This is a genomic window from Sulfurimonas sp., from assembly GCF_041583195.1.
Taxonomy (GTDB): domain Bacteria; phylum Campylobacterota; class Campylobacteria; order Campylobacterales; family Sulfurimonadaceae; genus Sulfurimonas.
Genome location: NZ_JBFHGL010000011.1, coordinates 1 through 57,671, shown reverse-complemented (window position 1 = coordinate 57,671; position 57,671 = coordinate 1). Strand labels below are relative to the sequence as shown.

Sequence of the window (57,671 nt, the reverse complement as noted above, 5' to 3'; positions counted from 1 at the left end):
GTTTAAAAGTTACCATAGCGGTACAGATTTTCGTGCAAAAGTTGGTACACCGATAAGATGTGTAAATGATGGAAAAGTAGTACTTGTGAAAGATAGATTTTACTCAGGTGGATCAATCGTAGTTGATCATGGACATGGTGTTTATACGTGTTATTATCATATGAGTAAATTCGATGTAAAAAAAGGTCAAAAAGTAAAAAAAGGCGAGGTTATAGGACTATCTGGTGTGAGCGGTCGCGTAACAGGTCCACATTTACATTTTTCAGCTAGAGTTAGCGGTGTACAAGTTGATCCGCTGCAATTTATAAAATTAGTCAACAAGGAATTATAAAGATGACACTATTACAAATACTGATGCTAGGTGCGTCTGTGTTTTTTGCTTTTAAAATATATCAGCATATTCAGACATTAGAAGATAATAATACAGAAGACCAAAATCAAGATTACGAGCCATCTCAAGATGACTCAGATCAAGAGTATGAAAAACAACTGCAAACTTTTTCTCCATACTCTGTTGATGAATTGGTAGAGAGTGCTGATGAAGCCTTCCAAAATGAAGATGAACAAAAAGCATTAGCTCTGTTAAATGAAGCAAATTTAAAAGGTCCTGGAAATGCAGAAGTACTTTTCAAACTTGGATTTATCAGTGCAAAAGTAGGTGACAACACAGCTGCAATTGACTATTATAAACAGTCTTTGGATGTCGATAAAAATGATGAGTTTGTTCATAACTCTTTAGCATCGGTTTATCGTGCAGAGGGTGAATATGCATCGGCTAAAATGCATCTTAACGATTCTTTGGCGTTAGATGGCACAAACCCTGTAACATACTACAACTACGGCAACTTGATGGTAGATATGAAAAACGAAGATGTTGCACGTGAGATGTATTCAAAAGCCCTTGAATTAAACCCTGAGTTTGAAGAAGCGAAGCAAGAGTTAGAAAAACTGAGTAAAGAGTAAGAATGAAACTTCAAGAGATATATGAAAAACTAGATGAGCTTTCACCCTTTGAACTGCAGGAAAAGTGGGATAATTCTGGTATACAGATAGGCTCTCGTGATCAAGAGATAGAGCATATAGTTTTAAGCATAGATGTTGATGCAGAGCTGCTTGAGAGTTTAAAACCTAATACACTTTTAATAACTCATCATCCTCTGATTTTTGGTGGAATTACTCAGCTTGATTTTGAAAAATATCCGTCAAACTTTTTAAAAACTATGATTGAGAAAAAAATATCAAACATTGCGATGCATACAAATTTTGATAAAACACATCTAAATAAATATGTTGCTAATGAGATTTTAGGATACAAAATTTTGGACGATGAAGAGTTTGTTATAAAATTTGAAGTAAATGAAGATTTTGACATTTTTGCTAAAAAAATTGCTCAGGTTTTTTCACTTGAAAATATAAAAAGTGTAAAATGTTCTGATTTTGTAAAAACATGTGCTTTGACAACTGGAAGCGGAGGAAGTATGATCAAGTATATTGACGCTGACTGCTTCCTTACAGGGGATATAAAGTATCACGATGCGATGGAAGCAAAAAGCATAAATTTGTCACTAATCGACATCGGACATTTTGAATCTGAATGCTTTTTTGCTGATATTTTATACAAGCATTTGAAAGTTTTAGGTTTAAACGCTATAATTTCATCATCAAAGAACCCTTTTACATATATTTAATCGAAGGAGATTAATGAATCCGCACCTAAAACAACTAATAGATCTTTCAATTGTTGATAAAGAGATAGATGCATTTGAGCCGCAAATTGAGGAAGCAAACTCAAGTTATGAGGCAGCTGTTGCAAAGAAAGACAGTATTGATAAAGATATTGAGAACTTAACTGAAGAGATCAAAGAAGAAGAATTAAAAAAATCTAAAAATGAACTTCATTTAGCTGAACTTTCTCAAAAGCTTGAAGATAACTCTAAAAAATCTAAAGAAGTTAAAACTGAGCGTGAGATGAAATCACTTCAACTTGAAGAAGAGATTGCAAAAGAGCAAGTTACTTTCGCAAATGAAGAGATTGAGCGTTTAGAGAAAATTATTGACAACAAAAACGAGCAGATAGAAGCTGCAAAATCATCTTTAGCTGAGATCGAAGCAAACTTAGAATCTGTAAAAGCTGATGTTGATGAGAAACTAAAAGTTATCAATGATGAGAGACAAAAAGTATTTGTTGAAAAAGAGAAACTTTTAAGTACTGTAAACCAAAAAGGTTTAGCTTTCTATCAAAAAATTCGTCGTTGGGCTAAAAATACAACTGTTGTAAAAGTTGAAGAGCAAGCTTGTATGGGTTGTAATATGCTGATCAGTGATAAAGTTTACGCTGATGTAATCAAAGGTGAAGATATCACTAACTGTCCACACTGTGGTCGTATCCTTTATGTGGAAACTGCAGAGCAATAAGGCATTGCCTTTCACAGTTTTTTACTATATCTTAAGTGTTGTGCTATATCTAATAGCGCTACCACTTTTGATATTATTATCTCTCAAACCAAAGTACAAACAATCAATTCCGGCAAGATTTTTTCTATATAAAAATAAAAAATTCGACTCAGAAAACGGGGTCTGGTTTCATGTATGCTCACTTGGTGAAGCTAAAGCATTAAAACCTGTATTAGAAGAGTTACAAGATGAAGATCTTAAGATAACTACGATTACTCATACGGGATTTAAAGAAGCAAACAAGTATGATGCAGAGGTTCGTTACCTCCCATATGAGATGTGGCTTCCTTTTTGGATGAAAAAGCAACGTGTAGTTGTAGTTTTGGAAGCTGAATTTTGGTATATGCTTTTTGTACTTGCAAGCTCAATTGGGTCTCGTGTTATTTTACTAAATGCACGTATATCTGAGAGAAGTGCAAAAAAATATTTACAGTTTTCGTGGTTTTATGAGAAGTTGCTTTCACGTGTAGATATTATCTATGCACAAAGTGAAGCCGACAAAAATCGTTTTTTGGCTTTGGGTGCCAGAGATATAGAAGTAGTTGGAAATATCAAACTTGCAGGTGAGATAAAAAAGACTAAAGATTACAATAAACCTGAAGAGGAAGTAATTGTAGCAGGTAGTACTCATGAAAGTGAAGAAAAGTCAGTTCTTGAAGCATTTGTAAGGTATGTGAAAAATAATAAGTCAAAACTTATTATGGTACCGCGCCATCCTGAGCGTTTTGAGAGTGTTTATCTTCTTATGGAAGTTTATGCTCAAAAACATGGACTTAGTTTGTCTAGATTTTCTGAAGATAATAGTTTCTCTTCAGACATGGTACTTGTAGATGCTATGGGTGAGTTAAACAATATATATAATATTAGCGATATAGCAATATTAGGTGGTGCATTTAGAGAAGATATTGGCGGACATAATCCGCTAGAACCTGCTTTTTTTGGATGTAAGATAATTACGGGTAAACATTTTTTCCATCAAAAAGAGTTGTTCAAATATGTACATCATGTTCAGTATGTAGAAACAAACGAGATTGCAGATGCTCTAATGGCTGCAAAAGAATTGCCGCCTTCAATGGTAGATGAGAAGATAGATTTAGACAGGGTTATTGATAGAATTAAATCAAAGGAAATTTAAAAATGGGAAAAGAGAAAGCATATAAGCTCCTAGCAGCTCAAGAGGGAATCTCAAACAACGTAGCAAAGTCTATGATAGATCGCGGGCTTGTATATGTAGGAAACAAGAAAGTTATGATCGCCCGCGGTGAGATTGACGATAAAACGATTTTCCGTGTAACAAAGGTTGAAAAGCCAAACATCATATTTGAAAACGATGACATACTGGTAGTTGATAAACCGCCATACATAAACTCTGATGAGATTGAACGTATGTTTAAAGATGTTCAACTTCTTCACAGACTTGATCGTGAAACTAGTGGTGTTTTAATGCTTGTTAAAAACGAAGAGTTTAGACAAAAAGCTATAAAAGAGTTTAAAAAAGACAATGTTTACAAAGAGTACATTGCTTGGGTTGAAGGGATCATGAGTGAGCCTATAGAGGTTGATAAACCGATCTTCACAACTAAGAAAAACAACCGTGCACAGTCTAATGTATCTAGCAAAGGAAAACCTGCAAGAAGTGAGTTTTTCCCTGATATTGTAAGTGCAAAAAAGACTAAAGTAAAATGTATAATCCATCACGGTCGTACACACCAGATCCGTACACACCTTCGTTATGTAGATCATCCGATCATCGGTGATGAGCAGTACGGTGGAAGACGCTCAAAACGCGTAATGCTTCATGCTTATAAAGTAAGACTTTTAGGTATGGAATTCACTGCACCTGAACCAAAGGCATTTGTGCACTTTGAGTAGTAAACAAGAGTCTTTTTATATAGGTATTGACTTAGCTTGGGGTGAGAAAAACCCAAGCGGTTTCTGCATTGCCACGCCACAAAAAAACAAACTCAAAATAATAGATATAAAACTACTTTACTCGATAGATGAGATCATAGATGAGATTTTAAAATATAAAGAGCATAAACTCTTCGTTGGTGTAGACGCACCGCTTGTTGTTCCAAATGAGAGTGGAAACCGTTTGGTTGAGAAAGAGTTTAACAAAGACTTTGCCAAGTACAAGATCTCAATGCTCCCTGCAAATAAAAAACTACTTACAAAATACTCCCCTGATATTAGAAGCGTGCAACTATTTGATAAACTTAGCGAGCTTGATTTTAAACGTGATTATAAAGCTCAGAAGACAGTTTTTGAAGTATATACACACTCTACTATAGCGATGCTTTGGAATAACCATGAGATACTTCCATACAAAAGAAAAAAAGGTCGTGATACAGTTTTTATAAAAGAACAGTTAGCGATCTATAAAAAATACCTTTTAAAAGAGTTCTCACCACATAAGATTTTAAAACAAGACTTGAGTGATCTTAGGGGTAAAAAACTAAAAGATCATGAAGATATGTTGGACTCTCTTACATGTGCTTATGCTATGTATTATTGTCAGGAAAATGAAGCTAAGTTTTACCAAGTTGAAGGGATTGATACATTTGTAACGCCGATCAGTAAGTGGAAGGTGTATATGCTTAAATGTGCAGATGATACTCTTTACACTGGTGTAGCTACCGATCTTGCCAGACGTTTGGATGAGCATAATAATTCTGCAAAAGGTGCAAAATATACAAGAAATAAAAGACCGGTAGAGTTAGTGTATTATGAGAACTGTGCAGATCGAGTGGATGCTACAAAGAGAGAAGCCGCAATAAAGAAGTTAAGCCGCAAAGAGAAGTTGGAGCTGATAGATGTTTAAAATATATGTAGACGGAGATGCTTTTCCAAACTTGCTAAAACCTATACTTTTAAAACAGATTGAGCGTTTAAAGATCAAAACAATAGTAGTGTCAAACAAAAAGATCAACATAGGCAAATCTGAATTTGTTGAGTACATGATAGTTGATGAGGGAGCTGATGAAGCTGACAATAAAATAGTTGAGATGCTACAAGAGGATGACTTGGTTATAACTGCCGATATCCCCTTGGCTGACAGAGTTATAACTAAAAATGCTCACGCAATAGACCATAGAGGTGAGCTTTACAGTGTGGATAATATAAAACAGTACTTGGCTATGAGAAACTTGATGGAGAAGATCCGTGAAAGCGGAGAGATAACTAAGGGACCTAAACCATTCTCAACTAAAGATGCGGAGCTGTTTGCAAACCAGATAAATGCATTTTTAACAAAGTATACAAGATGAAAAAATTAAAATATCTAAACCATTACCCGCCATCTGTTCAACAACAAGTTCATACTTTGATCGATTCAAACAAGCTTGATAAATATCTTTTGAAAAAGTACCCTAGTGCCCATTCATACAAAAACGACAAAGCACTTTTTTCATATGTGCAAGATATAAAAAATGAGTATATGAAAAAGACAGCACCGCTTAGCAAAGCTGTGTATGATGGGAAGATAAATGTAATCCATAATGCCTTGGGGACTCACCATTTTGTATCTCGTGTTCAAGGCGCTAAACTAAAAGCAAAAAATGAGATCAAAGTTGCATCTATGTTTAAAAATACTCCTGAAGAATTTTTACAGATGATAGTTGTACATGAGTTAGCCCATTTTAAAGAAAAAGAGCATAACAAGGCTTTTTATAAGTTATGTGAACACATGTTCTGTGATTATCATCAGGTGGAGTTTGATGTTCGACTTTATCTTACACATATGGACTTAAACGGTAAGATAGAGCAGTGGAGTAAATAAGTTATAAGTTATCAGGTGTTAAACCAACTTCTTCTAAAAAATGACGAAGTCCTACAATAGCGTCTTTAGATAATTCATTCCTATGTGAAAGAGCTAAAGAATATTCCTTACCCTTAAAATGTAAAAGTGCACGATGCTTTTTACTTTCATCAACTTCAACACCATAATGTTCCAGTGCATGAACCAATCTCATAGAATCTATGTTTCCAGATATTGGATGTTCAAAAATCTTTGCTATTTTGTCTTTATGTTTGCTCATAATATACTCCTCTATAACCTATAAAATAATTATCGTCTTATATAGATTAAAAGAGTATAAAAATTGATTAAAAAGATATAAAGCACCACTTAGATATAATCCACAAAAATTATACAGATATTTAGAAGGTATTTTTATGTTTGATACACTGACATCCTCGTTTACAGCAGCGATTAAAAAAATTCGTACATTTGATGACGACAAAGCACTTAAAAAAGCACTTGACGAGCTTAAAAAGTCGCTTTTAAAAGCAGATGTGAATCATAAAGTTGTAAAAGAGTTAGTAGCAAATGTTCAGACAAGAACAAAAGAAAAAGGGATCGGTAAAGATCAGTTTTTAGAAGCACTAAGAATTACACTTAACGAGCTTTTAGAAGTTGGCGGAAACAAAGGTTTTGTTTTTGCACCAAATCCTCCTACAGTTATACTAATGACTGGTCTTCAAGGTTCTGGTAAAACAACTACTACTGGTAAGTTAGCTACTTATCTAAAAGGTAAGCAAAAAAAAGTTCTTATAATCGCAGCCGATTTACAGCGTTTAGCAGCGGTTGAACAACTTCGTCAAATAACTACTCAGATCGAAGTTGAACTTTACGAAGATGAAGCTACAAAAAATCCAGTTGAGGTTGTTAAAGCAGGACTTGAGTATGCAAACTCTAAGATCTACGATGTAGTTCTAATAGATACTGCCGGTCGTTTAGCTATTGATGATGAGCTTATGGATGAACTTCACGCAGTTAAAGAAGTAGCAAAACCAAGTGAGATCTTTTATGTAGCTGATTCACTTACTGGTCAAGATGCTGTAAAAACTGCGACAACGTTTAAAGAAAAGATCGGAATTGACGGTGTTATCCTTTCAAAATACGATGGTGATGCTAAAGGTGGTGTAGCTCTTGGATTATCAAGTCAAGTAGAAGTTCCATTACGTTTCATCGGTAGCGGTGAGAAGATGGAAGACCTTGAAGTTTTCATGCCTGAGCGTATCGTTAACCGTTTAATGGGATTTGGTGACGTTGAGGGTCTTGCTGAGAAAACTGCAGGTGTGATCGATGAGAAACAAGCTAAAAAACTTACACAAAAGATCAAAAAAGGTAAGTTTAACTTCAACGACTTTTTAGAGCAGATGGAAGCTATGAAGAAGATGGGTTCAATGAAATCACTTCTGTCTATGATGCCTGGTATGGGTAACATGGGTAAAGCTTTAAAAGATTTCGATTTAGAAAACTCAAGCGAGCTTAAAAACATAAAAGCTATGGTTAGCTCAATGACTGAAAAAGAGAGAGAAGATCCGGATCTTTTAAACAACTCTCGTAAAGAGCGTATAGCAAGAGGTTGTGGACTTACTCAAGTTGAGATCAACCGTATGATCAAACAGTTTAAAAATGCAGGTAAAATGGCTAAAAAATTCTCTGGTAAAAACGGTATGAAACAACTTCAAGATATGATGGGTCAAATGGGCGGTGCAGGCGGAATGGGTGGTTTCCCAGGTGGAATGCCAAGATAGAGTTTTTCCCAACCGTTAATAAAGTTTGGGGATAATCGCGTTAAATAATATATGGATGTAAATAGATGTTAGACTTTTCAAAATTTATAAAATACTCAAAACCTGGACCAAGATATACCTCATATCCTACGGCATTAGAATTTAGTGATTCTTATAAGTACGATGAATATATTAAAAAACTTGAAACTCAAGACAAGTCTCGTCCTTTAAGTCTTTATTTTCACCTTCCGTTTTGTAGAAATGCTTGTTACTTCTGTGGATGTAACGTAGTCTTTACTTCAAAAGAGGAGAAGATGGCACGCTATGTTGATTATATTAAGCGTGAGTTGGCGATCCTTTCAAAACATTTAGATACTTCACGCGACGTACTTCAAATGCACTTTGGAGGCGGTACTCCTACATTTTTCTCAGCGCCTCAGTTAAAAGAGATCATTGATGAGATCAAAAAAACATTTCCAAATTTTCGCTCAGATGCAGAAATAAGTTGTGAGATCGATCCTCGCCACATCACAGAAGAGCAGATGAAAGTGATGAGCGAAGCAGGGTTTAACCGTGTAAGTTTTGGTATTCAAGATTTTAACGAAAAAGTTCAAGTAGCTGTTCACCGTGTTCAGCCTTACGACATTACAAAAGCCGCAATGGATCTGGCTAGAAAGTACAACATGATCTCTGTAAATGTTGATCTTATCTACGGACTTCCATTCCAGTCTTTAGAGACTTTTAAAGAGACTCTGGAGCTTTCACTTAGCCTTGATCCAGATAGATTTGCAGTATTTAACTACGCACACGTTCCTTGGATGAAAAAGACTATGCGTAAAATAGATGAGACTACGCTGCCACGTCCAGATGAGAAGTTAGAGATCATGAAATACACTATTGATTACTTAACTTCACATGGATATAAAATGGTTGGTATGGATCACTTCGCAAAACCTGAAGATGAGCTTTTCAAAGCTATTGAGAAGGGTGAGCTTCACAGAAATTTCCAAGGTTATACAACTAAAGGCGGAGCTGATCTAATAGGTGTTGGACTTACATCTATCGGTGAGGGCATTGATTCTTACAATCAAAACTTTAAAGATATGAAGCTTTACGAAGCGGCGATCGATGCAGGTAAACTTCCTTTTGAACGCGGTGTAGTTCTAAGTGAAGATGATCTTATACGTCAGTATGTGATTATGGAGCTTATGAGTAACTTCAAACTTGATATAAACAGATTTAATGAAAAGTTTGATGTAGATTTTAACACTTATTTTGCAGATGCAATCGAGGCTCTTAAACCGTTTGCAGATGAAGAGTTGCTTAGTATAAGTGATAGTAAAATCGAGTGTAGCCATACAGGTACACTTCTGATCAGAAATATTTGTATGCCTTTTGATGCTTACATGAAAAAACACGCTGCAAATAAAAAGACATTTTCTAAAACGGTATAAAAATGACTAAAAAACTAGAAGAGATTTTTGACTTTACTGCTACAAGTAACGACTGTGTTAAATGTGGTAAATGTATACCTGTTTGTACTATTCATAATGTAAATGCCGACGAGGTCACATCTCCACGTGGTTTTATTGATCTACTTGGTGCATATAAACGCGGTGATTTAGAACTTGATAAAAATGCAAAAGATATATTTGAATCATGTTTTTTATGTACAGCTTGTACAGATGTTTGTCCAAAATCTCTTCCGACAGATATGGTTATAGAACAAGCCCGTGCAGATATAGCGCAAAAGTTTGGAATCGCTTGGTATAAAAAACTTTTCTTCTTACTTCTTCGCCACCGCTGGTTAAATGATCTTGCTTTTAAACTAGGGTATGTTTTTCAAACATGCGGATTTAAAATTAAAGCAGAGATCGATTCTATGAGTCCTCGCTCATTCATACCGATGGTAAAAGCTGACAGATTACTGCCATCGTTAATGAAAAAATCTTTTTTAAATTCGCATGAGGAAAACATAGATAACGGCGGAAAAAGAAAAGTAGCAGTATTTATAGGGTGTTTAGGTAACTACAACTATAAAAAAGTAGGTGAATCACTTTTAGAGATCTTAGAGACTTTAGAAATAGATGCCTTTTTGGCAAAAGATCAAAAGTGTTGTGCGGCACCTGCATACTTTACAGGTGATTTTGATACGGTTGACAGCAATGCTAAACACAATATAGAGTACTTTGAAAAGTTCGGTGATGATATAGAGGCTATCATAGTTCCAGAAGCTACTTGTTCTGCTATGCTTAAGATCGATTATGAGCACTTTTTTCATGATCAGCCTGAGTGGTTAGAACGCGCTAAAAAGATAAAAGATAAAATATTTATGGCGACAGAGTGGCTAGAGCATCATACACAATTAAGCGAGCTATTAGCATCTAAGAAAAAGATGCCTAACATCGTAACTTACCATGACCCTTGTCATGCTAAAAAGATGCAGGGTGTATATCAAGAGCCAAGAAACTTGATAAGCAAAAACTACTCTATTGTAGAGATGAGTGATCCGAACCTTTGTTGTGGTTTTGGCGGTGTAACTATGCAGACTGAAAAGTATCACTTTGCAGAAGCTGCAGGAAAACCAAAAGCTGCGATGATAGCAAAAACAGGTGCAGAGGTTGTGAGTGCTGAGTGTTCAGCTTGTCGTATGCAGATCAACAACTCTATGAATGTAAGCGGAGTGGAGAATGTTGTGTTTAAAAACCCTATAGAGCTTATAGCTGAGGCACTTAAAAAGTAATGCCTAACAATAGCTGGAACCATATATACGAGAACTTTGATCCAATAGCATTTCACGTATTTTCTTTCCCTGTACACTGGTATGGGATGATGTATGTTCTGGCTTTGGTAACTGCACTTTATATTGGAAAATATTTTATAAAAAAAGATAATTTAGAGTTTAAAGAGGGGCAGTTAGATATCTATTTTATCTATATTGAGATAGGTATTATTTTGGGTGCCAGACTTGGATATATTCTATTTTATGATACACAAACGGTTTATTATTTAACACACCCTTGGCAGATTTTTAACCCTTTTGACCAAAACGGAGATTTTGTAGGTATTCGTGGTATGAGTTATCACGGTGCGATTATAGGTTTCTTTATAGGATCGTATCTTTTCACTAAAAAGCATAAAGAGCCGTTTGGCCGTATAATGGATCTTGTGGCTATCTCTGTGCCGTTAGCTTTTACATTTGGTCGTATAGGAAACTTTTTAAATCAAGAGCTTGTAGGGCGTGAAACAGATGTAAGCTGGGGAATTTACGTAGATGGAGTTCTTCGTCATCCTTCACAGCTTTATGAAGCATTTTTAGAGGGAATATTAGTATTCTTTGTAGTATACGGATATAGAAAATATCAAAAATACTCAGGTGAACTTATCTTGGTTTATGGAGCTGCATACGGGCTATTCCGTGCTATTGCAGAGTTCTGGCGCGCACCTGATGTTCAGATTGGATACCTGTGTTGTAACACTGTAACTCAAGGACAGTTAATGAGCCTTTCAATGGTGGCTTTCTCAATGGCGGCTTGGGTCTATTTTTATAAAAAGAGTTTAAAAGTTTAGCTTTTTCTATCGTCGCGATGAAGTTTTCTGTCTTTGTGAACTGAACCCTTCCAAAAATGATTTACCAGCCAAAAAGCCAAAGATGAACCTACGACAGAATAAAAAAGTGTGCCTGTATATAGAGGTATAAAAATATTGTCTAGATTATTCATAAACCAATCAACTGTTAATTCAACAGGCTCAGGCTTAATACCTAAGAAAAAACTACCGGTTAAATATTCCATATAATACATTGGCGGCATAGTAAAAGGGTTTGAGAGCCAGCACATAGCAAGCCCGAGTGGTACGTTAAACTTGAAAAATGGCATAAAAGCGAGCACGGCAGCCATCTGCATAGGCATAGGTATAAAGGCTATAAAAATACCTAAAGTTACTCCTCGAACTACCATTTTTCTATTTGTAGATAGGTATTCCGATGGGACTTTATATTTTTTTATAAACTCTTTTATTTTTTCGCTTTTTGATATTTTCTTTAAATTTTTTCTTACCATTTTTGTTAACCGTTTCGTATTGGTGGGATTATATCTTTAATATGCTAAAATTTCATATAAATTATAAGTTAAGTTAAAGAGAGAATCTATATGTCATTTGAAAAACTAGGTGTTATGAAGCCACTGTTATCTGCTATAAGAGAGTTAGGCTATGAAAACCCTACTACAATCCAAACTAGAGCTATTCCACTTGTTTTAGCAAAAGAAGATATTTTTGCAACAGCTCAAACAGGTACCGGTAAAACGGCTGCGTTTGGACTGCCTATGCTTCAAAGACTTAGAAATACAAGTGCAGATGAAAACAGAACTCTTCGCGGGGTAATCTTATCTCCTACACGTGAACTTAGTATTCAGATCTATGAAGATCTTAATAACTATGCAAAAAATATGAAGCTAAATATAGCTGTTCTGGTAGGCGGAAAAGATATACAGTCTCAACAGCGTATTTTAAAAAAAGGTGTAGATATAGTTATAGCTACGCCTGGTCGTTTGATCGAACATGTAGATAACGGATTAAAGCTTGATGATGTTGAGATATTTGTACTTGATGAAGCAGACAGAATGCTTGATATGGGTTTTGTTAAAGAGATCAGAAAAACTCATCCTTTACTTCCTAAAAACCATCAAACTCTGCTTTTCTCAGCAACTTATAGTGACAAGGTTAGAAAGCTTTCAAAACTGATTCTTAGAAAACCTCAGTTCATTGAATCGGCTAAGAAGAACTCAACTGTTGATACTATAAATCAAGTAGCATATCTTGTTGATGTAGATAAAAAAGCAGCTCTTTGTGCATACTTAATAGGTTCACGTAACTTTAGACAAGTTCTTGTGTTTACAAAGACAAAAGCAAGTGCAGATGAGTTAGTTGAAGAGCTTAAAAAAGACGGATTAAAAGCAGATGTAATCCACGGAGACAAGACACAGGCAAAACGTCTTAAAACACTAAATGCTTTTAAAGAGGAAAAAATTCGTGTACTTGTAGCTACAGATATAGCTTCCCGCGGATTAGATATAGAAGAGCTTCCATACGTGATCAACTATGAGCTTCCAAGCGTTCCTGAAGATTATGTTCACCGTGTAGGGCGTACTGGTCGTGCAGGACGTGACGGTGAAGCTATAACACTTTTAGATATATATGAAAAGTATGATATTAAAGATATTGAACGTCTAATAGGTCAGAGAATACCAAAAGAAACAGTTGAAGGATTTGAGCCTGATCCTAATGCAAGACGTAAAGACAGAGATGAAGTTAAATTAAAATCAGAGCATAAAAAAGAGGATAAGAAACCTCGTAAAAAGCACTATAAAAAAACTACTGCCAAACACAGAAAAGTGACGAAGAGAGGTTAGAAGTCTTCGTCATCACTTCCAAATTCAGCTTCCATAGCTTTTTTGTACTTTTCCTCTTCTATTTTTTTAAGTTGAGCATCTGTTAATACCATTTCATGTAAAAACTCACCGAAGAATGTTTTAGGTTCTTGTGTCGCTAAAAATAGGTATGTACCAACAACAAGTCCTATCATAGTTAGGGCAGTTATTGCTTTTTGTACAGGATTAAACATCTGGATTGGCTCTTTTTCACGTATTTCACACACGCCACCAGGACAATGTTGTGCATCTTTTCTTGTGATCGTTTGATACAGCATACATCCTATACATATTGAAAATGCACTCTCAAGAAAAGTAAGAAGAAGACAAAGCACACAAAGTAAAACTTTGTAAAAACTGATATCCCAGTTTATAACAAACCACCATAGCATTGGAAGGAAAATGATCCAGCCTAGTAGCCATGCAAATCGTTTTTGAGCAGCACCAGTATATTCAGGTTTTTGATTTTGTACGAAGAATCTTCCTAAAAGTAAAGATGGAGCATAGTTTGTGCTAATTAATCTAGCTGTAAAATCAAGAAACATAAATGCAAGATAGATTCTTGCTACGATAGTATGATTAAAACCGATAGCAACAAATACAACTATCATACCTAGTGTTCCAAGTATACCTGCTGCTGCTCTTACTTCTCTTTCATTTACAACTCTGACGTCGTAACCGGGAACTTTTGCCCCATATTCCCATAAAAAACTATTTAAGTTCAAAAAATTTCCTTTTTCACTTTATTATGGGAAATTATATCAAGTTAATATCAAAAGATTTTGAAATATATCACAAACTTATCACGCAAATATTTTAAACTTCTTCATCATCAAATATATGGTGGTATAAAAGTCCATAAGCTATATAAACTGTTGGTATACTCCAAATAAGACCAATACCAAGCGGTATAATACTTAGTATAATAATTAATGCACTTAAAAGTCCTAAACCAAAGAATTTAAACCATTGTTTGGTAACAGTTTTTCTTGATAATTCCATAGCCTCCCATGCACCAAGACCTTTATCTGCAACCAGTTGATAAGCAAATGTATATGAAACTGCAAGATATATACCAGGAAGAATAAGTAAAGTAAAACCTATAATTAAACAGATATACATTAAAATAAAAGTTGTTATTATTGGTACCATCATCCCAAAATAATCAAATATAGAAGGTATATTTATATCTAAACCTCTTGCATGGTTAATACCCAAAAATGTTACACCAACCATAATAGGTACAGTGATCGGTGCTGATATAAGAGTTTGAATGATTCCATTAAAAAAAGAGTCTCCAGATGGAAAAACAAGTTCCAGTATTGCTGAAATTATTACGGCAACAATTCCATATATTAATGAAGCACCGACAATTGTACCTTTTACCCCGTAAGAACGATCAAAAGCTTCTTTTAAAAGTCCTGTTATAGAAAAACTGTAATCCATTTTAAACCTTTTTTGTAAGATAGTATTATTTTATATTATCTAACTTCATTATAGATTAAAATGATACAATTCCATATGAATATAAATGAAGAATTAGAGATTATATATCAAGATGAACACTACATTGCTATCAACAAACCTTCAGGACTTTTAGTACACAGATCACCGATCGACAGGCATGAAACACGTTTTGCAGTTCAGATGCTTCGTGATCAGATAGGGCAGTATGTATATCCTCTTCACCGCTTAGATAAACCTACTTCTGGCGTACTTTTTTTTGCACTTGATAAAGAGAGTGCAAACTTGGTATCAGAACAGTTTAAAAACAATGCAATTCAAAAGACTTATATTGCAGCTGTACGCGGATATACTGATGATGAGGGTGTGATCGATTATGCTTTAAAAGAGAAACTTGACAAAATAGCAGACAAAGACGCAAAAACCGATAAAGATGCACAAGAAGCTGTAACTCACTATAAAACATTGGCAAGGGCCGAGCTAGATTTTGCAGTGGGACGTTACGATAAAGTAAGATACTCTTTGGTTGAGCTAAAACCGAAAACGGGAAGAAAGCATCAGATTAGAAGACATATGAAGCATATATCTCATCATCTTTTAGGTGATACGAAATACGGAAGAGGGGAGCATAATAAACTCATAAGAGCAGAGTTTAACTGCCATAGAATGCTTTTACATGCCAGTGAATTAAAACTGTATCATCCATACTTGAAAAAAGAGATAGTTATAAAAGCAGGATTAGATGAGACATTCTCAAATATTTGCAGGTCTACTTTTTGTTATCCAGATGCTCGTTAAGTTCTGCCAGTTCTAAAAATCCGCTTATATAGTGAGCGAAAAACTTCATAAATTTTGCATCGTCAATATCAAATTCATCCTCTTTGTTTATAAGTTGAAACACACCTACAACTTCTCCTTGAGAACCTAAAATAGGAGCTACGATAACATTCTTAGTTATATATCCTGTTTCAGTGTCGACATCTTTGTAAAAATGTTCGTTTTTATAAGGGTTGTTTTCAATAAGCCCTTCTTTTGTAGCCAAGGCATAACCTACCAAACCTCTATCCGAAGGCACAGTTATTCTTTCAACATTATCGGCAAGTGTTGTCCAAAGTTCTTCTTTATCTTGATCATATACAAATATTGAACATCTATCGGCACCGATAGTATCTTTAGCATATTTTGATATGTAGGGAAGAATCTCATCTACTACTTCGATCTCTAATACTTTTCTTCCAAATTCTGCCAGTTTGTTATAAGTTTGTGCATATTTCATATAGAACCCCACTTTTGTCAATTGAATAATTATATAGTAAATTGTAAATTATTTAAAGATCTTTTTTGTAAAATATTTAAATATACCGGAAAGTAAAAAGGTTTGAGATGAAAAAGAGAATAATCTATGTAACTGTCTTGATGTTTAGTATGCTTATATTTACCGGATGTGTCGCATCTTCACCTGTGGTTTCTGCTGCAAAAAACAACAACTTTAAGATGATGAAACAGGAAATTGATAAAGGTTCTAAAGTTGATGAAGTAGATGAAAAAGGTATTACTGCTTTAATGTACGCAGCTAAATCAGCTGATCTAGCTACGGTGGAGTACTTGGTTCAAAAAGGTGCAAGTATAAATGCAAAATCAAAATCACTCTGGACACCATTACATTATGCAGTTAGATACAATAGTTTTGATGTCGTAAAATATCTTCTTAAAAATGGAGCTGATTTAAACGCTGAGAGCTCTGAGAAAGTTACTCCTATATACTTGTCAATATATAGAGAGAACGAAAGTTTAAAAGAGCAAATATCTGTTATAAAATTTCTATTGGAAAAAGGTGCAGATGTAAATATAGCGGCAAAAAATAATTGGACACCTCTTTTGATTGCCTCTAGAGAAAAACCTTTAGAGATAGTAAAATTTTTGATAAACAATAAGGCTAATATAAACGATACAACATCTGATCGATGGACTGCTTTACATTTAGCAGCTAGGTATAACAGCGCAGATGTAGTTGAATATTTAGTTAAACAAGGAGTAGATTTAGATGTACAGATCCTTGATAAAGGTATACCAAACCATACTCCTTTATATTTGGCATTATATAGAGAAAAAGAACGCCTTAATGACAAGATAAGAGTTATAGATTGTTTGCTTAAAAATGGTGCTAATGCTAATATAAAAGGAAAAAGTGACTGGACAGCATTTTTGGATGCAGCTCAAAATACCTCTTTGGATATTGTAAAACTTTTTATAAAGCATAAGGCTGATATTAATTCTAAAACTGTAGATAATTGGAATCCTTTACATTTAGCAGCAAGATATAACAGCTTAGATGTTGTAAAATATTTAGTACAAAATGGAGTAGATCTGAATGCACAAACCCTGCATAAAGGCAAAGCACATAATACTCCACTAATACTTACTATATATAGAGAAAAAGAACAGCTAAAAGATCAAGAAGCCATAATTAAGTTTCTTCTTGAACATGGCGCGAATCCTAACATTAAAACATCTGATAATAAAACAATATTGCATTTTACAGCTCGAAACAGTTCTTTAAATATAGTTAAATCTTTAGTAGAAAACAATGCAGATATTAATGCAGCACAACCGGATGGATGGGAACCTTTACATTTAGCAGCAAGATATAACAATATTGATGTTGTTAAGTATTTAGCTAATAATGGAGCTGATTTAAATGCGCAAACAGTATATAAAGGCAAAATAAATTATACACCTTTACATTTGGCTTTATATAGAGAGAAAGAAGAGATAAAAGATCAAGAGGCAATTGTAAAATACTTAATAGGCATGGATACAAACTTAATGCTTAAAGACAGTTATGGCAGAACAGCTCAAATAGTGGCCACTCAATCAAATCAATATAAACTGTTAAAATATTTTAAAGATCCATCTCTAGCTAAGAGAGAGGTAGAAGAGGATAAAAAGAAGCAACAACGCATTATTGTTAATGAATTTATAAACAATAAGGATTTTCAAGGTCTTAAAACATATACAGATAAAAATCCTAGTGCAGCGTATTACATATCTGATGATTCATTACGTTTAATGTTTACAGGTCCACGCGGTATGAAAGTTGGAGACATTCGTAAACTTTTAAAACAAGGCAAAAGTGAAGTAATAGTTATTTCATTGATCAAAAGGGTAAAAACACCATATAAAGAGTTTACATTAGATGAAATCGATACACTTATTGAAATGGGTTTAAGCGATAATATTATTGCCTCAATGATCGATGTTACAACTGAGTTATTAAAAGATGAACAACGTAAAAAAGAGCAACAGTTTTTATTATCTGAACAGCAGCGTATAGCAAAAGAAAACAGTAAAACAAAAGTTATATATCAACAAGGTCCTAGTCTGCAGCAAAAAACAGTTGGGGATGTTATTATAGATAAAGCAGTAGATAAAGCGGTTGACAAGGGTGTTGAGATGTTGTTAAGAAAATTATTCTAATAATTGCTTAAGATAGTGCTTATATTTTTTAGATTATAATTTTTTATTATAAAATAAAAAGGGGTTTTTATGAAAAAAAGGTTAGTTGATTTTTCGTCTATGCTTATTGCTTTAGTATTACTTAGTGGTTGTGTTGCACAACCTAGATATAGTGCAGTTAGAAGTTCTGGTGAAATAACACCTGTTTTAGCCGCAGTAGATATGAATAATGCAAAAAAGTATGTTCAGGCTGGTAGGGTAAATGAAGTTGAGTCAAGTTTAGGAAATACTGCACTTCATTATGCTTCAACAAATGATAATTATCTGTCAATTGCAAGGTATCTAATTAGCAGCGGTGCATTGGTAGATAAAAAAAGTAAATATGGAATTACTCCACTTATGCAGGCGTCTAGTTCAGGAGCTACAAAAGTAGCTGAGCTTTTAATAAACAGCGGTGCAAATATTTATGAGACAGACAACTATAAAGGTGAAGTTATACATTATGCAATACGTACCGGAAACATAGATACTATCAAGCTTCTTCTGAGCAGAGGGGCTAAGATGTCTGATAAGGACGGATATGGAAATGATTTAGTAGCTTCTATTGATTCTAATATAAAGATTCATGAACAACTTGCTGAGAAATATAAATCAAACCAACAGTTCTATAATATTTATATGGAAAAGATTTCTAAGTTGAAACAAACTCGTTCATTTGTCTTGCAATATAGAGAAGATCCAAATATGCAATTTAGTGTAGCACAATCTTCAGATATTAATCAAAATACTCAAACAGCACAACAAAAGGAAACTTTAGAAAAAAAAGTTGCAGAGCTTGAATCTAAGAAAGATAAAAAAGAGCTAATAGAGTTCGTTTATAAAAACCCTATAGCTGTTCAATATATCAAAGATGAAACATTAAAACTAAAACTAACTGGACCTAAAAATCTTAAAGTTGTAGATGTTAGTGATATGATTAAAAAAGGTAAAAGTGAAAAAATCATCATATCATTTATAAAAAGAGTAAAAACTCCATATAAAGAGTTTTCTATGGATGAGGTAGAAAAACTGCAGAAAATGGGTTTATCTGATAGTATAATATCTGCAATGATGGATGTTACAACGGAGCTTTTAAAAGAGCAGCAACGCAAAAAAGAACAGCAGAATTTATTGGCTGAGCAGCAGCGTATAGCAAAAGAGAACAATAAGACAAAAGTTGTATATCAAAAAAGTTCGGCCACTCCTGCTACACAACAGAGAGGCGTTGGCGATGCTATTGTGGATAAAGCAGTTGACAAGGGTGTTGATATGTTGTTAAGAAGGTTATTCTAAACTATTTAGATATCACCATATTTCTACCATTGTTTTTGGCGGTATATAAATTACCGTCAGCTCTGTCAAACATGCTTGAATATGTATCATTTTCATATCTAGTTGTTACTCCAATGGAGCATTTTATATCTACAGATGTTCCTGAGTTTTTATCTAGAATTTCAAGGCTCTCGATAGTTGTTCTTATTCTCTCTGCAATTTCTATTGCTTTTTCAAGTTCTGTACCAGGAAGTAAGGCAACAAACTCTTCTCCACCCCATCTTATACATAGGTCTTTATTACGTATTTTTCTAGATAAAACTTTTGAAAACTCTTTTAATACCAAGTCTCCAAAGCTATGACCGTGATTATCGTTTATACTTTTGAAGTGATCGATATCTATTACCATGATAGATAGTTTTTGATGTGTTTCAAATATATCATCAATTACAGCTTTGTAATATCTCCTATTGTACATACCAGTTAGCGGATCAATATTTGATAGCTCTTTATCTGTAATATCATGTCTTATAGCTACATATTCAATAACACTACCGTCTTTATCTAAAAAGGGTATTATCTCTGTTCTTGCTATAAACTCTCCGCCGTCTTTTTTTCTATTTTTGACTTTACCTTTCCATACTTGATTTTTCTTTATTTTTTTCCACATAGACTTAAAAAAATCATTAGGCATATCAGGATGACTTAGTAAACTGTGCGTATTGCCTACTAGTTCACTCTCTGTATAACCAGATAGTTTACAAAATGCATCCGTTACATATGTTATGATGCCATCCGTATTTGTAGTACTTAAGGCTACGTGTTCTTCAATGAGGTCTGTATGAAAATTAGATTTCTGATCTCTGTCACGTTTTTGTTTTGTGTATATACCTAGTATTCTATGCAGATTCTTATCTAAAATATTAGTTACTTTACGAATCTCTTCTATCTCAATTTTATTTATGTAAAGTACTTCAATAACATTGTTTTTAAAGATAGTACAGTTTAAAAATACATCTTCAACACACAATCCGGAATCTAAAAAAGTTTCAACAACTTTTCTCATAGCAGGGCAGTCACCGATCTCTGCCTCGTTTTTTATAATGCTTAGCAGATAGTTTAAAACCTGTGAAGCTACCTCTTTTTCATATAGTTCAGGAGAGTATTTTATATGTTCTAATATATGGTTAAGGGTTTCTGAGTTGATCCATTCTTTTATTATTTTATTTTTATTTTCTGATATTACGTTATATGAGTTATAGAGTTCCAAAAAGTATTTCCCAATATTATTTAACTTATTTTGCAACAGTTTATCATATTATGTGATAAATTTGTGATATTAGTTATTTGAATAATACAATTTTGATAGAAGTGGGTAGAATGGTATTAAAATAATTTATATTTGTTGATGTTGAGAAAATTAATCTATTATAGTTTGTGATTTTTTTAAAAGATGGTGTCAAGAGAGAGACTTGAACTCTCGACCTCCGGCTTATGAGACCAGCGCTCTAACCAGCTGAGCTACCTTGACATCCGTTTTGTAGGTCGAAATTATATCCATCTAAAACTTTAAAATAGCTTTGAAAACATTATATATTGAGATTTTATTGTTTTATATATTTTTAGATAGTTTTGAAAGTTAGTTTTTGAAAATCTAAGCTAAATATAATTTAGTGTTTATTAGATACTATAATTGAGTCATATAGACTAAACTTGTTGACTTTGTTACTAATTTTTAGTAAAATCACAAATCAAAAATTTATACTGTTTATAAGGAGTTAAAATGAATTTTACACCATTAGGTAAAAGAGTATTAGTAAAAAGATTAGAAGAAGCAAATACAACTGCTTCGGGAATAATTATCCCAGATAATGCTGCTGAAAAACCGTCTCAAGGTGAAGTTGTAGCTGTAAGCAGTGAAGTGAATGCACTAAATAAGGGGAATAAAGTATTATTTGGAAAGTACAGTGGAAACGAAGTTTCACTTGAAGGTGAAAAATACTTAGTTATTGATGTTGAAGATATTTTTGGAATTATAGGTTAAGGAGAATTAAGATGGCAAAAGAGATAATTTTTTCAGATGATGCAAGAAACAAGTTAGCAAAAGGTGTAGCTCAGCTTTGTGATGCAGTAAAAGTTACTATGGGACCACGCGGTCGTAACGTTCTAATCCAAAAAAGCTATGGCTCTCCTGTGATCACTAAAGATGGTGTATCTGTTGCACGTGAGATCGAACTAGCAGATAAACTAGAAGATATGGGTGCTCAACTTGTAAAAGAGGTAGCTAGCAACACTGCTGATGAAGCGGGTGATGGTACTACTACTGCTACAGTTTTAGCAAATGCAATTTTTTCAGAAGGTCTTAGAAATATTACAGCCGGTGCTAACCCAGTTGAAGTTAAGCGCGGTATGGACAAAGCTTGTGAAGCTATTTTAGAAAACCTAAAAGCTTCTTCTAAAGCTATTAAAGATAAAAACGAGATAGCTCAAGTAGCTACAATCTCTGCAAACTCAGATAAAGAGATCGGTGATATGATCGCTGAAGCTATGGAGAAAGTTGGACAAGATGGTGTTATCACTGTTGAGGAAGCTAAAGGTATCTCAGACGAGCTTGACGTAGTTGAGGGTATGCAGTTTGATCGTGGTTACTTAAGCCCGTATTTCATTACAAATACTGAGAAGATGATCGCTGAGATTGAGAGCCCTTACATTCTTTTAGTAGACAGCAAGATTAACTCTTTAAAAGATCTTCTTCCTGTATTAGAGCAAGTTCAAAAAACTAACCGTCCACTTCTGATCATCGCCGAGGATGTAGAGGGTGAAGCTCTTTCAACTTTAGTTGTAAACAAACTTCGCGGTGTGTTAAATATTTCTGCTGTTAAAGCTCCTGGCTTTGGTGACAGACGTAAAGCTATGCTTCAAGATATAGCTATTCTTACTGCGGGTACTGTGATCAGTGAAGAGACAGGTCACACACTAGAGGGTGCAAATATCCAAATGCTAGGTCAAGCTGCACGTGTAGTAATTGACAAAGACAACACTGTTATCGTAAATGGTGCCGGTGATGAATCTATGGTAAAACAAAGAATCTCTGAGATTCGTACACAGATCGATGCAACTTCAAGCGAGTATGACAAAGAGAAACTTCAAGAACGTCTTGCAAAACTTGCAGGTGGTGTAGCGGTTATTAAAGTTGGTGCTGCAACTGAGACAGAGATGAAAGAGAAAAAAGACCGTGTAGATGATGCTCTAAGTGCTACAAAAGCTGCTGTTGAAGAAGGTATAGTTATTGGTGGTGGAGCTGCACTTGTTCGTGCTGCTGCGAAAGTTAACTTAGACCTTGAAGAGCATGACCAAAAAATAGGTGCTGAGATTATTTTACGTGCTGTTAAAGCACCTGTAAAACAAATAGCTGCAAATGCAGGTTATGACACAGGTGTTGTTGTAAATGCAATTGAGAATGCAGATAATGAAAACTTAGGTTTCAACGCAGCTACTGGTGAGTATGTAGATATGTTTGAAGCAGGGATCATAGATCCATTCAAAGTTGAACGTGTAGCACTTACAAATGCTACTTCAGTTTCAAGTTTACTTCTTACAACTGAAGCTGCTATTTTTGAGATTCCTAAAGAAGAACCAGCAGATATGGGTGGTGGAATGCCTCCACAAATGGGAATGCCAGGTATGATGTAAGAAAAGGGTAAAAGCCAATTTCTTGGCTTTTACCCTTTTCGAATCAAGGTTCTATGTCCGAAGGACAAAACTGCGAAGGACAATTAATGACACTTTCGTGTCATTTTTAGGCTGCGCATCAAAGAACTATATACGCTTGATGTACAGATGTAATTTGTGTATAATCTAAACCATGAAAAACACTTTATTTAATCAATATTTTAAAAGTAAAAAAAGAATATATAAAATATTAATAACGTTAAATATTATAATAGTCCTATCCTTTTTATCACTAAACTACTTCACAGATAGATTTTCCAAACACAATAAACATCTTACATATACAATTGTGAATATAAAATATTTTTCTACTCAATCTCATTTGTGGTTAGAAGAATTTTTAAACGGGGATATTAAAGAGTTCTCAAAAATTGATCTATTTATAAAAAGAAGTATTGATAATTTAGATTTACTCATAAGCGGCGGAATAATTAACGGTTTTAAGCTTAATAACTCTCTTAATGATAAGTATATGAATAGTATGCTTAATAAGTCAAAAAAAATACTTGAAGAGATAAAATCTATTCAATATAATAGAATGAAAAATAAAATAAATATCAGAGAACTAGATGAAATCTATGACAAAAAATATGCTTTGCTTTCTAAAACATTAGAAGAGTTGGAAGAGCATATTAATTTAAAGTTTAAAAATATGTATACGACATATACAACTATCAAATACATAGTTTACATATCAATCGTATTAATAATGGCATTTGGTTATTTTTTAATTAACAGATTCAATAAAGAGATTGAAGAAAAGGCATTTCTCTCATATATAGATCCATTAACAGAAATACAAAACAGAAAAGGATATAACAGAGATATAGTTAAACAGTTACAAATTTTTAATAGGTATAAAACACCTTTTGCATTGATTATGTTTGATATCGATAATTTTAAAAAAATTAATGACACCTATGGTCACAGAGTGGGTGATATTGTTTTGATGGATATATCTAAATTGGTAAATTCGATTATAAGAAATAAAATAGATACCATCTACAGGATAGGCGGTGAAGAGTTTGTAATAATATGTCCAAATATTAATATATATGAAGGTAATGAAGTGTCGGAAAAAATAAGAGCTAACGTGGAAAAAAATCTAAACTCTATAAAAGATCGTCAAATTACAATTAGTATCGGTATAACAGAAGTTAAAGAGCATGATACAGAAGATTCTATATTTAAAAGAGTTGATAAATTACTTTATAAATCTAAAGAGAGTGGAAAAAATATAGTTACATCTGATTTAGTTGCTTGAACTAACTTTTAACACAGTTCCTACCAGATTCTTTAGCCTCATATAAACAATCATCACTTCTTTTAAGAAGACTCTCTATATTATCATCATTATTTAATTCAGAAACTCCAATACTTATCGTTTTATTTCCAATTGTTTTAAATGTATGATTATCAACTTTTCTTCTTATCTCTTCAGCCAACTCTTTTGCTCCTGAAAGATCTGTTTGCGGACATATTATTAAGAATTCTTCACCACCCCATCTTCCAAGCGTATCAGTACTTCTGATACTTGATTGTAGTATATCTGCAAGTTCTACTAATACACTATCACCGACAAGGTGCCCATATGTATCATTTACAGATTTAAAGTGGTCTAGATCGATTATGATTATAGAAAAAGTGTTTTTATATCTTTGCGATCTTAAGTATTCATGTTCAAGAACTTTATCAAGTTTTGTTCTGTTATATAGTTTAGTTAGTTTATCATGCTCTGAAATATATTCAATAATTTTTTTATCTGTAATATCTGTACATATAGCCATATAGTTTTCTATAACATTATTTGAATTTAAGCGCGGAAGTATAGTTATTTCTAACCAGTAATAATCACCATTTTTAGTTTTATTTTCAATTTCACCTTGCCATACTAAACCGTTTTTTATAGTTCTCCATAATGTTTCATAAAGTTCTTTTGGTAAATTTCCGCTTTTTAAAACAGACATATTTTTTCCAATTAATTCTTCTTTAGAATAACCGCTTATTTTACACATCGCAGTACTTAAATCAATTATATTACCATTTAGATCTGTAGTCGAAGTAATCACATGTTTATCGATGATATCCAACTGTTCAGCATTTTCTTTTAACAGTATGTTCAATTTTTCTTGTAGTCTTGCCGGAGTTAATGAAATAAATACTCCTAAAGGTATAGACACTACTAAAATTAAAACTGTTAAATATAATGTCAGAAGATAATTGTTGTTTTTTAGGTTTGTAACATAGTCATTTTCAGTTTTTAGTATAAGTGATAAATCTTCATTGTTTTGAATTGCTCTTTCTAGACTGAATGAGTTTACAAGCATAGATTTATAGCTACTAGTAGATAACATTATTTTGTATTTGTTAGGAAATTCGTCACTAAGTTTATATCCATTTTTTAAGTACTTACTCCATGAATTTTTTTCATTCGGATGTATTAAAAAATTGCCTTCGTTATCTGCTATATATATAATAAAATCAGAACTTTGTTGAATTGCATTAAATAACTTTGTCAGATCTACATTTATGATAACAATTCCATGTAAAATCTGATTATGATAAACAGGTGTAGATACTCTGATTGTCGGGCGTATAGGTTTTTCAATAACACCTCGCTCAACATTTAGATCAATTTTAGATCTCCAGTACATTCCTTGAGAACTTTTAATACTTTCTTGAAAATAATATCTGTTTGATTTATCTTGAAGATTTTTTTCACTTACTACAAAAGAATAGTTCGTAGCTCTATCTTTGTCGACTCTTATAATTTCTAATCCATCTTTGTTGATAAAACGTACTTGAAAGAAGTTTATATTTGACATAGCAGTATTTATAAATATATTTTGTGTTTGTTCTTTGTTTTCTGGGTTTGAATTTTCCAAATATCTAATAAAAGTCGGGTTATTTGTAATTGAATAAAGGTTTTGCTTGATCCCTTCAATGTAGCTTTCAATACGATTAATTTTTTGCATTGAAGTATACTCAGCATTTTGTTTGATGCCTTTTTCAATATCTGAATACTGAATTTTGTAATTAACAAATGAAGTAAATAATGAAATCACAATTCCATAAAAGACAAAATAAAAAATAAAACTAATATATGTTTTGTTTTTAAATATATTCATAAACTAATTTTAGCATAATAAAAAATTGTATTAAGAAGTTAAGTTGTATAATAAGGTATGCGTAGATATATACCGACAATTTTAGTAGTGTTCGCTTCTGTAATCATTGTATCTGTTTTTTTATTTTCAGAGTATATATTATCAAGTTTTGAAAAAATCACCTTTGCCATCATATTTTCAATTATTTTAGGAATTCTTTTTCAATTAAGACAAAATGCATTAGAAGAAAAAAATACTTTTTTAAAAGTGCAACAAATATCTGAAATAGGTTTTTGGAAGTACGACTTAAAAAAAGGTACACTATTTTGGTCAGATGAAATATATAACATGTTTAAAATAGATAAAGGCATGTTTAAACTTTCCTTCGAAAGTTTTGTAAATATAGTTTATGAAGATGACAGAGAATGTGTGAAAAATGCTTATTTAGATTCGTTAAAGACAAAGAAAGATTATGAGATCAAACATAGGGTCTTACTCTCAAATGGAGAGCTTAAATGGGTGATTGAAAAATGTAAAACAGATTTTGACTCAAATGGCCAACCATTAGTTTCAGTCGGTATAGTTATCGATGTAACAAAAGAGGAAAATTATATTCATCAGGTTGAAAAGTCTGAAAGTACTCTCAGCTCAATTATTAACTCAACAGATGATCTTATATTTTTTAAAGATAAAGAGTTTAAATATTTAGGTTGTAATGATGCCTTTTTAAAATTTGTAGGACAAACGAAAGATAAGATGATTGGTCATAATGATTTCGAGCTTTTTAGAGAAGAGATGGCTTCACAGTTTAGAGAGATGGATGTACAAATGCTTGAGAAAAATGAAGTCTCTTCTAACTATGAATGGATTACATATCCAGATGGTGAGAGAAAATATCTTTTAGTGCAAAAAATTCCATTTAAATACAACAATAAAGATACAGGTGTTTTAGGTATAGCAAGAGATATAACCGAACTACATTTAGCACAAAAGAAAATTAAAGATCAAACATATGTAGATGAACTGACAAAACTTTACAATAGAAAATCTTATAACAAAAGAGTAGAAGAATTATTGTCACTCAAAAAGCGTTATAAGACAAAGTTTTCAATGATTATGTTTGATATAGATGATTTTAAACAGGTAAACGATACATATGGTCACAAGGTTGGAGATGAAGTCTTAGTTAAGCTAAGTAATATTGTTAAATCACAACTAAGAGAAAATGATTATGTTTTTAGAATCGGTGGTGAAGAGTTTGTAGTTTTATTAACTGAAACAGGTTTAGAGAGTGCTGTCTCTGTTGCAGAAAAGCTGCGTAAAAATATTTCAGAAAAGTTAGACGAGGTTACAGATCGGACTATTACTGTGAGTCTTGGAGTATCTGAAAGTAATGAAAGTGATACTGAAGACACTATATTCAGAAGAGTAGACAGATTGTTATACAAATCTAAAAACAGTGGTAAAAATAGAGTTAGTGTAGGTTAAGTAGCTTTATCTTTTAGGTTGTCTCTAATCTCTAAGATATAATCTATATTTTCAAAAAACAGATCTACTAAATCCGGATCAAAGTGTTTGCCTTTTTCTTCTCTAAACAAATTAAAAATCTTTTCATCTTCCCATGCTTTTTTGTAAACTCTATCTGAACCAAGTGCATCAAATACGTCGGCTACAGCAGTAATTCGTCCATATATATGTATTTGTTGACCTTTTAAACCTCTTGGATATCCACTTCCATCATACTTTTCATGATGCTCATGAGCAACTATGGCGGCGGCTTTTAATATTTCTCTATTTGAATTTTTAAGTATTTCATAACCAAGAGCAGCATGTGTTTTCATTAGTTCAAACTCTTCTTCAGTATGGCGACCTGGCTTGTTTAATATGATGTCAGGGATACCGATTTTTCCTATATCGTGCATAGGAGATGCTTGTTTTAAAAGTTTTGCTTCATCTTCACTAAATCCGTATTTAAGAGCTAAAAGTTCAGAAAAAAGAGCTACACGTTTAACATGGTTTCCGGTTTCTTTACTCCTTGTTTCTGCTATCTCTCCCATTGTATTTACAATTTCTGTTTGTGTTGAGATGATCTCCTCATTCAAGGTTCCTATTTCATGGGACATGGATTCTATCGCCTGCGATATCTCTCCAATTTCATCGGCTCTTGCTATATTATGCTTAATATTATAGTTAGAGTGTTTAATCTCATGAATATTATTTAAAACTTTTTGAGTGTCTTTTTTTAGCATTTTTCCAAAGTAATAAGCACAAATTACCGCTACAGATACAAAAAGAGTAACTACGTACGTTATCTCTTCTAATATATGTGAGCCTTGAAGGGTCTCATTTCTGTAGCGTGCCAATATAAGCATTATCGTTATAGATGGAGCTGCACTGAGTATAATGAAACTCTCAAATATTCTGCGAGATATATTTTCATTAAATGAGATCAAATATAACTCATTTGTTATCTGCTTATATTTTTGCTCATATATTATATACTCTAACTGAGCCAAAATTCCTGCACCTAAAATCCAGTAACTGCTAAGTAGTTTTAAATGACTGCCAATTGGAAAGTATGGATATAGATAACTGTGCAATGCAAACGCAGCGACACCTGCGATCAGCCAAGAAATTATAGATAGATAATATGCATAACGCGGAGTTGTCAAAGTAGGTGGGACATCTTTAAAGAAGTAAAATAGAAGTTCCCTGACAATTACATGAAAAATAAATATGATAAAAAGGTTAAAAGTTAGTGAACCAAAAGAGAGACCGTCGATAAAAGGACATATATTTACACAGTAGTTTTCTGAAAAAACAAGGGTAGATAACGATGATAAATATAGTAAAAAACGGACTTTAGCTGATAATATAGCAGTGACTTTCAATTTATTATTCATGAGACAGCCTTTTGTATAAGTAATAATTATTACATTTTATTATAAAATTTAGATTAACTAAAATGCTGAGTATTATTAAAAAAATATAGATACAATTAGAAAAATATTTAACAAAGGTAACTAATTTGAAGATCGAAAATCCATTTGAAAGTGGACATATTAAAAATTATTTATTGGCTTATGCAAGTGTTGTAGTTATTATGATACTTTTTTTTATAGCCTCAACGCTTTTTCATGATGTAGAGCAAATCGAGAAAAAAGAGTTTGAAAAAAAACAGCCAGTTAAGGAAGTTAAAAAGATTGAAGAGTCAGTAAAAAAAGATGATTCAAACACTTCATGGACAAGCGGCATTAAACTTATGGATAAAACATACGAATAAAATGAAAAAATACCTCCTAGGAATTATTACAGTATTTGTGGTTTTTTTCTTTTCTGGATGTGTAGCTAAAATTGCAACTGCAGCTAGCATTGGCGATATTAAAACTATAGAGAAAGAACTTAATAACGGTGTAGATATAAACACGCTAAGTTTAGAATATACGCCAATATCTTGGGCGGCACATAATGGACAACTAGAAGCTGTTAAATATTTGGTAGAGCATGGTGCAAAAATTGATGCGGCTTATCCAGATAGCTATTGGGCACCATTGCATGCAGCATCGATACAAGGACATTTAGATGTTGTTAAGTATTTGGTGGAGCAGGGAGCCGATGTTAATATAAACAATGCCAAAACAACAAATGATCATTGGGGTGCTACACCTTTACATATGGCTGCAAACAAAGGCTATTTTAAAATAGTAAAATACTTGTCAGAACACGGGGCTGATCTCAGTTTATTGGACAATGATGGAAAGACTCCGATAGAGTCTGCAAGCGATTCCAAAATTATAAGTTATCTACAACAGCATGCAAAAAAAGACAGAGAGTTATATCTAAAAAAACAAGAAGAAAAACTGGCTCTAAAAAAAGAAAAAGAGCATGAAGATAAATTGAAAAAAGAGGTAGATACTTTTTTAAAAAACAACGACTTTGAAGGGTTGAAAAAATATACAGATGAAAACCCGGATAGCGTCTACTATATTTTTGATGACAGTATAAGACTCCTTTTTACAGGTCCTGCAGGTATGAAAGTTGGAGATATTAGAAAGCTGATTAATGATGGTAAGAGTGAGTTTTTAGTTGTTTCTTTAATAAAAAGGGTAAAAGTTCCGTATAAAGAGTTTACTTTAGATGAGATTGATCTGTTGATTAAAATGGGTTTGAGCGAAAAAATTATAGCTACAATGATCGATGTAACAACAGAGATATTAAAAGATAAAGAAAAAAGAGAGTATCAGGAATTTTTACTCTCAGAACAAAAAAGGATGTTAGAAGAGCAAAATAAAGCAAAAGTTATTTATCAAGCTCCAAATACACAGTCAAACGGTATTGGTGATCAGATAAAAGATGAGTTAATAAAACAAGGTGTTAAGCAACTGTTTGAACACCTGTTTTAAATCTAGAATTTTATTCTTTAGTAACAATATAAAGTTGTTCGTGTTCTAGCTCTTTTAGTATATCCATAACACTTACAAAGTCTTGGAAGCGTGATTCCTTATCGCTTCTAAGAATAACTGTCTGCTCTTTTGAGATAGTGCTTAGGTTTTCTTTTAGGCTTTTTAGATTTACTCTGTTTTTTTCAAAAAAGATCTCACCTTTCGCGTTTACGTATATGGTTACTTCTTTTTTAGTATCTTGCTTGTCTGCTTTTTTTGCTTCTGGAAGATTTACGGGAATTACACCCTGTTTTATAAAAGTAGCAGTAGTTAGAACCATAACTAAAAGCACAAGCATAATATCAATAAACGGTATAACGTTTATCTCATCAAATCTTTTTGGAGCTTTTTTGCACTTAGCCATTTTTTATATCATACTTTGTTAAGATTTTTTCTATTTTTCTTAAAGAGATAGTATAGAAGATGATTGATGGAATTGCCACAATCAGACCCATAGCAGTAGCTTTAAGCGCTAGAGCAAGACCAACCATTATTTTTTTTGCATCAACCGCACCTGCATCACCCATAGTATAAAAAGTCAGCATAATTCCAAGAACAGTACCCAAAAGTCCTACATATGGAGCATTTGAGCCTATAGCACTTATGATGCTGATGTTGTCAGTCAGATCAAGCTCTAAGTTGTCTCTGTTATCATAATCATCAAGGCGTACACTTCTGTAAAACATCATTCGCTCTATGAATAGCCATAGAGTAACGATACTCATAATTACAAGTATCCCCATTACTCCATAATCTACAGTTTGTTCAGCATACGCTAAAAGATTTGAATTGCTCATTTGTTTCCTTATTTAAATTCTAAAATTATTTTTGTTCCGACATTTGGTTTTGAATCTATTGAAAGCTTTATATTTTGTTTGTCACAAAACCTTTTTACTAAACTAAGCCCGATTCCAAAACCTTGTGCATCTGAATCACTTTGATAGTATTTGTCAAATACACGAACGACTTCATTTTCATCCATTCCTTGACCGTAATCTTGGATGGTTAGTTTTTTATTTTTTAAAATAATATCTATATTGTCGTTATTTTGGCTGTATTTTACCCCATTATCAATAATATTGTCAATTACCTTACTTAGACCTATCTTGTCATTTGTAATCTGTGTTTGTTCAAGTTCTGAATTTATTTTTTTGTTTGGATAGATCCCTTGTAAAAACTCTACACGCTCTTTAACAAGCGTATCTAGATAAAACTCTTCATCTATCTCTTTTGTAGTATGGGTTTTGATCATATAATCAAGCTCGTTATAACGTTGTTGAAGCATATCTGATGCACTTAGAATTCTTGAGATTCTTTTTATATCTTTTTCATTTGTTATATTTTTTTTGAGCATCTGTGAATTTGTTTTAATGGTTGCTATTGGAAGGTTTAACTCATGTAGAGTCTCTTTTGAGAGCTGCTCAATATTATTTAAATGATCTGTTAGAGGTTTCACGGCAAGCTTTGATATAAACACACCTGAAAATATAGCCAGTGTTGCCAAAATTGCTAAGAGAAGGTAAGGATCATCAAATGCTAAAACTTCTAAAAAATAGTAAAATACACCCAAAAAACCTATGGTTGTAAAAAAGTAATATATAAAAATATTTAGACGTAGATTATAAAACAAGTTTGTATCCGACTGCTCTTATATTTTGAATATTTACATCAGGAAGCAACTGCTTAATACGGTTTATATAAACCCTTAATGCACCGTCACTTCCACCCTCTCCAATACTCCATAACTCATCCAAAATAAGCTCTTTAGGAACAGTTGAATTTACATGCTTCATAAGTAAAAGCAAGAGTTGATACTCTTTTTTTGAAAGATCTAGTTCTTCATTGTTGTAAAGGATTCTTTTATGAACTTCATCATGGCAAAGTTTGTCAATGCATTCAGATTTTTTTGCAGGCATAGTTCTTTTTAAGATAGATGAGATTCTAACTAAAAGTTCATCGTTATCAAACGGTTTTTTTATAAAATCATCGCAACCGTTTTGAAAACCCTGCATAAGTTTATCTTTCTCTTGGTGTGATGTAAGATACACGGCAGGTGTGTTGTCTTCTGCTTCTCTTAGCTCTTTTAGCAAAGTTAAGCCATCAATTTGAGGGACGTTTATATCAAGAATATACAGATCAAATTTTTTATCAAATGTTGCATCTAGTGCATCTTGACCGTTAGGAAAATGATGAACTTCATAGCCATCATCTTCTAATAGATCTACCAGTGTCTCTCCCAGTAAAATATCGTCCTCAAGCAGTAGTATCTTATTCAACGCTTTGAATTGCCCAGTTAATTAATTTACCTGCATATAAAGGCACAACACCTGAATAGCTATCAGGAATTTCAAAAGGGCGTTTTTCTAAAACAACCTCTTTAAACTCAGGGCATATACCGTATATGCTTTGGGCATTGTCGCTTACAAATGCTTGTAGATTTTCTAGTTTATCATACTGCTCAAATATTTCACATAGCAGTTGTAATGCAATTGGTGCGGTAAATACACCTGCTGCACATCCGCAAGATTCTTTTTTATCTCTTGGATGTGGCGCAGAATCTGATCCAAACATAACTTTTGGATGAGCTTCCAGAGCTACACTTAAAAGAGCATCGAGATCTTCAGGGCGCTTTGCAATAGGCTTACAAAAGTTATGTGGCATCATCATTCCGCCAACTACGTCATCAAGAGTTAAAAGCAGGTGGTGAACAGTAATAGTTGCATATAGATTTTCATACTTATCAAGCATATCGACAGCGGCTTTTGTAGTTATATGCTCCATAATAATTTTTAGGTTTGGAAAGTTTTTTGCAAGAAGTTCATATATACTCATGAACTCGGCTTCTCTATCCATTACAAAACCTGCAGTTTCACCGTGCACACATAAAGGGATCTCTAACTCACTCATAGCTTCTAGCGTCTCACGCATCTCTTCAATATCAAAACTGCTTACACCGCCTTCAGAGTTTGTAGTAGCACCATCAGGATAAAGCTTTATAGCTGTTATATGATCAGCAACGCTTTCTAAAAATGCTTTGTCGTAGTTTTTATAAAAAAGTGTCATATACGGTTCAAAATAATCATTTGGAACCGTAGCCATAATACGCTCTTTATATTTCTTCACATCATCTAAAGTTGTAACGGGCGGTACTAGATTTGGCATAATAATAGCACCTGAAAAACTGTAAGCAGTAAGTGGAGCTACATTTTCAAGCATAACACCATCACGTAGGTGTAAGTGCATATCAAGCGGCATTAAAAGAGTGTGAGTTTTCATAAAAATCCTTAACAAAATATCTTTATGTATTTTAACAAAATAATCTTTATCAAACGTTATATTAAGGATAAACAAAAACATATAAGATATAATAATAATTATGGCCGAAAATAACAACAAAAAATATAGATTTATAAATGAACACAACATTGTTAACTTATTGGCATACGGTCCATTCATATTTATACCTTCTGTTATTTTACTATTTAGCTTTCTAATAATAAATGCCAGTAATCAAAGTTATGAAAAAAATGTTGCAGAAATAGAAAAAGACTTACATAATGCATATAGAAAAACAATCAAAAGTAGAGTCAATTCTATTGTAGATTATATAACTTATCATAAAAGTATTACTCAAGATCAGATGAAATACCGTATACAAAAAAGAGTAAACAATGCTATAAAAATTGCAAAATCTTTAGAAAAAAAATATAGAGCGAGTAAGTCAAAAAAAGAGATACAAGAACTTATTATTGAAACATTAAGACCTTTAACCTGGAATGGGGGAGAAAGTTTTATATGGATATTGGATTATAAGGGTGTATTTTACCTAGCTCCTGAGTACTTAAGGCATTTAGAAGGTAGTTCAATCATCAATTTTAAAGATGCAAGCGGTAAAGAGATAATAAAAGAGGAGATTGATATATGTAAAAACGAAGGGGAGGGTTACCTTTGGGATACATTTACCAGACCAAATAAAGGGATGAACAAACAGTACCATCAGCTTGCATATGTAAAAAAGTTTGGCTTATATGATTGGTATATGGGCTCATCTGAGTATCTTGATTCTGCATCAAAACGATCAGATGAGATGTTGATAAAAAGTTTATACAGTATTGATAAAATGAGTTCAAACTATATCTATATAGTGAATAAAAATGCAGAGATTATTATGCACTCAACAAATTCTAAACTGGTTGGGAAAAATATATCAAATTTTAGTGAAGATACAAACAAAGTTTATCTTGCTATTAAAGATATGTTTGAAGATAAAAAGTTCGGTTACGTAACTTACAAATGGCAAAACCCAGCTTCTGGTAATGTTGAGATAAAGTATGCATATGCACAGCAGGTTCCAAATTCAGACTGGGTTGTCGTGAGCGGATATTATGAGTCAAGTATAAGAAAGAGTGCCGCTGAGCAAAGCATTGTGTTAGATGAGGCTCATGATATGAAACTAAATAATATCATTTATGGTAGTTTTGCCTTACTTTTTATCTCATTGATTATCTCATACCTTATTTCTAACTATGTAAAAAAAGCGTTTGAGAGACACCATAAACAGATCAATTTAAAAGCTAACGAGCTAAAAAATTTAAATATGTCTCTAGAATTAAAAGTAAAAGATAGAACAAAACAACTTGTCCAAATAACAAAAGAGTTGGAGAAGATTGCAAAAACAGATTATTTGACTCAAGCACATAACCGTTACTCAATTATAAAGATTTTAGACCATGAGATAAAAAGAGCTGCTAGAAACAACACAAAACTGTGTTTGGCTATGGCGGATGTTGACTGGTTTAAAAAGATAAATGATGAGTTTGGTCATGACAAAGGTGATAGTGTTCTGATTCGTATGGTTGATATTATTAAGAAAAATATTCGTGAAATTGATCATATAGGAAGATACGGCGGTGAAGAATTTTTGTTAATATTGCCGGACACAGGTATGGATGATGCAAAGCATTCTTTAGAAAGAATTATGAAAAATATTTCTGAGTATAATTTTGAAATTGATAAACAAGTTACTTTAAGTATAGGTTTAGTTGAATTTCAAAATAACGAATCAATAGACAGTTTGCTAAAAAGAGCAGATGATCTATTGTATAAATCAAAAGAAAATGGTAGAAATCTACTTTCAGTATAAAATTAAGAGGGATTAATGGTAAAAACAATATATTTAAAAGATTATAAAAAACCTTACTACAAAGTGAAGAGTTTAGATTTAACGTTTGAACTTGAAGAGGAATTTACTACGGTTACGAATGTTATGCAGATTAAATCTCAGGAAATTGATCCTGCATTTACATTAAAGCTTGACAGTATCGATCTAGAACTATTGGAAATATATATAAATGATTTAAAAATAGATGATACTAGATACAGCTATAAAGATGAAGTATTGAGTGTAAATAATGTCCCTGCTGAGTTTACGTTAAAGATAAAAAATAAAATATATCCGCAAAACAATACAGAATTGGAAGGTTTGTATAAGTCAGGTTCAATTTTTTGTACTCAAAATGAACCTGAAGGTTTTAGAAGAATTACCCCGTATATAGACAGGCCTGACGTTATGTCTGTGTATACGACAACTGTTATAGCGGACAAAAAAAGATACCCTGTACTATTAGCAAACGGAAATAAAAAAACTACTAGTGATTTAGGTGATAAACATAGTGTTACATGGTTTGATCCTCATCCTAAACCATCGTATCTTTTTGCATTGGTTGCCGGTGATTTAGGTTCCATAACAGATAGTTTTACAACTATGGGTAAAAAAGAGATCGAGTTAAATATATATTGTGATCTTGGAAACGAATCAAAATGTTACCACGCTATGAAATCACTTAAAGATGCAATGCTATGGGATGAGCAAAAGTATGGTCGTGAGTATGATCTGGATATCTACAATATAGTGGCGGTTGACAGTTTTAATATGGGTGCAATGGAGAACAAGGGGCTTAATATTTTTAATTCCCATTATGTTTTAGCAAATGAAGAACTTGCAACCGACAGGGACTTTATGGGTATTCAAAGTGTAATTGCACATGAGTATTTTCATAATTGGACAGGTAATAGGATTACGTGTCGCGATTGGTTCCAACTGACTCTAAAAGAGGGTCTTACTGTTTTTCGTGATCAGTGTTTTTCTGCTGATCTAAACTCTAAAGAGGTTCAGCGTATAGAAGATGTAAAAGCTCTGCGTGATCGTCAGTTTGTTGAAGATGCATCACCAACATCACACCCGATTCAGCCCGAGTCATATATATCTATGAATAACTTCTACACCGCAACCGTATACGAAAAAGGTGCTGAGGTTATCCGTATGATTCACACTCTTTTGGGAGAAAAAAACTACAGAAAAGCAACCGATCTGTATTTTCAAAGTTTTGATGGTCAGGCTGTAACTACAAAAGATTTTTTATGGGCAATGAGTGAAGCAAGCGAAGTTGACCTGACACAATTTGAGAGATGGTACCACCAAAACGGAACACCTAGGTTACTGGTAAGTGAAAAATATGAGAATGGTACTTATACACTTCGTTTAACTCAGGTAATTCCAAATACGCTAGATGGAAAAGCTCAAAAAGCTTACTATTTTCCTCTGAAAATAGCACTATTAGAAGAATCTGGCAGGGAAAGTTTAGAGGAGATAATAATAGTTTCAAAAGAGTTTGAAGAGTTCACTTGGAAACTTCCTTCTAAGCCTATTTTATCGATCAACCGTGACTTTTCAGCACCTGTAATTATCAAACAGGAAAAAAATGATTACCCATTTTTAAGCAGACACGACTCAAACTCTTTTGTGAAATATGAGTCTATGCAGTCATATGCTATTGAGACACTTGAGGATATGATGAATGCAAAAGAGATAAATGAAGATTTTGTAAAAACTTACGGGTTTATTTTAGATGCAAAGCTGGATCTGTCATTTAAAGCACTTGTACTTGAACTGCCTTCTATATCTACGCTTATGCAAAGACAAGAGGTGGTTGATTTTGAACCGCTGTATGAGGTAAGAGAAAAACTGAAAAAACATCTTGCTAGTGTATATAGAGATAAACTTATCGTACTGTACAAACAAAACCATCAACCTAAAAATGACGCAATTGATTCACAGAGTATGGGTGAGCGCGCAATTAAAAATAGGGTTTTAAAAATGTTGAGTGCTCTTGAAGATGTGGAAATTACAGCTTTAGCTTATGATCAATATGAAAACTCTGTAACGATGACTGATAAAATAATAGCCTTGGATATACTTGAAAATACGACACAAAAAGAGAGTGCAATCGCTTTAGCAGATTTTTATTCAAAATATAAAAAAGACACACTCGTAATGAATAAATATTTTGCAATACTATCGGCATCTGAGAGAGCTGGTACTCTAGATCGTGTTATGGCTCTTCAAAACGATGAGGCTTATGATGAAAAAGTACCAAATCTTGTACGTTCACTAATTGGAGTATTTGCAAGAAACTATAAACACTTCCATGCAAAAGACGGACTAGGGTATAAATTTGTTGCAGATAAAATTTTAGAGATAGATAAAATCAATGCTCAAATGGCCTCAGCGTTAGCAGGTGCATTTAAAATATATGAGAAGATGAATGATACCAATAAAGCCCTCATAAAAACTGAACTCGAAAGAATTGTTAGTGTTGAATCACTTTCTAAAAACTCGTATGAGATCATAAGTAAAATATTAAAAAAATAGCTGACATGAAGATTAAAAGTAAAGAATTAGTAAAGCATAGAAGTAATTTTATAGAAGCTAAAGAGGATATATTGGCAAATTGGATTTCATATGATTCTCCAAAAAAAATACTTCTTCAGCACTCAATTGAACCAAAAAGCTTTATAGAGATATACGGTTCTGGCGTGTTTGATTATTTTATGGGTGTTATAAGTGGTGAAACAGAGATTGGCAACTGCCCTGTAATGAAAGAACTTTTAGCTTATCTAAAAAACAGAGAAATCAGTGCAGATGAGCTTTTTGAAATATGTAGTCACTTTCGCCGTTCTATGGTTGATTTTACATATGACGCAAAGATTAATTCAAAAGATATTTTTGATGAGATCTCATATCTGTTTGATCAAAACTTTCGAGGAATACTTAGATACTATACAGATACAATCTTTCAAAAACTTACAGATGCTAGGGCAAAAGCCGAAAAAGCAACTTTGGCAAAAGATCATTTCCTCTCCAACATGTCACATGAGATACGTACACCATTAAATGCAATTATTGGTTTTGTAAATGTTCTTAGAGATGAAGAGTTGTCTGATAAACACAGAAACTATTTAGATACTATTAATACAAGTGGTGAAACACTTCTTAGTATTATTAACGATATATTGGATTTCTCAAAACTAAGAAGCGGCGAGTTTACAATAGAACCTAAGTTTTTTTCTCTTCATGATGAGATCAGCCATACACTGGAGTTGTTTGTTGCTTCAGCATCAAATAAAAATATCACAATAGTCTCTTTTATAGATCCTAAAATTCCAGGTGAAATATATGCAGATGCACTTAGAATTAAACAGATAATATCAAATTTTTTAAGTAATGCCATAAAGTTTACACCACATGGCGGTAGAATATCTGTTGAAGCTAAATGTAAAGATCAGATGCTTAGTATAAGTGTAAATGACAGCGGTGTAGGTATAAGTGAAAAAAATCAAAAGATTATTTTTTCTGCGTTTACGCAAGCACATGACAAGACATTGGATTTTACAAGCGGTACAGGACTTGGCTTATCAATATGTAGACAACTGGCAAACCTGATGAAGGGTGATGTCCATGTTGAGTCAAAACTGGGCGAGGGTAGTACATTTTATCTTGATGTGCCTGTAAAAGTAGAGAGTCTGACTTGTACGGTTATGGGTGGTATGCCAAACATATTTGATAAAAAAATTGTTTTTTATTTTAACAATGAAAAAAGCAGATACAAACTTGACTCTATACTGAGATATTTTAATTTATTTGATATAAAGATTGATATAGTTAATAATCTTGATATTGCATTTGATATTGCATTTTTTATAAGTGAAGATCTGCAAGATAAGACTCTTAAAGAGTATATTATAAATTCAGCAGATAAAAAATATATAGCTTTAATGAGTAAAGAAAACAGTGAATATGAAGGGTATCAGCATATACAGTCAGCTACTTTCCCTCTATATTGTGCAAAGTTTAAATCTAAGTTTCTGGCACTGTTAAATCCTAGCAAGAAACATATAATAAACCAGCGTAAAATAAAGAGCTATAAAGGGAAAATACTGGTTGCTGAAGATAATGAAGCAAACCAAGAACTGATAAAAATAATGTTGTCAAAATACGGTCTAGATTTTGATATAGCAAACAACGGTTTAGAAGCATATGATCTATATAGGGAAAATAACGATGAGTATGATCTTATACTTATGGATGAGCAGATGCCTATAATGGACGGGAATAAGTCTGTTGCAAAGATACTAAACTATGAAAAAAATATAGGATTAAAACATACTCCGATTTCAGCACTTACTGCTAACGTGATCAAAGGGGCTAAAGAGCGTGGTCTTAAAAGCGGATTTGATTCATTTTTAGGAAAACCTATAGTTATAAAAGAGCTTGAAAAAGTTTTTGACAAATATCTTGAAGAAGATGATAAAAAACAAGTAAAAAGTAAAGTTGTAGAATCTAGTAAAAGTGTAGAAGGTCTTGATACGGACAAGCTTATGGAAGAGCTGCAACTAACAAGAGATGAACTTACAATGCTTCTTGAGTTGTATCTAAAAAAGATGTCAACTATTTTACCAGAACTTGCAATTTCAATAGATAAAAAAGATTATAAAAATATAGCTTTACAATCTCATAGTATCAAAGGATCAAGTGCAAACTTTAGAATAGAGTTCTTACAAAAGTTAGCAAGTGAAATGGAACAAAAAGCAAAAGCAAAAGTAGATGATTATAACTATAAAGGATCTTATGAAGATATTTATAAATATCTTCAAAGTATTAAAGTAGTTTAGTTATTCTTCTATAAAATAACCTATACCTGAGGCATTTTTTATAATATCTGTCTCAAGTTTGTTTCTAAGTCTCCATACCAGTGTTCTCACACTGTTTTCAGTTGCTCCGCTCTCATCCCAAACATAATCTCTTGCTTGCTCAAACGTAACAACCTGACCAAGTTGAGCTACAAGTAGACGTAAAAAAGCATTCTCTTTTTTTGTCAGTTTGATCTTTTTACCCTTGTAAAAAGTTTCACATATAGATATATCAAGATGATAATCACTTCCAAAAGGAACAATAGGTTCATCTGAAGCTCTTTTAGAATATAAAAGTTTTTCAAGATTTAGCTTATCCATTTTAAGTGAGCTTAGATCATCTTTTCTAGAATTTTCAACATCAAATTTAAATAAAGCCATCTGAATAGTCGCATGAAGTGAGCTTGGATCAAACGGTTTTACGATATATCCGTAAGGTTCTGTGATTTTAGCTTGAGATATAATATCATCATCGCTGTGAGATGTTAGGTATATAAATGGAATATTATATTGTTGTTTAATAAACGTAGCTAACTCAATCCCATCGGATATATCTTGGAGAGATATGTCAATAATTGCTAAATTTGGTATATTAGTAGAAATTTTATTTTTTGCATCTGTTACGTTAGAACAAACTGCTACCACGTTATAACCGTGTTTTTGTAACGACATACTGAGATTTAAGGCTGTTATCTCGTCGTCTTCAACAATAATAATATCTACTGGTTGTGTCATTATCTTCCCTAATATAAAATGTAACTACTTTGTGATAAATAAGATGTTATTATAATACAATTTTATACATATAGCAAAGATAAATTAAAAAATATCACACTTTGTGATAATTATCGTAACAATTTATATAATAACTTTGTTTCTACCACTCTCTTTAGCTTCATATAGTAGCTGATCAGCGGATGCATATATGTTATCAGAATCTTTTAGTGACTCATCTTTTTTAACAATTAATCCCGCAGAAGCAGTAACATATTTGCTAGCAGAATTTTTTTCATGTGGTATTTTAAGTTCCTCTATCTCTTTTATTATTTTTTTGGCAAATTCAAATGAACACTCTTTATTTACACCTGAAAAAATTATTCCAAATTCTTCTCCACCTAGTCTAAAAGCATAGTCACTTGTTCTTTTTGTATTTGTAGATAAAACTTCACCTATTTTTTTGAGTACGGTATCTCCATATATATGACCATATGTGTCATTGTATAGTTTGAAGTGATCTACATCCAAAATCATAAAACTTAAAAACTTGCCGTCACGTCTGGCTCTGTTTATCTCTTTTTCTATTGTTTTATTAAAGAATCTTCTATTATATAGGTTGGTTAGTTCATCAGTGATTGACAAGATCTCAATATTTTTTTTATCGGTAATATCATGTCTAATAGAAGTAAAACTGATAAGATTGTTATTCTTATCATACTGAGGTGTGATTGTTGTCTCTACCCAATATGAACTTCCGTTTTTTCTTCTGTTCAAGATCTCCCCAGACCATTGCTTACCATTTTTTATATAACTCCATAGCTCTTTATACAACTCTTTAGGCATATCAGGATGTCTTACTATATTGTGATGTTTTCCAATAAGTTCATCTTTGGAATATCCGCTTATATCACAAAATGCCTGACTAGCTTTTATAATAACACCTTTAGTATCGGTAGTTGAGGTAATTACATTTTTATCAACAATATCAAGATATTCTACGATTTTATCATTTGCAATTTCTAGCTCTACATTTGTTTTTTCTACTATTTCTATCTCATCTTTATACTCTTTATATAAAAAGTAAAATGCGATTATATATGCTAATAATCTTAAAATATGCCATAACCACCATTGAGCATCCCATACTACAGAAGATAAAAATAAAACACCTGCAATGCCAAACAGCATAGTATGTCCCGCAAATAGCAGTTCATCCAAGTTGTTTGTTTTCATGTAGTTGGATATAAACTTTACAGATGCTATAAAAAAACCTATTCCGCCAATGATATTTAGAAAATTTGCTGCTGTTGTGAACGAGTTGTCATCATTAAGCATTGGTGGAATCAGCTCATGAAAATATATTGATAATAGAGAAAATATTATGGGAAATACTATGAATAAAACAGGTATAGATATATATACTTTTCTTGATACTTGTACATTTTTAAGCCATACACTTATAAAAAACAGACCACCAAAAAACACGGCGGTAGAATGCAGCCATACAAACATTTTACCAGGCATTACAGAAGCATGAAATATATCTATGATTCCCATAGCTAAAAGTGCCGTAGTTGAAAAGTTGAAGTGGTTTAATATATGCTCTTTAGATGATTTTACATAAAAGATCATAGATATTACAATCGCTATGATCCCACCTGAAGTTTCTATTACAGAGTGTAGAGGTATACTTATAAAACGTTCAGATACAATTGAGTTTAGAACAGTACCTAAAATAATAGGCGTTATTAATGTAATTATAATTACTAGTACAATATTTTTTATTTTACTAAAACTAAACACTAAACCCCTTTTTAGCTAGTATTAGTAATTATACCATTATATATAAATTAACTAATTACATAACTGCTTTAAATTAAACCAAGTAGTGCTATAAGAAGTACCGGAGGAGTTACAACAAGACCTACCTTCATGTATTCACCCCAAGTTATTTTTACACCTTTTTTTGCCAGTACATGCAGCCAAAGAAGAGTAGCTAGTGAACCTATAGGTGTCATTTTAGGACCTAGATTTGAACCTAATATGTTGGCATATACAAGAGCTTCATTACCTACGTAACCAACTTTGTCAATTGCAATATCCATAATCATGATAGTTGGCATATTATTCATAACAGAACTTATAAATGCAGATAAAAAACCTGTTCCAATAATAGCTGTAGTATTTCCATAGCTATTTAATGTAGTTATCCAAGAAGCTATTACATCTGTAAAGCCTGCGTTTTTAAGACCGTATACTACTACATAAAGTCCAATACTAAACCAAACAACCTGCCAAGGTGCAGCTTTGATCGTCATGATAGGTTTTACAGCTTTATATTTGTTTGCAATAAGTAAAAATACCAATGCACCACCAAGAGCAAAAACAGAAACAGGTAGATTATAGAAATCTCCAATAAAATATCCTGCCATTAAAAGCCCAAGAAAAAACCATGAAAATTTAAACATTGTATGATTTTTAATTACTGAAGTTGCCTCAGGAAGAGTAGATACATCTACTTTAAGAGGAATATCTTTGCGGAAGTAGATCCAAAGGACTATGATCGAAGCAAATATACTTAATAGGTTTGGTAAAAACATATTTTTCGCATACTCGACAAAACCTATGTCAAAATATCCAACCGTTACTATATTTGTAAGGTTTGAGATAACTAAAGGATTTGATGCACTGTCTCCTATAAAACCTCCTGCCATTAAAAAAGCAAAAATAGCCAGAGGATTCATCTTTAAATATTTCATCTTAGCTAGAAGAATAGGTGTTAGAATCAATGCAGCTCCATCATTGGCAAAAAATGCCGCAACTAAAGCACCAAGAAGCAAGATATACACAAACATCTTATTTCCACTTCCACCGCTCAGTTTTGCCATTTTAATAGCTGAGTATTCAAAAAAGCCTATCTCATCTAAGATCATTGAGATAATTATAATACCTATAAATGCTAACGTTGCATCCCATACGATGTCAATTACAGTAAATACATCTGTGAAATTAACCACTCCTACAAGCAATGCAATTATTGCACCGACAACAGCTGTTGTTCCTATTTGAAGACCTTTAGGTTGCCAAATTACAAATACTAAGGTTATTAAAAATACAGCTATTGCAAGGGTCATAGAATTACTCCGAATTAAGATCATTTTAGAAACTATAGCAAAATAAAATCATTATATCAAGATATATTGATATATATCTGTTTTTATGTTAGACTTTTATGAACAAAAGGAGTTGCTTTGGATATATTTTTAAAAAGTGTATCGGCTTTAAATGATGAAACAAGAGTTTTAATACTTAGATTCTTAGATGAGAACGGACAGTGTTGTGTTTGTGATCTTCAAAACTCTCTTAATATGATTCAATCACGCCTATCACGCCATCTTAAACTATTAAAAGAAGCAGGTTTTATAAGAGTTGACAGAAAAGGGACGTGGGCTTATTATTCTATACGAAGTCCGCTTGACAGGTTTCGAAGTGAAGCTATAGAGGAGATCAGACATCTTGATATAAACTTACCAAAACTAAAAAAAATATCAGAAAGTGGAGAATGTAAAATATGAAAAAAAACGTACTAATCTTATGTACAGGAAATAGTTGCCGCTCTATTATGGCAGAAGCTTTAATTAATTCAAAACTTGGAGAGTGTGTAGAAGCTCAAAGTTCAGGTGTAAAAGCCAGTGGAGCTGTTAATCCAAATGCAGAAGCACTTTTAAAAGAGAAAGGTTACTGGAGAGATGATTATCACTCTAAAGTGATCGAGACTGTGCTTGATACTCCGTTTGATCTGATAGTAACTGTATGTGATCATGCAAAAGAGACATGTCCTATGTTTCCAAAAGCAGTCAAAACTATACATGTAGGTTTTGATGATCCTAGTGGAAAAGCAGTAGAAGAATACGCGATAACACTTGATTTGATAGAAAAAGAACTATTACCTGTAATAAAAGAGGAACTTTGCTAGATGTGGCATGAATTATCCCGTAGCTTTGTCTTTGAATTTTTAAATATACAAGGCAAGTTAGCAGATGCTCTGCATTTTTTTATATACGATACTATAAAGATATGGTTTTTACTGATCACTATTATATTTGCAGTGTCATTCTTGCGAACATGGGTAAATACTGAATATGTACGTGCTCACCTGCAAGGCAAGTCAGCATTTTACGGACATGTGGCAGCTTCACTTTTTGGTGTTGTAACACCTTTTTGTTCATGTTCTGCAATTCCTCTGTTTTTGGGTTTTATACAGGCTAGAATTCCCATAGGAGTAACATTTAGTTATCTAATATCTGCACCTATGAATAATGAAATAGCAATTGCTATGCTGTTTGGTATATTTGGTTGGGAAATCACTCTTTTATACATAGCATTTGGTCTTAGTGTAGCAATACTTGGCGGATACCTAATTGGAAAAATGGATATGGAGAAAGAGGTGCTTTTAGATGTAAAACCGATTGAGGGTGAACTTGAAGCTGACTTGGTAAGGTTATCTTTTAAAGAGAGATGCAAAGAAGCTTGGAGTTATACTCTAGATATATTTAAAAAGATCTATATATATGTGATGGTAGGAGTTGGAGTAGGGGCTTGGATACATGGTTATATACCTACTGATTTTATAGCTAGCTATACGGGAGAGGGTAATCCATTTGCCGTTATAATTGCAGTATTAATGGGTATACCGATGTATTCTAATGCAGCAGGTGTTATGCCGCTAGTAGAGGTTCTTACATCCAAAGGGATGCTTTTAGGGACAGCTCTAAGTTTTATGATGGCGGTTACGGCACTTAGTTTGCCGGAAGCTTTGATACTAAAAAAGATAATCTCACTTAGATTGATAGCTATATTTTTTAGTATTGTCGGAAGCGGGATAATAGCTATAGGCTATTTGTTTAATATAATTTTATAAGGAGAGAATATGAAAATTGAGATTTTAGGAACTGGATGTGCAAAGTGTAATCAGTTAGAAGCTGTAGTTAAAGAAGCAGTTGCAAAAAGCGGTAAGTTTGCTCAAATAGAAAAAGTAGATGATATGATGAAAATAATGGAGTATCAGGTAGTAAGTACACCTGGACTTGTAATTGATGGTAAAGTTGTAAGTACCGGTAAAGTTTTAAGTGTTGATGAGGTTATTGCGCTTATGTCTTAGTATAATATACTTTTTACCGGTTTCTAATGTTTTATGTTATAATTTATTTGAATATTAAGAGAACTTGATTTGAAGTCAGGATAATTTTCAATTTTAGTATCATAGTTGAACCCAAAAGGTAGACATAATGAACACGGTAAGAAAAAAAAGTTTAATATTGTTAATATTTTTAAGTATTTCATTAGTAGTATATTATTTTGTTCAACAATTATATTTCTTCAATACTACACAGGAAATAGCTCTTAATAATGCTAGTGATAAAGTTAAAGAAAGAGAAATCATATTTAAAACTTTTCTCAAAGATGCAGAAAATGATTTAGTATCAATTAGAAACTCTACACTTTTTCAAAACTATCTGAAATACAGTAATAACTCACAACTATTAGAAGATATGTTTATAACATATTCAAAAGCTAATTCAAATTTTATGCAGCTACGTTTTATTGATAAAAATGGATTAGAAAAAATAAGAGTTGATAAAAGATCAGAGAATTCAGAACCTTATTTAATATCAAGATATGATCTTCAAGATAAATCGGACAGATATTATTTTGAAGATTCAAAAACAAAAGAGCTGGAAAAAGTTTGGTTTAGTGCACTTGATTTAAATGTTGAAAGAGGAAAAGTAGAAGTTCCTTACAAACCAACCCTAAGAGCAGTATTACCAATAACTGATCTGTATGGAAATTTTGGAGGTATACTTATAATAAACTACTTTATGAAAGAGTTTTTATTAAAGTTTACTAACACACCATTTTATGACATGGTCCTGTATAATGATAAAGGATACACCATGTACCACTATGGACAAACTTGTGCTACGGAAGAAAAGTGTTGGGGTAACTCGCTAGATCATAAATATAATATATCAAATGATTTTGAAGATGATTATAAGCTTATACTTTCAAAACCAATGTTAACAACTAATTCATTTTTATCTAAAAAAATGGATGTTGAAATCAATGATGGTATAAATATTATATTGAAATTAAGAAAAACATATTTGGATGAACAACAAAAAAGAAATACAGAGCAATTTTTTATAAATTCTTTGTTAACTATAGTGTTTTTATTGTTAATAGTTTATTTTTTCTTTTCAAGACTCAAACATGATGAAGAGACTATATTTACATTTGCTAGATTTGTTGAGGAAAAAGATACATATACTTCAGGGCATTCGAAAAGAGTGGCTATATATTCAAGAGAGATTGCTAAGTTCCATGGACTTTCCGGTAGTATTCAAGATAAGATATACAAAGCAGGATTAATACATGATATTGGAAAGTTAGTAACACCTGAATCTGTACTATTAAATCCTAAAAAACTTTCTAAAAGTGAATATGAATTGATGAAACTTCATGCATCTGTAGGTTCTGAAATGATTAGTCAAGTCTCTGACTTTAAAAGTATTGCAAAAATTGTTAGACATCATCATGAAAGATATGATGGTAAAGGTTATCCTGATGGAATATCTCAAGGAGATATACCTTTGCTCTCAAGGATTATGACTATTGCGGATGCGTTTGATGCGATGACTACTACAAGGATATATAAATCTAAAAAAACTATAGATGAAGCGATAGCAGAGATAATAAAATATTCTGGAACACAGTTCGATCCAGATTTGGTTAATAGTGCAGTAAAGTATTTTAAAACTCTAGATGATATTGAAGTAAGTGATCAAAATATATTTACAGAAGATAATATTGAGGCCAAAAGACTGGCTTACTTTTTTGAAGATCCTGTAACACTAAAATACAATGCAAAATACTTGGATGCAATACTCGCAAATAATGAAGGTGCTCAAAACTATAAATGTTTAAATATTATATCTGTAAGATACATGAGTAAATACAATAAACTGCATGGTTGGAATAAAGGCGACATTTTGTTACAAGAGATAGCTGAATGTTTACATGAAAAATACTCAGATTCAATAGTCTTTAGAATTCACGGTGATTATTTTGTCATATTAGGGTACGAGCATATATCAATAGACAGAGAAGAGATATTAAAATGTTTTCACGATTATATTATAGACTTGGAACTAAAACATATAGATTTAAGAGAAAATGAAATACTAAGTTACAAAATACTAGAAGAATATATGTGGTAGTATTCGATTTGTTATTAAGTGGCTCCGAATACTGGATTCGAACCAGTGGCCAAGTGATTAACAGTCACCTACTCTACCGCTGAGCTAATTCGGAATGTAAAAGTTTGAGGGTTCAATATATATGGCTCCGGATACTGGATTCGAACCAGTGGCCAAGTGATTAACAGTCACCTACTCTACCGCTGAGCTAATCCGGAATATATATGAGGCGAAATTATACTTTATGGTCTTCAAAAAGTCAAGTATTTTTGGCTATTTTTGACGTTTTCTTTTTAAATTATTTTCTGGAATGTAAAATTCTAAATTTCCAACTGTTTTTTTAACTAGTTTTTCACTCTCAATAAGTTTTTCAAGCCTTATTTTTGTCTCATCATCGAACAAAAGATCTATATCATCTTTGGTTAATGGTCTTTTATCTAATGTATTTATGATCTCTTCATTACTATAGTAGCTGTTATTTGGCTCTGCATGTATACGTGAAGCTATATGTATAGGTAATGAAGCATCAAACATTAAAGATATATCGTGTAGTTCTTTATAACTGATCCCAACAACAGGGTAGGCGGGTGGTCTGTCTATACTTCCAAGATCAACTCTTTGTATATGTTCAAGTTCCAAAAGGACTTTGTTTAGTCTTTTTACTTCATCTTTTGTATCGTTTAATCCATGTACAAAAAGGATCTCAATAAAGAGTTTGCCTTTATAGATTTTAGAAAATTCTATAACTTTTTCTACAACTTTATCTATATTTATATTTGAATAGGGACGGTCTATCTTTTTAAATATATCATCACTTACAGCATCTAAAGAGAGTTTTACCTGATCTAATTTAAGCAAAGAATTAAATGTAGACTCATTAACTAGGTTAGCAGAATTGGTAAGGATTAAAGTCTCTGTTTGAGCTTTTATTTTGTCTATTTCGTTAATTAGTTTATCCAGTTTTGGATAAAGAGTAGGCTCACCGTTTGCAGTCAGAGTTATAACATCTATCTTATCATTTAGATGTTTTTTTAACTCATCTATAATTGTTTGTACTTCAAGAACATCATTTTGTTTATCAACAGTTGCCGCAGGAGCTAACTCACAATAGAGACAGTCAAAATTACATTGTTTGAAAGCAGGGGAGAGATCGATACCTAAACTCATACCGAAACGGCGTGAGTTTATAGGTCCGAATATTATATTATTTTTTTCCACTTACTCTATGACACTCATTCACAAAGTGTATAGCATTTTCAACCGGAACATCTGGAAGAATTCCGTGACCAAGATTAAATATGTGACGTTTTCCGTCCATAGTTTCTTGGATAACTTCTACACATTTAGTTGTAGCCTCTTTAGAATAAAGACGACATGGTTCCATATTTCCTTGAAGAACATACTTATCACCTAGATGCTTTTTAGCTAAAGCCATAGGTGTACCCCAGTCAATTCCCATAACATCAAAGTTTCCATACACTTTATCGCTAGTAATAAATGCCGCTACACCTTTAGGGAACATAATTACAGGGATATGAGGATATTTTTCTTTTAAATACTCAGCTATCTCAACCATGTACTTCCAAGAAAACTCATCATATTTTCCAGGCTCAATTGCAGCTGCCCACGAATCAAAGATCTGAACAACATCAACACCACTTTGTATTTGTTTTTCCATATACAGTTTTACAACATCAGTAACTTTTCTAAGGATATTGTGTAAAAGTTCAGGATTTGAGTACATCATTTTTTTACAAATATTATATGTCTTAGTACCTTGACCCTCGATCATGTAAGTAGCCAGTGTCCAAGGAGCTCCTGTGAAACCAATAAGTGCTTTGTTATCTCCACGTGCATCTAATTGCTCACGTAGAAGTTCAATAGTCTCATAAACATAAGTAAGTTTATTAGCAGCTTCTTCACCGCCTATTAATCTATCTATATCGTCTTGAGTTTTTATAGGATCTGAGAATTTTGGACCTTCACCTTTTACAAAAGATAGATCCATACCCATCTCATCAGGGATAACTAAAATGTCTGAAAATAAAATTGCAGCATCCACACCAACTATATCTAATGGCTGAATTGTAACTTCTGCTGCTTTTTTCGGATCATGACATAGGTCTAAAAAGCTTCCTGCTTCGGCACGAACTGCCATATATTCAGGCAGGTAACGACCTGCTTGTCTCATCATCCATACAGGAGTATATGGAGTCTCTTTACCTAAACATGCATCTACAAATATTTTACTCAAATCTTTTCCTTAAATTTTTAATGTTTTTTTCCAACTTTACCTAAAAAGTAAAGTCCTACTGCAACTGCTGTAATCGATAGTGCTAAATAAAGCATATCTAAAGGAGTTGCAAAATCTGTATCTCCAACTTTTTGGAAAAAACCTACAACTAAAACCATTACTATAACTTTACTAATCTTATCTTTTAGTTGATCCAGTGAGTGGATAGCAAGTAGCTGGTTGTCTTCACCGTCACTGTCTTTTGCAGCATCAATATCAGATATAAAAAGCTCATATAAACCAAAAGAGAATATAAGCATAACTACACCGATCAGGTATAGATCAACCGCACCTATAATTCCACCGACAACTTTTTCGTGAAAGTGCTCAGGATGTGCATGATTTAGATATGTATTTATAACATAAGCTGCAGTTTCATATACGTCAAAACTTGCTACAACAAAAAGTATAATAGCACCTAGAAGACCAAATACTACAGCCAAGATTATAATAAATCTTGAACTCCATAAACTGCTCTCAAAAATCTTTTCCATATTATTTGTTCTCCTCTAAAGCGATCCATTTTAATGCTATACGAACGGCATTTGTAGCCGCACCAACACGAACCTGATCGGCTGAATTAAACATATGAAGCATGTTTTTAGAATATATATCTTTTCTAATTCTTCCAACATATGTAGTGTCTGTATCAGTTGAGATAATAGGCATCGGGTATACACCGTTTTCTAAATCATCCATAACCTCTACGTTTTCAAAGCTATTTATAGCTTCTCTTGCTTTTTCAACATCCACATCTACACCGTCTTCAAAAGTTACTGTAATAGATTCAGTATGGCTTCTTAAAACAGGTACACGAACACAAGTAGCAGCTACTGCTATTTTCTTTTTCATAATTTTTTGAGTCTCGTTTACCATCTTCATCTCTTCTTTTGTAAAACCGTTTGGTTGAGGAGTGTCGATATGTGGTATAACGTTTAATGCAATCTGGTGCATAAATGCTTCTTTTTTACTATCTTCAAGTTTAAAAGCAAAGAAATCTTGCATTTGTCTTACAAGCTCTTCCATACCTGCTTTACCTGCACCACTTGTAGCTTGATATGTACTTACATCTACACGTTTGATCCCGTAAAGATTATCAAGTGGTTTTAAAACCTGAACCATTTGAATAGTTGAACAGTTTGGATTTGCAATAATACCAGTTTCACGCCATTTAGCTATATCTTCAGGGTTAACTTCAGGAACAACTAGAGGTACATTCTCATCCATTCTAAAGTGTGATGTATTGTCAATTACAACAGCTCCGCTCTCAACAGCATATTTAGCAAATTTAGCCGAAATACTACCACCGGCACTGAAAAAAGCTATATCTACTTGATGCTCATCAAATACTGTTTCTGTAAGTTCGTAAACTTTATGATCTTTCCCGTTAAACTCTATAGTGCTTCCAGCTGAGTTAGAACTTGCAAGAGGCAGTAACTCACCAATTGGAAAATCTATTTGTTCTAAAACACGAAACAGCTCTTCACCAACAGCACCAGTTGCACCAACAACTGCTACATTATATTTTTTACCCATAATTGTTTTTCCTTTTTAAATTTTATAGTCCACGAGACTCTAAATGTAATGAGTCGGCAGCTATTGTATTTCCATCACTTAAAATTGTCGCACGCTCAACCACAGAGATTAACTCACGAATATTTCCAGGCCAAGAGTATGCTAAAAGCTGATCTTTTGCTTCGTCACTAAAAGTCTTTTGTTCAAAGTCATATTTTTGGCAGTTTTGCTCTAAAGTAGCCTCAGCTATCTGCATAATCTCATCTTTACGATCTTTTAGAGGCGGTATGTTTAGTGGGATCGTATTTAGTCTGTAGTAAAGATCCTCACGAAACTCACCTTCTTTGATCTTATCGCTTAGGTTTGCATTTGTTGCAGACACTATACGCACATCAATTTTGATAGATTTTGATGAACCAAGACGTCTAACCTCTTTTTCCTGAAGTGCACGAAGAAGTTTTGCCTGAACACCGATAGGCATCTCACCAATCTCATCTAAAAATAAAGTTCCACCATTAGCTATTTCAAACTGTCCAGCTTTTGCTTCAGTAGCATCTGTAAAGGCACCTTTTTCAAATCCAAAAAGCTCACTCTCAATAAGATTATCAGGAATTGCTGCCATATTTATAGCTACAAATGGTTTTTTTGCCCTAGGAGAGTTTTTATGGATGTAGTTTGCAAATACTTCTTTTCCAACTCCACTTTGACCAAGCAATAAAATACTGGCATCTGTTTTACAAGCTTTGTCTGCTATATTTAAAGCACCTTCGAGTGCTTTAGAGTTTCCTAAAAAGCCAGTATTTGTTTTTTTAGTAGTCTTTTTAGCAGATTTTTGAACTTTTTGAATTTTATCTTCACGTTTTATAGCTTCAACAAGAGTATCAATATCAAATGGTTTTAGTAAAAAATCTTTAACACCCAAGTGAATAGATTCTATTGCACGTCCAAGTGTTGCATTTCCTGTCATAATGATAACTTCATATTTACCGTTTAGTTCTTTTATAAACTCTATACCGTCCATTTTAGGCATATTAATATCTGTAATAATTAGATCATAAGTGTCGTCAAGTTTTTTTAATGCATCTGTGGCACTTTTAAATGTGTTAATTTCGAATTCCTTGAAATCTTCAAAAGAGATTTCAAGAGATTTTCTCATATTAATATCATCTTCAACTATTGCAATTTTCACTTAAAGCCCTAATGTTTGGCAAAAATGCCTTATTTTAAAGGGGCTATTCTAGCAAAATTATCATTAAAATCGACTTTGAAACATTTTGTCTTTAGTGTAAGAACCGTAGTAGAGGTGTTTTGGTAGTTTATAGTTTTTTCTTTATGCTCAACTTGAAGTCCCAGTTTATGCAAGTAATTAATAAATTCTTGTGAGTTAGTCGAAATTAATTCTTTGAGAGTTTTATAGTTATCACTATCAAAAATTATCGGTGAATAAGTGTCACCTGAGCACTTTTGCATTGCAGGTGATACTTCAAGAGATTCGTTGTAAAGAACGGCGTCTTTAACAACGTATCTATAAGAGATGTAGTACTCATCAGCAATTGTGGATGAGCTTAGTAAAAAAAATATTAACGCGCAAAGTCTGCGTGAGAAAGAGTGATTTCCATCTCTACTTCGCATAAACCGTCTTTAAATATTGTTTCAACAACGTTAGCATTTCTTACCATTGCATATACAGCTGTACGTACAGTTGATCTTTTTACCATCATATTTTTGATAAGGTCTTTACCGTCAACTCTAACACCTTTTACTTTCTCAGCAATCATTCTGTAAGCATCGGCAATAGCAGCACGTTTAGCAAGTGCATAAGCTTGAGCAGGAGACTGAGTGTTGCTTGGTGCTACACCTTGTCCAACTACACTGATTACCATAGGTTGTTGCTCTGATAGAACAGGACCTACATTTGAATCTACGTCTTTATCTAATTTAGTTTGTGCATCATTAGCATCTTCTTTTAATACGTCTGAAACTAGTTCATACTCCTGCACAGTATCATCTTGCATTGTTTCAACAGCTTGAAGTGAAGACATACTTAAAAGTAGTGCGAATATTAGAGAATATCTCATATTTTATCCCTTGAGGTTAATTATATATTCAGAATTAAGCAATTGTTATTCCAATTCCTCAACAGATGGTGGAATCATTAGTTCATCACTCTCATCCTCATCTTCATCCGGCTGTTTAGGACATCTAGAAATACTTGCTACATCATCACCTTTAACTATATATACACCAGACGTATTACGACTTGATTTTGATATAGTTTGCATATCTACACGGATCATTTTTCCAGCTTTTGTTAAAGCCATCATATCCATAGTTTCATCTACCATTAAACATCCAATTACATGTTTACCAGTTTTAGGAGTCATTTTCATAGCAATTACACCAGAACCACCACGATTAGTTAAACGGTATTCTCCGGCTTCTGTACGTTTACCTATACCTTTTTCTGAAACTACCAAGATCTCTTGTTCATCGTCACGTATGATATTAGCATCTACTACTTTATCACCTTTGTGTTTGAACTTAATACCTCTAACACCACGAGTATTTCTACCCTGATCACGAGTTTTTTCAATTTCAAACTTGATACACTGAGCTAGCTTAGTCACTATAAATAGATACTTAATATCTCTATCTGCAATTTTTGCTGTAATTAAAGTATCGTCGTCATCTAGGTTAATCGCTTTAACACCGTTGCTTCTAATATTACTAAATTCACTTAAGTTTGTACGCTTAACAACACCTGCCTCTGTAAAGAATACAAGTGATTTTTCTTCTGAAAAATCTGTTGTAGGTATGATTGATTGAATTTTTTCATCAGCCATAAGGTTAATTAAGTTAACTACAGCTTTACCTTTAGCTGTACGGCTACCCTCAGGAATACGGTAAACTTTTAACCAGTGTAGTTGACCACGATCTGTTACAAATAATAAAGTGTCATGTGTATTACATGTAAAGAAGCTTTCTATAAAGTCATCTTCATATGTAGTTACGGCAGTTTTACCTTTACCGCCACGACGTTGTTTTTCATAAGCTGCAAGTGGCACACGCTTGATATAACCGCGGTGAGTAATAGTAACTACCATCGGTTCATTTGGAATAAGGTCTTCTATGTCAATATCGTCATAGTCGTCTTCAACTTCTGTACGGCGCTCACCAGGATATATTGATAATACTTCATCAAACTCTTCAAGTATAATTCCGTGTAGTACTTCTTCACTTTTTAGGATTGATTCTAGATATTCAATAAGCTTAACAAGTTCTGCTAGTTCGTTTTCAATTTTTTCAATTTCTAAACCTGTTAAACGACCAAGTCTCATTGCAACAATGCTTGCCGCCTGAATTTCAGAGAAATCAAAGTCGCTTACAAGGTTGTCTTTAGCTTCTTCTTCTGTTTTAGATGCACGTATAACACGTATAACATCATCGATGATATCTATTGCTTTTCTTAGACCTTCTAAGATGTGTGCACGAGCTTTTGCTTTTTCTAAATCAAAAATTGTACGACGGATAATAATCGTTTTACGGTGGTTAATAAAGTGTTTTAAGATATCTATAATTCCGAATATACGAGGTTCTTGATTTAATATAGATAGCATGATGATACCAAAAGTAGTTTGCATCTGAGTTTGTTTAAACATATTGTTTAGAACAATCTCACTCATGGCGTCTTTCTTAAGCTCAATAACTACACGGATACCTTCACGGTCAGATTCATCACGAATCTCAGATACACCTTCAATTAGTTTGTCTTTTACTAGGTTTGCAATATTTTCTATTAAACGAGATTTGTTTACTTGGTAAGGAAGTTCATCTATAACGATGATCTCTTTTTTACCTTTTTGTTCTATATGAGTTTTTGCACGAACTTTTATACGTCCACGACCAGTCTCATAAGCTTCTGTAATACCTTTTTTACCATAGATAATACCACCTGTTGGAAAATCAGGTGCAGGGATATGTTCCATTATTTCAGAAACTGTAATTTTAGGGTTTGCAAGTAGAGCTTTAAGTGCGTTTATAACCTCTTTAGGATTATGTGGCGGTATATTCGTTGCCATACCAACTGCGATACCGCTTGAACCGTTTATTAAAAGGTTCGGTACACGTGTAGGCATTACCTCAGGTTCTTTCGTAGTAGCATCGTAGTTGTCTATCATATCTACAGTGTTTTTATCTAGATCTTTTAGAAGTTCACCTGCATATTTTGTCATACGAGCTTCCGTATAACGCATTGCCGCTGCATTGTCACCGTCAATAGAACCGAAGTTACCCTGACCATCAACCAATTCCATTCTCATTGAGAAGTCTTGTGCCATACGAACAAGTGCATCATAAACAGCCGTATCACCATGTGGGTGGTACTGACCAATTACATCACCTACTATACGAGCAGATTTTTTATACTTTGCACCATGAGAAAGGTTTAACTTATCCATTGCGTAAAGGATTCTTCTGTGAACAGGTTTTAGTCCATCTCTTACATCAGGTAAGGCACGCCCTACGATTACACTCATAGAGTAATCAAGATAACTCTCTTGAAGTGTCTCTTCTATATTTATAGATTCTATATCGTCGTTGTTTAGCAAATTACTCATTTGTACACCTAAATAAAAAATATTTTCAAGTATTCTATCTGATACTCCCTTAAGTTAATTGTAAACGGTAAACAATTTGATTTATAAATATTATAAAAAATTAACTGATTAAAAAATAATCATTTATTTGGATAAAATATATTTATATTTAGTGTACAATTTTGTAGATTTAAATTTATAGGAGTTCAAATGAAGAAGTGGTTAAAGATAGCATTGATGCTATTACCGACATTAGCATTGGCAGAGGATGCGCCAACATTAGATACAGGTGACACAGCGTGGATGATGATGTCAGCAGCATTAGTGCTATTAATGACACCGGCAGGTCTT

Annotated in this window: 54 protein-coding genes, 3 tRNA genes and 3 pseudogenes (1 of these 60 running past the window's edge); 32 read left to right on the top strand and 28 right to left on the bottom strand. The window is 33.0% G+C overall.

Annotated features, from left to right (window positions below):
• The 9 genes in view from ABZA65_RS10155 to ABZA65_RS10115 are tightly spaced (at most 13 nt apart) and all read left to right on the top strand, a layout consistent with a single transcriptional unit that may run on beyond the window.
• On the top strand, positions 1 to 331 hold the 3' portion of the coding sequence (locus tag ABZA65_RS10155; protein ID WP_373073275.1) for a M23 family metallopeptidase. Its footprint begins 500 nt before the window's first position; 331 of the gene's 831 nt are visible here — the last part of the coding sequence; its start codon lies beyond the left edge, outside the window; the stop codon is at positions 329 to 331.
• Positions 332 to 333: 2 nt separating this feature from the next.
• Positions 334 to 963, top strand: coding sequence for a tetratricopeptide repeat protein (locus tag ABZA65_RS10150; RefSeq protein ID WP_373073273.1), 630 nt, complete (start codon positions 334 to 336; stop codon positions 961 to 963).
• 2 nt (positions 964 to 965) lie between these two features.
• On the top strand, positions 966 to 1,688 hold the full coding sequence (locus ABZA65_RS10145) for a Nif3-like dinuclear metal center hexameric protein (protein ID WP_373073271.1): 723 nt from the start codon (positions 966 to 968) through the stop codon (positions 1,686 to 1,688).
• A gap of 13 nt (positions 1,689 to 1,701) precedes the next feature.
• A complete protein-coding gene (locus tag ABZA65_RS10140) occupies positions 1,702 to 2,415 on the top strand; it encodes a zinc ribbon domain-containing protein (RefSeq protein WP_373073269.1) in 714 nt (237 codons plus the stop codon).
• The gene (gene waaA / locus ABZA65_RS10135; RefSeq protein ID WP_373073267.1) at positions 2,393 to 3,589 is read left to right on the top strand and encodes a lipid IV(A) 3-deoxy-D-manno-octulosonic acid transferase; all 1,197 of its coding nucleotides are present in this window, start codon (positions 2,393 to 2,395) and stop codon (positions 3,587 to 3,589) included. The genes ABZA65_RS10140 and waaA overlap by 23 nt, the downstream gene beginning before the upstream one ends.
• Positions 3,590 to 3,591: 2 nt before the next feature.
• A complete protein-coding gene (locus tag ABZA65_RS10130; RefSeq protein WP_373073265.1) occupies positions 3,592 to 4,326 on the top strand; it encodes a pseudouridine synthase family protein in 735 nt (244 codons plus the stop codon).
• Positions 4,319 to 5,275: a DUF429 domain-containing protein gene (locus tag ABZA65_RS10125; RefSeq protein ID WP_373073263.1), complete on the top strand. Its 957-nt coding sequence runs from the start codon at positions 4,319 to 4,321 to the stop codon at positions 5,273 to 5,275. The genes ABZA65_RS10130 and ABZA65_RS10125 overlap by 8 nt, the downstream gene beginning before the upstream one ends.
• On the top strand, positions 5,268 to 5,720 hold the full coding sequence (locus ABZA65_RS10120) for a YaiI/YqxD family protein (RefSeq protein ID WP_373073261.1): 453 nt from the start codon (positions 5,268 to 5,270) through the stop codon (positions 5,718 to 5,720). The genes ABZA65_RS10125 and ABZA65_RS10120 overlap by 8 nt, the downstream gene beginning before the upstream one ends.
• Positions 5,717 to 6,232 (top strand): YgjP-like metallopeptidase domain-containing protein, encoded by a 516-nt coding sequence (locus ABZA65_RS10115; protein ID WP_373073259.1) that lies wholly within the window; start codon positions 5,717 to 5,719, stop codon positions 6,230 to 6,232. The genes ABZA65_RS10120 and ABZA65_RS10115 overlap by 4 nt, the downstream gene beginning before the upstream one ends.
• A gap of 1 nt (position 6,233) precedes the next feature.
• Here the strand turns inward: ABZA65_RS10115 and ABZA65_RS10110 are convergent, their stop codons facing one another.
• Positions 6,234 to 6,491 (bottom strand): hypothetical protein, encoded by a 258-nt coding sequence (locus tag ABZA65_RS10110; RefSeq protein WP_373073258.1) that lies wholly within the window; start codon positions 6,489 to 6,491, stop codon positions 6,234 to 6,236.
• 136 nt (positions 6,492 to 6,627) lie between these two features.
• Between ABZA65_RS10110 and ffh the strand changes: the two genes are divergently transcribed.
• The 4 genes from ffh (at position 6,628) to lgt (ending at position 11,544) form a co-directional block, all read left to right on the top strand.
• On the top strand, positions 6,628 to 7,995 hold the full coding sequence (gene ffh / locus ABZA65_RS10105) for a signal recognition particle protein (protein ID WP_373073256.1): 1,368 nt from the start codon (positions 6,628 to 6,630) through the stop codon (positions 7,993 to 7,995).
• Positions 7,996 to 8,060: 65 nt separating this feature from the next.
• The gene (gene hemN / locus ABZA65_RS10100) at positions 8,061 to 9,428 is read left to right on the top strand and encodes an oxygen-independent coproporphyrinogen III oxidase (protein WP_373073254.1); all 1,368 of its coding nucleotides are present in this window, start codon (positions 8,061 to 8,063) and stop codon (positions 9,426 to 9,428) included.
• A 2-nt stretch (positions 9,429 to 9,430) separates the two neighbouring features.
• Positions 9,431 to 10,717 (top strand): (Fe-S)-binding protein, encoded by a 1,287-nt coding sequence (locus ABZA65_RS10095; RefSeq protein WP_373073252.1) that lies wholly within the window; start codon positions 9,431 to 9,433, stop codon positions 10,715 to 10,717.
• Entirely contained in the window at positions 10,717 to 11,544 is an 828-nt protein-coding gene (gene lgt, locus ABZA65_RS10090; protein WP_373073250.1) for a prolipoprotein diacylglyceryl transferase, read from the top strand. Before ABZA65_RS10095 ends, lgt begins: the two co-directional genes overlap by 1 nt.
• Here the strand turns inward: lgt and ABZA65_RS10085 are convergent.
• Positions 11,541 to 12,035 (bottom strand): DUF2062 domain-containing protein, encoded by a 495-nt coding sequence (locus ABZA65_RS10085; protein WP_373073248.1) that lies wholly within the window; start codon positions 12,033 to 12,035, stop codon positions 11,541 to 11,543. The genes lgt and ABZA65_RS10085 overlap by 4 nt on opposite strands.
• A gap of 90 nt (positions 12,036 to 12,125) precedes the next feature.
• Here ABZA65_RS10085 and ABZA65_RS10080 point away from each other — a divergent pair, with 90 nt between their 5' ends.
• Positions 12,126 to 13,385 (top strand): DEAD/DEAH box helicase, encoded by a 1,260-nt coding sequence (locus ABZA65_RS10080; protein ID WP_373073246.1) that lies wholly within the window; start codon positions 12,126 to 12,128, stop codon positions 13,383 to 13,385.
• On the opposite strand, the gene ABZA65_RS10075 is transcribed toward ABZA65_RS10080, so the two are convergent.
• Positions 13,382 to 14,128: a DUF4395 domain-containing protein gene (locus ABZA65_RS10075; RefSeq protein WP_373073244.1), complete on the bottom strand. Its 747-nt coding sequence runs from the start codon at positions 14,126 to 14,128 to the stop codon at positions 13,382 to 13,384. The two genes, ABZA65_RS10080 and ABZA65_RS10075, sit on opposite strands and share 4 nt — an antisense overlap.
• A gap of 91 nt (positions 14,129 to 14,219) precedes the next feature.
• The gene (locus tag ABZA65_RS10070) at positions 14,220 to 14,849 is read right to left on the bottom strand and encodes a hypothetical protein (protein WP_373073242.1); all 630 of its coding nucleotides are present in this window, start codon (positions 14,847 to 14,849) and stop codon (positions 14,220 to 14,222) included.
• A 75-nt stretch (positions 14,850 to 14,924) separates the two neighbouring features.
• Between ABZA65_RS10070 and truC the strand changes: the two genes are divergently transcribed.
• Positions 14,925 to 15,665, top strand: a complete 741-nt coding sequence (gene truC, locus ABZA65_RS10065; RefSeq protein WP_373073240.1) for a tRNA pseudouridine(65) synthase TruC — start codon at positions 14,925 to 14,927, stop codon at positions 15,663 to 15,665.
• Here the strand turns inward: truC and ABZA65_RS10060 are convergent.
• Entirely contained in the window at positions 15,637 to 16,143 is a 507-nt protein-coding gene (locus ABZA65_RS10060; RefSeq protein WP_373073238.1) for a GAF domain-containing protein, read from the bottom strand. The genes truC and ABZA65_RS10060 overlap by 29 nt on opposite strands.
• 107 nt (positions 16,144 to 16,250) lie before the next feature.
• Between ABZA65_RS10060 and ABZA65_RS10055 the strand changes: the two genes are divergently transcribed.
• Both ABZA65_RS10055 and ABZA65_RS10050 read left to right on the top strand, forming a co-directional pair.
• Positions 16,251 to 18,344: an ankyrin repeat domain-containing protein gene (locus ABZA65_RS10055; protein ID WP_373073236.1), complete on the top strand. Its 2,094-nt coding sequence runs from the start codon at positions 16,251 to 16,253 to the stop codon at positions 18,342 to 18,344.
• Positions 18,345 to 18,413: 69 nt separating this feature from the next.
• Complete coding sequence (locus tag ABZA65_RS10050) at positions 18,414 to 19,655, top strand: ankyrin repeat domain-containing protein (RefSeq protein ID WP_373073234.1); 1,242 nt, start codon at positions 18,414 to 18,416, stop codon at positions 19,653 to 19,655.
• A gap of 1 nt (position 19,656) precedes the next feature.
• On the opposite strand, the gene ABZA65_RS10045 is transcribed toward ABZA65_RS10050, so the two are convergent.
• Complete coding sequence (locus ABZA65_RS10045) at positions 19,657 to 20,904, bottom strand: diguanylate cyclase (protein ID WP_373073232.1); 1,248 nt, start codon at positions 20,902 to 20,904, stop codon at positions 19,657 to 19,659.
• Between the two features lie 184 nt (positions 20,905 to 21,088).
• A tRNA-Met gene (locus ABZA65_RS10040) sits at positions 21,089 to 21,165 on the bottom strand.
• 252 nt (positions 21,166 to 21,417) lie between these two features.
• Between ABZA65_RS10040 and groES the strand changes: the two genes are divergently transcribed.
• From groES to ABZA65_RS10025, 3 genes are all read left to right on the top strand, one after another.
• Positions 21,418 to 21,678 (top strand): co-chaperone GroES, encoded by a 261-nt coding sequence (gene groES, locus ABZA65_RS10035; protein WP_373073230.1) that lies wholly within the window; start codon positions 21,418 to 21,420, stop codon positions 21,676 to 21,678.
• Positions 21,679 to 21,689: 11 nt separating this feature from the next.
• Positions 21,690 to 23,327 carry a chaperonin GroEL gene (gene groL / locus ABZA65_RS10030; RefSeq protein WP_373073228.1) on the top strand — a complete coding sequence of 546 codons (1,638 nt, stop codon included), beginning with the start codon at positions 21,690 to 21,692 and terminating at the stop codon, positions 23,325 to 23,327.
• Between the two features lie 361 nt (positions 23,328 to 23,688).
• Positions 23,689 to 24,630, top strand: coding sequence for a GGDEF domain-containing protein (locus ABZA65_RS10025; protein ID WP_373073226.1), 942 nt, complete (start codon positions 23,689 to 23,691; stop codon positions 24,628 to 24,630).
• A gap of 1 nt (position 24,631) precedes the next feature.
• Here the strand turns inward: ABZA65_RS10025 and ABZA65_RS10020 are convergent, their stop codons facing one another.
• Positions 24,632 to 26,494 (bottom strand): GGDEF domain-containing protein, encoded by a 1,863-nt coding sequence (locus tag ABZA65_RS10020; RefSeq protein ID WP_373073224.1) that lies wholly within the window; start codon positions 26,492 to 26,494, stop codon positions 24,632 to 24,634.
• A gap of 57 nt (positions 26,495 to 26,551) precedes the next feature.
• On the opposite strand from ABZA65_RS10020, the gene ABZA65_RS10015 reads away from it, so the two are divergent.
• Complete coding sequence (locus ABZA65_RS10015; RefSeq protein WP_373073222.1) at positions 26,552 to 27,961, top strand: diguanylate cyclase; 1,410 nt, start codon at positions 26,552 to 26,554, stop codon at positions 27,959 to 27,961.
• On the opposite strand, the pseudogene ABZA65_RS10010 reads toward ABZA65_RS10015, so the two are convergent.
• Together ABZA65_RS10010 and ABZA65_RS10005 are read right to left on the bottom strand one after the other, a co-directional pair.
• Positions 27,958 to 28,575: pseudogene (locus ABZA65_RS10010) on the bottom strand (HD-GYP domain-containing protein); the annotation flags it as partial. The gene ABZA65_RS10015 and the pseudogene ABZA65_RS10010 sit on opposite strands and share 4 nt — an antisense overlap.
• Before the next feature lie 270 nt (positions 28,576 to 28,845).
• A pseudogene (locus ABZA65_RS10005) lies at positions 28,846 to 29,376 on the bottom strand (hypothetical protein); the annotation flags it as partial.
• Positions 29,377 to 29,501: 125 nt separating this feature from the next.
• On the opposite strand from ABZA65_RS10005, the gene ABZA65_RS10000 reads away from it, so the two are divergent.
• Both ABZA65_RS10000 and ABZA65_RS09995 read left to right on the top strand, forming a co-directional pair.
• Positions 29,502 to 29,756 (top strand): hypothetical protein, encoded by a 255-nt coding sequence (locus ABZA65_RS10000; protein ID WP_373073220.1) that lies wholly within the window; start codon positions 29,502 to 29,504, stop codon positions 29,754 to 29,756.
• Position 29,757: 1 nt separating this feature from the next.
• Positions 29,758 to 30,876 carry an ankyrin repeat domain-containing protein gene (locus tag ABZA65_RS09995; protein ID WP_373073218.1) on the top strand — a complete coding sequence of 373 codons (1,119 nt, stop codon included), beginning with the start codon at positions 29,758 to 29,760 and terminating at the stop codon, positions 30,874 to 30,876.
• 10 nt (positions 30,877 to 30,886) lie between these two features.
• Here the strand turns inward: ABZA65_RS09995 and exbD are convergent, their stop codons facing one another.
• Genes exbD through pyrC form a run of 5 tightly spaced genes read right to left on the bottom strand, consistent with a single transcriptional unit; the run spans position 30,887 to position 34,191 of the window.
• Positions 30,887 to 31,279, bottom strand: a complete 393-nt coding sequence (gene exbD, locus ABZA65_RS09990; RefSeq protein WP_373073216.1) for a TonB system transport protein ExbD — start codon at positions 31,277 to 31,279, stop codon at positions 30,887 to 30,889.
• Positions 31,272 to 31,712, bottom strand: a complete 441-nt coding sequence (exbB, locus tag ABZA65_RS09985) for a TonB-system energizer ExbB (RefSeq protein WP_373073214.1) — start codon at positions 31,710 to 31,712, stop codon at positions 31,272 to 31,274. The genes exbD and exbB overlap by 8 nt, the downstream gene beginning before the upstream one ends.
• Positions 31,713 to 31,720: 8 nt before the next feature.
• The gene (locus tag ABZA65_RS09980; RefSeq protein WP_373073212.1) at positions 31,721 to 32,545 is read right to left on the bottom strand and encodes a sensor histidine kinase; all 825 of its coding nucleotides are present in this window, start codon (positions 32,543 to 32,545) and stop codon (positions 31,721 to 31,723) included.
• On the bottom strand, positions 32,535 to 33,191 hold the full coding sequence (locus ABZA65_RS09975; protein ID WP_373073210.1) for a response regulator transcription factor: 657 nt from the start codon (positions 33,189 to 33,191) through the stop codon (positions 32,535 to 32,537). Before ABZA65_RS09975 ends, ABZA65_RS09980 begins: the two co-directional genes overlap by 11 nt.
• Positions 33,184 to 34,191 carry a dihydroorotase gene (pyrC, locus tag ABZA65_RS09970; protein WP_373073208.1) on the bottom strand — a complete coding sequence of 336 codons (1,008 nt, stop codon included), beginning with the start codon at positions 34,189 to 34,191 and terminating at the stop codon, positions 33,184 to 33,186. Before pyrC ends, ABZA65_RS09975 begins: the two co-directional genes overlap by 8 nt.
• A gap of 100 nt (positions 34,192 to 34,291) precedes the next feature.
• Between pyrC and ABZA65_RS09965 the strand changes: the two genes are divergently transcribed.
• Genes ABZA65_RS09965 through ABZA65_RS09955 form a run of 3 tightly spaced genes read left to right on the top strand, consistent with a single transcriptional unit; the run spans position 34,292 to position 40,926 of the window.
• On the top strand, positions 34,292 to 36,058 hold the full coding sequence (locus ABZA65_RS09965) for a cache domain-containing protein (protein WP_373073206.1): 1,767 nt from the start codon (positions 34,292 to 34,294) through the stop codon (positions 36,056 to 36,058).
• A 15-nt stretch (positions 36,059 to 36,073) separates the two neighbouring features.
• Entirely contained in the window at positions 36,074 to 38,626 is a 2,553-nt protein-coding gene (pepN, locus tag ABZA65_RS09960) for an aminopeptidase N (protein WP_373073204.1), read from the top strand.
• A 5-nt stretch (positions 38,627 to 38,631) separates the two neighbouring features.
• Positions 38,632 to 40,926, top strand: a complete 2,295-nt coding sequence (locus ABZA65_RS09955; RefSeq protein WP_373073202.1) for an ATP-binding protein — start codon at positions 38,632 to 38,634, stop codon at positions 40,924 to 40,926.
• Here ABZA65_RS09955 and ABZA65_RS09950 read toward each other — a convergent pair whose 3' ends face one another.
• The 3 genes from ABZA65_RS09950 to ABZA65_RS09940 form a co-directional block, all read right to left on the bottom strand.
• The gene (locus tag ABZA65_RS09950; protein WP_373073200.1) at positions 40,927 to 41,679 is read right to left on the bottom strand and encodes a response regulator; all 753 of its coding nucleotides are present in this window, start codon (positions 41,677 to 41,679) and stop codon (positions 40,927 to 40,929) included.
• A 123-nt stretch (positions 41,680 to 41,802) separates the two neighbouring features.
• Positions 41,803 to 43,464 carry a diguanylate cyclase domain-containing protein gene (locus ABZA65_RS09945; RefSeq protein ID WP_373073198.1) on the bottom strand — a complete coding sequence of 554 codons (1,662 nt, stop codon included), beginning with the start codon at positions 43,462 to 43,464 and terminating at the stop codon, positions 41,803 to 41,805.
• A gap of 68 nt (positions 43,465 to 43,532) precedes the next feature.
• Positions 43,533 to 44,795, bottom strand: coding sequence for an arsenic transporter (locus tag ABZA65_RS09940; RefSeq protein WP_373073196.1), 1,263 nt, complete (start codon positions 44,793 to 44,795; stop codon positions 43,533 to 43,535).
• 117 nt (positions 44,796 to 44,912) lie between these two features.
• Between ABZA65_RS09940 and ABZA65_RS09935 the strand changes: the two genes are divergently transcribed.
• The 5 genes from ABZA65_RS09935 (at position 44,913) to ABZA65_RS09915 (ending at position 48,938) form a co-directional block, all read left to right on the top strand.
• Positions 44,913 to 45,236 carry an ArsR/SmtB family transcription factor gene (locus ABZA65_RS09935; RefSeq protein WP_373073194.1) on the top strand — a complete coding sequence of 108 codons (324 nt, stop codon included), beginning with the start codon at positions 44,913 to 44,915 and terminating at the stop codon, positions 45,234 to 45,236.
• Positions 45,233 to 45,637: an arsenate reductase ArsC gene (locus ABZA65_RS09930; RefSeq protein WP_373073192.1), complete on the top strand. Its 405-nt coding sequence runs from the start codon at positions 45,233 to 45,235 to the stop codon at positions 45,635 to 45,637. Before ABZA65_RS09935 ends, ABZA65_RS09930 begins: the two co-directional genes overlap by 4 nt.
• Positions 45,638 to 46,582, top strand: coding sequence for a permease (locus ABZA65_RS09925; protein ID WP_373073190.1), 945 nt, complete (start codon positions 45,638 to 45,640; stop codon positions 46,580 to 46,582).
• Positions 46,583 to 46,591: 9 nt separating this feature from the next.
• Positions 46,592 to 46,822 (top strand): thioredoxin family protein, encoded by a 231-nt coding sequence (locus ABZA65_RS09920; protein ID WP_373073188.1) that lies wholly within the window; start codon positions 46,592 to 46,594, stop codon positions 46,820 to 46,822.
• A 127-nt stretch (positions 46,823 to 46,949) separates the two neighbouring features.
• Positions 46,950 to 48,938 (top strand): HD domain-containing phosphohydrolase, encoded by a 1,989-nt coding sequence (locus ABZA65_RS09915; RefSeq protein WP_373073186.1) that lies wholly within the window; start codon positions 46,950 to 46,952, stop codon positions 48,936 to 48,938.
• Between the two features lie 19 nt (positions 48,939 to 48,957).
• Here ABZA65_RS09915 and ABZA65_RS09910 read toward each other — a convergent pair.
• The 10 genes from ABZA65_RS09910 to gyrA form a co-directional block, all read right to left on the bottom strand.
• Positions 48,958 to 49,032: transfer RNA gene (locus ABZA65_RS09910), tRNA-Asn, on the bottom strand.
• A 28-nt stretch (positions 49,033 to 49,060) separates the two neighbouring features.
• Positions 49,061 to 49,135: transfer RNA gene (locus tag ABZA65_RS09905), tRNA-Asn, on the bottom strand.
• A gap of 55 nt (positions 49,136 to 49,190) precedes the next feature.
• Positions 49,191 to 50,135 carry a radical SAM protein gene (locus ABZA65_RS09900; protein ID WP_373073184.1) on the bottom strand — a complete coding sequence of 315 codons (945 nt, stop codon included), beginning with the start codon at positions 50,133 to 50,135 and terminating at the stop codon, positions 49,191 to 49,193.
• The gene (gene hemE / locus ABZA65_RS09895) at positions 50,122 to 51,171 is read right to left on the bottom strand and encodes a uroporphyrinogen decarboxylase (protein ID WP_373073182.1); all 1,050 of its coding nucleotides are present in this window, start codon (positions 51,169 to 51,171) and stop codon (positions 50,122 to 50,124) included. Before hemE ends, ABZA65_RS09900 begins: the two co-directional genes overlap by 14 nt.
• Positions 51,172 to 51,188: 17 nt before the next feature.
• Positions 51,189 to 51,704 (bottom strand): YqhA family protein, encoded by a 516-nt coding sequence (locus tag ABZA65_RS09890; RefSeq protein WP_373073180.1) that lies wholly within the window; start codon positions 51,702 to 51,704, stop codon positions 51,189 to 51,191.
• Position 51,705: 1 nt separating this feature from the next.
• Positions 51,706 to 52,746 (bottom strand): aspartate-semialdehyde dehydrogenase, encoded by a 1,041-nt coding sequence (locus ABZA65_RS09885; protein WP_373073178.1) that lies wholly within the window; start codon positions 52,744 to 52,746, stop codon positions 51,706 to 51,708.
• Positions 52,747 to 52,768: 22 nt separating this feature from the next.
• Positions 52,769 to 53,914 (bottom strand): sigma-54-dependent transcriptional regulator, encoded by a 1,146-nt coding sequence (locus ABZA65_RS09880; RefSeq protein WP_373073176.1) that lies wholly within the window; start codon positions 53,912 to 53,914, stop codon positions 52,769 to 52,771.
• A 29-nt stretch (positions 53,915 to 53,943) separates the two neighbouring features.
• Complete coding sequence (locus ABZA65_RS09875) at positions 53,944 to 54,357, bottom strand: hypothetical protein (RefSeq protein WP_373073174.1); 414 nt, start codon at positions 54,355 to 54,357, stop codon at positions 53,944 to 53,946.
• Complete coding sequence (locus ABZA65_RS09870; RefSeq protein WP_373073172.1) at positions 54,306 to 54,803, bottom strand: LPP20 family lipoprotein; 498 nt, start codon at positions 54,801 to 54,803, stop codon at positions 54,306 to 54,308. The genes ABZA65_RS09875 and ABZA65_RS09870 overlap by 52 nt, the downstream gene beginning before the upstream one ends.
• 45 nt (positions 54,804 to 54,848) lie before the next feature.
• Positions 54,849 to 57,341, bottom strand: a complete 2,493-nt coding sequence (gene gyrA, locus ABZA65_RS09865) for a DNA gyrase subunit A (RefSeq protein ID WP_373073170.1) — start codon at positions 57,339 to 57,341, stop codon at positions 54,849 to 54,851.
• A gap of 189 nt (positions 57,342 to 57,530) precedes the next feature.
• On the opposite strand from gyrA, the pseudogene ABZA65_RS09860 reads away from it, so the two are divergent.
• Positions 57,531 to 57,671: pseudogene (locus ABZA65_RS09860) on the top strand (ammonium transporter); the annotation flags it as partial.

Coding starts and splice junctions, on each gene's coding strand:
- ABZA65_RS10150 (WP_373073273.1), top strand. CDS start 334: ATGACACTATTACAAATACTGATGCTAGGTGCGTCTGTGTTTTTTGCT.
- ABZA65_RS10145 (WP_373073271.1), top strand. CDS start 966: ATGAAACTTCAAGAGATATATGAAAAACTAGATGAGCTTTCACCCTTT.
- ABZA65_RS10140 (WP_373073269.1), top strand. CDS start 1,702: ATGAATCCGCACCTAAAACAACTAATAGATCTTTCAATTGTTGATAAA.
- waaA (WP_373073267.1), top strand. CDS start 2,393: ATGTGGAAACTGCAGAGCAATAAGGCATTGCCTTTCACAGTTTTTTAC.
- ABZA65_RS10130 (WP_373073265.1), top strand. CDS start 3,592: ATGGGAAAAGAGAAAGCATATAAGCTCCTAGCAGCTCAAGAGGGAATC.
- ABZA65_RS10120 (WP_373073261.1), top strand. CDS start 5,268: ATGTTTAAAATATATGTAGACGGAGATGCTTTTCCAAACTTGCTAAAA.
- ABZA65_RS10115 (WP_373073259.1), top strand. CDS start 5,717: ATGAAAAAATTAAAATATCTAAACCATTACCCGCCATCTGTTCAACAA.
- ABZA65_RS10110 (WP_373073258.1), bottom strand. CDS start 6,491: ATGAGCAAACATAAAGACAAAATAGCAAAGATTTTTGAACATCCAATA.
- ffh (WP_373073256.1), top strand. CDS start 6,628: ATGTTTGATACACTGACATCCTCGTTTACAGCAGCGATTAAAAAAATT.
- hemN (WP_373073254.1), top strand. CDS start 8,061: ATGTTAGACTTTTCAAAATTTATAAAATACTCAAAACCTGGACCAAGA.
- ABZA65_RS10095 (WP_373073252.1), top strand. CDS start 9,431: ATGACTAAAAAACTAGAAGAGATTTTTGACTTTACTGCTACAAGTAAC.
- lgt (WP_373073250.1), top strand. CDS start 10,717: ATGCCTAACAATAGCTGGAACCATATATACGAGAACTTTGATCCAATA.
- ABZA65_RS10085 (WP_373073248.1), bottom strand. CDS start 12,035: ATGGTAAGAAAAAATTTAAAGAAAATATCAAAAAGCGAAAAAATAAAA.
- ABZA65_RS10080 (WP_373073246.1), top strand. CDS start 12,126: ATGTCATTTGAAAAACTAGGTGTTATGAAGCCACTGTTATCTGCTATA.
- ABZA65_RS10070 (WP_373073242.1), bottom strand. CDS start 14,849: ATGGATTACAGTTTTTCTATAACAGGACTTTTAAAAGAAGCTTTTGAT.
- truC (WP_373073240.1), top strand. CDS start 14,925: ATGAATATAAATGAAGAATTAGAGATTATATATCAAGATGAACACTAC.
- ABZA65_RS10060 (WP_373073238.1), bottom strand. CDS start 16,143: ATGAAATATGCACAAACTTATAACAAACTGGCAGAATTTGGAAGAAAA.
- ABZA65_RS10055 (WP_373073236.1), top strand. CDS start 16,251: ATGAAAAAGAGAATAATCTATGTAACTGTCTTGATGTTTAGTATGCTT.
- ABZA65_RS10050 (WP_373073234.1), top strand. CDS start 18,414: ATGAAAAAAAGGTTAGTTGATTTTTCGTCTATGCTTATTGCTTTAGTA.
- groES (WP_373073230.1), top strand. CDS start 21,418: ATGAATTTTACACCATTAGGTAAAAGAGTATTAGTAAAAAGATTAGAA.
- groL (WP_373073228.1), top strand. CDS start 21,690: ATGGCAAAAGAGATAATTTTTTCAGATGATGCAAGAAACAAGTTAGCA.
- ABZA65_RS10020 (WP_373073224.1), bottom strand. CDS start 26,494: ATGAATATATTTAAAAACAAAACATATATTAGTTTTATTTTTTATTTT.
- ABZA65_RS10015 (WP_373073222.1), top strand. CDS start 26,552: ATGCGTAGATATATACCGACAATTTTAGTAGTGTTCGCTTCTGTAATC.
- ABZA65_RS09995 (WP_373073218.1), top strand. CDS start 29,758: ATGAAAAAATACCTCCTAGGAATTATTACAGTATTTGTGGTTTTTTTC.
- exbD (WP_373073216.1), bottom strand. CDS start 31,279: ATGGCTAAGTGCAAAAAAGCTCCAAAAAGATTTGATGAGATAAACGTT.
- exbB (WP_373073214.1), bottom strand. CDS start 31,712: ATGAGCAATTCAAATCTTTTAGCGTATGCTGAACAAACTGTAGATTAT.
- pyrC (WP_373073208.1), bottom strand. CDS start 34,191: ATGAAAACTCACACTCTTTTAATGCCGCTTGATATGCACTTACACCTA.
- ABZA65_RS09965 (WP_373073206.1), top strand. CDS start 34,292: ATGGCCGAAAATAACAACAAAAAATATAGATTTATAAATGAACACAAC.
- pepN (WP_373073204.1), top strand. CDS start 36,074: ATGGTAAAAACAATATATTTAAAAGATTATAAAAAACCTTACTACAAA.
- ABZA65_RS09955 (WP_373073202.1), top strand. CDS start 38,632: ATGAAGATTAAAAGTAAAGAATTAGTAAAGCATAGAAGTAATTTTATA.
- ABZA65_RS09950 (WP_373073200.1), bottom strand. CDS start 41,679: ATGACACAACCAGTAGATATTATTATTGTTGAAGACGACGAGATAACA.
- ABZA65_RS09940 (WP_373073196.1), bottom strand. CDS start 44,795: ATGACCCTTGCAATAGCTGTATTTTTAATAACCTTAGTATTTGTAATT.
- ABZA65_RS09930 (WP_373073192.1), top strand. CDS start 45,233: ATGAAAAAAAACGTACTAATCTTATGTACAGGAAATAGTTGCCGCTCT.
- ABZA65_RS09925 (WP_373073190.1), top strand. CDS start 45,638: ATGTGGCATGAATTATCCCGTAGCTTTGTCTTTGAATTTTTAAATATA.
- ABZA65_RS09920 (WP_373073188.1), top strand. CDS start 46,592: ATGAAAATTGAGATTTTAGGAACTGGATGTGCAAAGTGTAATCAGTTA.
- ABZA65_RS09915 (WP_373073186.1), top strand. CDS start 46,950: ATGAACACGGTAAGAAAAAAAAGTTTAATATTGTTAATATTTTTAAGT.
- ABZA65_RS09890 (WP_373073180.1), bottom strand. CDS start 51,704: ATGGAAAAGATTTTTGAGAGCAGTTTATGGAGTTCAAGATTTATTATA.
- ABZA65_RS09885 (WP_373073178.1), bottom strand. CDS start 52,746: ATGGGTAAAAAATATAATGTAGCAGTTGTTGGTGCAACTGGTGCTGTT.
- ABZA65_RS09875 (WP_373073174.1), bottom strand. CDS start 54,357: ATGCGAAGTAGAGATGGAAATCACTCTTTCTCACGCAGACTTTGCGCG.
- ABZA65_RS09870 (WP_373073172.1), bottom strand. CDS start 54,803: ATGAGATATTCTCTAATATTCGCACTACTTTTAAGTATGTCTTCACTT.
- gyrA (WP_373073170.1), bottom strand. CDS start 57,341: ATGAGTAATTTGCTAAACAACGACGATATAGAATCTATAAATATAGAA.